40 protein-coding genes and 2 tRNA genes are annotated in these 43,162 nt (G+C 71.3%); 19 read left to right on the top strand and 23 right to left on the bottom strand.

Features of this window, described 5'->3' with window-relative positions; genetic code table 11:
- Positions 1-386: 386 nt before the first annotated feature.
- A tRNA-Val gene (locus KGA66_RS15045) sits at positions 387-458 on the bottom strand.
- Positions 459-486: 28 nt separating this feature from the next.
- Positions 487-559: transfer RNA gene (locus tag KGA66_RS15040), tRNA-Gly, on the bottom strand.
- Positions 560-756: 197 nt separating this feature from the next.
- Between KGA66_RS15040 and KGA66_RS15035 the strand changes: the two genes are divergently transcribed.
- Positions 757-2,136, top strand: a complete 1,380-nt coding sequence (locus tag KGA66_RS15035; RefSeq protein ID WP_211468735.1) for a hypothetical protein — start codon at positions 757-759, stop codon at positions 2,134-2,136.
- Between the two features lie 170 nt (positions 2,137-2,306).
- Here KGA66_RS15035 and KGA66_RS15030 read toward each other — a convergent pair whose 3' ends face one another.
- Positions 2,307-3,122: an SIMPL domain-containing protein gene (locus tag KGA66_RS15030; protein ID WP_211468734.1), complete on the bottom strand. Its 816-nt coding sequence runs from the start codon at positions 3,120-3,122 to the stop codon at positions 2,307-2,309.
- A 267-nt stretch (positions 3,123-3,389) separates the two neighbouring features.
- A complete protein-coding gene (locus tag KGA66_RS32100; protein ID WP_369015877.1) occupies positions 3,390-3,659 on the bottom strand; it encodes a multicopper oxidase domain-containing protein in 270 nt (89 codons plus the stop codon).
- A 335-nt stretch (positions 3,660-3,994) separates the two neighbouring features.
- Between KGA66_RS32100 and KGA66_RS15020 the strand changes: the two genes are divergently transcribed.
- Both KGA66_RS15020 and KGA66_RS15015 read left to right on the top strand, forming a co-directional pair.
- Positions 3,995-4,984 (top strand): PAC2 family protein, encoded by a 990-nt coding sequence (locus KGA66_RS15020; protein WP_211468732.1) that lies wholly within the window; start codon positions 3,995-3,997, stop codon positions 4,982-4,984.
- A 242-nt stretch (positions 4,985-5,226) separates the two neighbouring features.
- Positions 5,227-5,898, top strand: coding sequence for a class I SAM-dependent methyltransferase (locus KGA66_RS15015; protein ID WP_211468731.1), 672 nt, complete (start codon positions 5,227-5,229; stop codon positions 5,896-5,898).
- On the opposite strand, the gene KGA66_RS15010 is transcribed toward KGA66_RS15015, so the two are convergent.
- On the bottom strand, positions 5,870-6,367 hold the full coding sequence (locus KGA66_RS15010) for a hypothetical protein (RefSeq protein ID WP_211468730.1): 498 nt from the start codon (positions 6,365-6,367) through the stop codon (positions 5,870-5,872). The two genes, KGA66_RS15015 and KGA66_RS15010, sit on opposite strands and share 29 nt — an antisense overlap.
- 50 nt (positions 6,368-6,417) lie before the next feature.
- A complete protein-coding gene (locus KGA66_RS15005; protein WP_211468729.1) occupies positions 6,418-7,284 on the bottom strand; it encodes a fumarylacetoacetate hydrolase family protein in 867 nt (288 codons plus the stop codon).
- Positions 7,285-7,483: 199 nt separating this feature from the next.
- Here KGA66_RS15005 and KGA66_RS15000 point away from each other — a divergent pair, with 199 nt between their 5' ends.
- From KGA66_RS15000 to KGA66_RS14990, 3 genes are all read left to right on the top strand, one after another.
- Positions 7,484-8,818, top strand: a complete 1,335-nt coding sequence (locus KGA66_RS15000) for an enolase C-terminal domain-like protein (RefSeq protein ID WP_211468728.1) — start codon at positions 7,484-7,486, stop codon at positions 8,816-8,818.
- Positions 8,815-9,624, top strand: coding sequence for an SDR family NAD(P)-dependent oxidoreductase (locus tag KGA66_RS14995; protein WP_211468727.1), 810 nt, complete (start codon positions 8,815-8,817; stop codon positions 9,622-9,624). Before KGA66_RS15000 ends, KGA66_RS14995 begins: the two co-directional genes overlap by 4 nt.
- Positions 9,625-9,789: 165 nt before the next feature.
- Positions 9,790-10,821: an aldo/keto reductase gene (locus KGA66_RS14990; protein ID WP_312886921.1), complete on the top strand. Its 1,032-nt coding sequence runs from the start codon at positions 9,790-9,792 to the stop codon at positions 10,819-10,821.
- 35 nt (positions 10,822-10,856) lie between these two features.
- On the opposite strand, the gene KGA66_RS14985 is transcribed toward KGA66_RS14990, so the two are convergent.
- Together KGA66_RS14985 and KGA66_RS14980 are read right to left on the bottom strand one after the other, a co-directional pair.
- Positions 10,857-11,528 carry a FadR/GntR family transcriptional regulator gene (locus tag KGA66_RS14985; RefSeq protein ID WP_211468726.1) on the bottom strand — a complete coding sequence of 224 codons (672 nt, stop codon included), beginning with the start codon at positions 11,526-11,528 and terminating at the stop codon, positions 10,857-10,859.
- Between the two features lie 118 nt (positions 11,529-11,646).
- On the bottom strand, positions 11,647-12,018 hold the full coding sequence (locus KGA66_RS14980; RefSeq protein WP_211468725.1) for a VOC family protein: 372 nt from the start codon (positions 12,016-12,018) through the stop codon (positions 11,647-11,649).
- A gap of 219 nt (positions 12,019-12,237) precedes the next feature.
- Between KGA66_RS14980 and KGA66_RS14975 the strand changes: the two genes are divergently transcribed.
- On the top strand, positions 12,238-12,786 hold the full coding sequence (locus KGA66_RS14975) for an NUDIX domain-containing protein (RefSeq protein ID WP_211468724.1): 549 nt from the start codon (positions 12,238-12,240) through the stop codon (positions 12,784-12,786).
- A 96-nt stretch (positions 12,787-12,882) separates the two neighbouring features.
- On the opposite strand, the gene KGA66_RS14970 is transcribed toward KGA66_RS14975, so the two are convergent.
- Positions 12,883-14,040: an acyl-CoA dehydrogenase family protein gene (locus KGA66_RS14970; protein ID WP_211468723.1), complete on the bottom strand. Its 1,158-nt coding sequence runs from the start codon at positions 14,038-14,040 to the stop codon at positions 12,883-12,885.
- A gap of 90 nt (positions 14,041-14,130) precedes the next feature.
- On the opposite strand from KGA66_RS14970, the gene KGA66_RS14965 reads away from it, so the two are divergent.
- Positions 14,131-14,769, top strand: a complete 639-nt coding sequence (locus KGA66_RS14965; RefSeq protein WP_211468722.1) for a TetR/AcrR family transcriptional regulator — start codon at positions 14,131-14,133, stop codon at positions 14,767-14,769.
- 101 nt (positions 14,770-14,870) lie between these two features.
- Here KGA66_RS14965 and KGA66_RS14960 read toward each other — a convergent pair whose 3' ends face one another.
- Positions 14,871-15,662, bottom strand: a complete 792-nt coding sequence (locus tag KGA66_RS14960) for a hypothetical protein (RefSeq protein WP_211468721.1) — start codon at positions 15,660-15,662, stop codon at positions 14,871-14,873.
- A 185-nt stretch (positions 15,663-15,847) separates the two neighbouring features.
- Here KGA66_RS14960 and KGA66_RS14955 point away from each other — a divergent pair, with 185 nt between their 5' ends.
- Positions 15,848-16,369, top strand: a complete 522-nt coding sequence (locus KGA66_RS14955; protein ID WP_211468720.1) for a DinB family protein — start codon at positions 15,848-15,850, stop codon at positions 16,367-16,369.
- Positions 16,370-16,403: 34 nt separating this feature from the next.
- On the opposite strand, the gene KGA66_RS31620 is transcribed toward KGA66_RS14955, so the two are convergent.
- Positions 16,404-17,198: a cellulose binding domain-containing protein gene (locus KGA66_RS31620; protein ID WP_211468719.1), complete on the bottom strand. Its 795-nt coding sequence runs from the start codon at positions 17,196-17,198 to the stop codon at positions 16,404-16,406.
- Positions 17,199-17,479: 281 nt separating this feature from the next.
- On the opposite strand from KGA66_RS31620, the gene KGA66_RS14945 reads away from it, so the two are divergent.
- The gene (locus KGA66_RS14945; protein WP_211468718.1) at positions 17,480-18,574 is read left to right on the top strand and encodes an LOG family protein; all 1,095 of its coding nucleotides are present in this window, start codon (positions 17,480-17,482) and stop codon (positions 18,572-18,574) included.
- A gap of 16 nt (positions 18,575-18,590) precedes the next feature.
- Here the strand turns inward: KGA66_RS14945 and KGA66_RS14940 are convergent, their stop codons facing one another.
- Together KGA66_RS14940 and KGA66_RS14935 are read right to left on the bottom strand one after the other, a co-directional pair.
- Positions 18,591-19,292 (bottom strand): gamma-glutamyl-gamma-aminobutyrate hydrolase family protein, encoded by a 702-nt coding sequence (locus KGA66_RS14940; RefSeq protein WP_369015880.1) that lies wholly within the window; start codon positions 19,290-19,292, stop codon positions 18,591-18,593.
- 49 nt (positions 19,293-19,341) lie between these two features.
- Positions 19,342-21,033 carry a DUF885 domain-containing protein gene (locus KGA66_RS14935; protein WP_211468716.1) on the bottom strand — a complete coding sequence of 564 codons (1,692 nt, stop codon included), beginning with the start codon at positions 21,031-21,033 and terminating at the stop codon, positions 19,342-19,344.
- A gap of 258 nt (positions 21,034-21,291) precedes the next feature.
- Here KGA66_RS14935 and KGA66_RS14930 point away from each other — a divergent pair, with 258 nt between their 5' ends.
- Positions 21,292-21,834: a hypothetical protein gene (locus tag KGA66_RS14930; RefSeq protein WP_211468715.1), complete on the top strand. Its 543-nt coding sequence runs from the start codon at positions 21,292-21,294 to the stop codon at positions 21,832-21,834.
- A 31-nt stretch (positions 21,835-21,865) separates the two neighbouring features.
- On the opposite strand, the gene KGA66_RS14925 is transcribed toward KGA66_RS14930, so the two are convergent.
- Together KGA66_RS14925 and KGA66_RS14920 are read right to left on the bottom strand one after the other, a co-directional pair.
- Entirely contained in the window at positions 21,866-23,065 is a 1,200-nt protein-coding gene (locus KGA66_RS14925; protein ID WP_211468714.1) for an S-adenosylmethionine:tRNA ribosyltransferase-isomerase, read from the bottom strand.
- A complete protein-coding gene (locus KGA66_RS14920; protein ID WP_211468713.1) occupies positions 23,065-23,844 on the bottom strand; it encodes an SDR family NAD(P)-dependent oxidoreductase in 780 nt (259 codons plus the stop codon). Before KGA66_RS14920 ends, KGA66_RS14925 begins: the two co-directional genes overlap by 1 nt.
- Before the next feature lie 171 nt (positions 23,845-24,015).
- Between KGA66_RS14920 and KGA66_RS14915 the strand changes: the two genes are divergently transcribed.
- The 3 genes from KGA66_RS14915 to KGA66_RS14905 are packed head-to-tail and all read left to right on the top strand — an operon-like array spanning position 24,016 to position 28,880.
- Entirely contained in the window at positions 24,016-25,221 is a 1,206-nt protein-coding gene (locus KGA66_RS14915) for a GAF domain-containing sensor histidine kinase (protein ID WP_211468712.1), read from the top strand.
- Between the two features lie 43 nt (positions 25,222-25,264).
- A complete protein-coding gene (locus KGA66_RS14910) occupies positions 25,265-25,933 on the top strand; it encodes a response regulator (RefSeq protein ID WP_369015878.1) in 669 nt (222 codons plus the stop codon).
- The gene (locus tag KGA66_RS14905) at positions 25,926-28,880 is read left to right on the top strand and encodes an FAD-binding and (Fe-S)-binding domain-containing protein (protein WP_211468711.1); all 2,955 of its coding nucleotides are present in this window, start codon (positions 25,926-25,928) and stop codon (positions 28,878-28,880) included. The genes KGA66_RS14910 and KGA66_RS14905 overlap by 8 nt, the downstream gene beginning before the upstream one ends.
- 169 nt (positions 28,881-29,049) lie before the next feature.
- Here the strand turns inward: KGA66_RS14905 and KGA66_RS14900 are convergent, their stop codons facing one another.
- The 3 genes from KGA66_RS14900 to KGA66_RS14890 form a co-directional block, all read right to left on the bottom strand.
- Positions 29,050-29,715, bottom strand: a complete 666-nt coding sequence (locus KGA66_RS14900) for a DUF1707 SHOCT-like domain-containing protein (protein ID WP_211468710.1) — start codon at positions 29,713-29,715, stop codon at positions 29,050-29,052.
- Positions 29,716-29,791: 76 nt separating this feature from the next.
- On the bottom strand, positions 29,792-30,397 hold the full coding sequence (locus KGA66_RS14895) for a DUF1684 domain-containing protein (protein ID WP_211468709.1): 606 nt from the start codon (positions 30,395-30,397) through the stop codon (positions 29,792-29,794).
- A gap of 245 nt (positions 30,398-30,642) precedes the next feature.
- Entirely contained in the window at positions 30,643-31,299 is a 657-nt protein-coding gene (locus tag KGA66_RS14890) for an FMN-dependent NADH-azoreductase (protein WP_211468708.1), read from the bottom strand.
- A 146-nt stretch (positions 31,300-31,445) separates the two neighbouring features.
- Here KGA66_RS14890 and KGA66_RS14885 point away from each other — a divergent pair, with 146 nt between their 5' ends.
- The 4 genes from KGA66_RS14885 to KGA66_RS14870 all read left to right on the top strand — a co-directional run bounded on the left by KGA66_RS14885 (position 31,446) and on the right by KGA66_RS14870 (position 35,483).
- Entirely contained in the window at positions 31,446-32,012 is a 567-nt protein-coding gene (locus KGA66_RS14885; protein WP_211468707.1) for a MarR family winged helix-turn-helix transcriptional regulator, read from the top strand.
- A gap of 113 nt (positions 32,013-32,125) precedes the next feature.
- Positions 32,126-32,899 carry a GNAT family N-acetyltransferase gene (locus tag KGA66_RS14880; protein ID WP_211468706.1) on the top strand — a complete coding sequence of 258 codons (774 nt, stop codon included), beginning with the start codon at positions 32,126-32,128 and terminating at the stop codon, positions 32,897-32,899.
- Positions 32,900-33,119: 220 nt separating this feature from the next.
- A complete protein-coding gene (locus tag KGA66_RS14875; RefSeq protein ID WP_211468705.1) occupies positions 33,120-33,875 on the top strand; it encodes a class I SAM-dependent methyltransferase in 756 nt (251 codons plus the stop codon).
- 414 nt (positions 33,876-34,289) lie between these two features.
- On the top strand, positions 34,290-35,483 hold the full coding sequence (locus KGA66_RS14870; protein ID WP_211468704.1) for an RtcB family protein: 1,194 nt from the start codon (positions 34,290-34,292) through the stop codon (positions 35,481-35,483).
- A gap of 139 nt (positions 35,484-35,622) precedes the next feature.
- Here the strand turns inward: KGA66_RS14870 and KGA66_RS14865 are convergent, their stop codons facing one another.
- The gene (locus KGA66_RS14865; protein ID WP_211468703.1) at positions 35,623-36,090 is read right to left on the bottom strand and encodes a nitroreductase family deazaflavin-dependent oxidoreductase; all 468 of its coding nucleotides are present in this window, start codon (positions 36,088-36,090) and stop codon (positions 35,623-35,625) included.
- Between the two features lie 231 nt (positions 36,091-36,321).
- On the opposite strand from KGA66_RS14865, the gene KGA66_RS14860 reads away from it, so the two are divergent.
- Positions 36,322-37,134 (top strand): class I SAM-dependent methyltransferase, encoded by an 813-nt coding sequence (locus tag KGA66_RS14860; protein WP_211468702.1) that lies wholly within the window; start codon positions 36,322-36,324, stop codon positions 37,132-37,134.
- Positions 37,135-37,343: 209 nt separating this feature from the next.
- Here KGA66_RS14860 and KGA66_RS14855 read toward each other — a convergent pair whose 3' ends face one another.
- From KGA66_RS14855 to KGA66_RS14840, 4 genes are all read right to left on the bottom strand, one after another.
- Positions 37,344-38,165, bottom strand: a complete 822-nt coding sequence (locus KGA66_RS14855) for an SWIM zinc finger family protein (RefSeq protein WP_211468701.1) — start codon at positions 38,163-38,165, stop codon at positions 37,344-37,346.
- 22 nt (positions 38,166-38,187) lie between these two features.
- Positions 38,188-41,406, bottom strand: coding sequence for a DEAD/DEAH box helicase (locus KGA66_RS14850; RefSeq protein ID WP_211468700.1), 3,219 nt, complete (start codon positions 41,404-41,406; stop codon positions 38,188-38,190).
- Between the two features lie 88 nt (positions 41,407-41,494).
- Positions 41,495-41,815, bottom strand: coding sequence for a thiamine-binding protein (locus KGA66_RS14845; protein ID WP_211468699.1), 321 nt, complete (start codon positions 41,813-41,815; stop codon positions 41,495-41,497).
- Positions 41,816-42,081: 266 nt separating this feature from the next.
- On the bottom strand, positions 42,082-43,089 hold the full coding sequence (locus tag KGA66_RS14840) for an MBL fold metallo-hydrolase (protein ID WP_211468698.1): 1,008 nt from the start codon (positions 43,087-43,089) through the stop codon (positions 42,082-42,084).
- Between the last annotated feature and the right edge of the window lie 73 nt (positions 43,090-43,162).

Below are 43,162 nucleotides of genomic sequence, written 5' to 3'. Positions count from 1 at the left end.
TCTGATTCGGGACAGTCTTGGCGGACCGCCCTGATCTATCAGAGGTCTCGTTCTCTATGCGCGCTGCTCAACACGCCAGCACCGATCCGCTGGACAAGCACCCGGAATCCTTAACTTCGCGGCCTTGCGCCTTGACCGGTCGTCGAAATCGAAGCGCAGCCCTCGTCGGCCGCGCGCCCGCCTAGCCCGACACCGATGGGTCCGCGCGCGGCCGACGAGGACGACGACGCGCCATCGACCGACGCGTCACGGGAGGGTGCGAGATTCGCGGTGGTTCAGCCTCGTTCTGGGGCAATCGCGATGATCCACGTCTAACCAAAATCTAACAAACGATCAAAAAGGCCCTGCCGGAGAATTCCGGAGCGCCTCTGACCTGCTGTCACGTGTGGACGATACTGGGATTGAACCAGTGACCTCTTCCGTGTCAGGGAAGCGCTCTCCCGCTGAGCTAATCGTCCTCAGGATCCGGTGCGAACCGGTACCGCGAGCGGACGACGGGATTCGAACCCGCGACCCTCACCTTGGCAAGGTGATGCTCTACCAACTGAGCCACGTCCGCATGCTGCCAGGTACGTTACCACTTGCTTTCCGCGCCCTGGCGACGGGTAGAACTGTACCTGATCGCGGGGGCGCTTCGCACATTCGAAGCGCGGGGCGTGGCAGGTCGCGTGGCGTAGGGCCGAACGGGTGAGGGTCGCGGCGCGGCCGGGCGCGGATGCTCGCTGGCTGGTGACGGGCGATCTAGGCTCGCCGAACGTGACGACAGTGACTCCTTCGGACCAGGCGGGCTCTGCCTCCTCAGCGAAGCGGCCCGCCGCTATTCCCACGCAGCGCTCCGGTCGTACCCTCCGGATCCTGGTGCTAGGCACCGGACGGGAGGCTGCCGCATTCCGGGAGCGGGCAGCTTCAGCCGGGGCCGAGCTTGCGCAGCGCTTCTCGGTGCGGGTGACGCACGTCGTCGCCGAGGACGGCGTCGGTGCGCAGGACGCCCGGGTCGCGCGCGCTCAGACGGCCGGCCTACCGGTGCTGGCGCTGCGCGAGGGCTACCGGCTGCTCGATGACGAAGCAGCGGCTCCGCGCGACCTACCGGCTGCGACGCCGGCGACCGCCGACGAGGAGCCGCCGCCGCCCGCGACAGCGGCAGACGCGACGAGCGGGGAGGCTGCGGAGGGGAACCCGGGCGCGCACGACGACGCGGACGAGCCTCTTGGCGCTGCTCCCGCGGATCATGCGGGCGGGCCGGAGTCCTGGGCTGGACACGAGCCCGCAGCCGACCCTGGCTCGTTCGCGGCGGCCGAGGCCGAGCCCCGTGCGCGGTTCGGGCCCGAACCGACCGAGGCGCGCCCTTCGGATTTGTTCACCGAATCGGCGCTTGAGGCGGTTCTGTCCTTCCCTCCGCTGCGCACGAAGCTCGAAGACGACGGCCACCCGCTGCTCGACGAGGCGGAGAATCGACGACGATCAACGCTGGTGGCCGCCGCCACGACGACATCCGCTTGCACCGATACGGATGCTGCACTCGATGTCGAAGCAGACGCCGCCGCTGACGCCGCTGACTCCACTGACGCCGCCGAGATTCACACCCAGATTCACGCCGCCGCCGGGGTTGATACGGATACCGAGATCGATACGGATGCGGATGCAGATGCGACGGATTCGTATGTGACGGATTCGGACGCTGTCGCATTCGTCGACGAGAACGTGAGCGCAGGCGCCACCTCGGACACGATCATGCCGCGGACCGACGGCTTGGGGAACCTCGACGAACGCGGCGCCACGAGTGAAAGCGCAGCAGCAAGCGTGTGTGCGGCTGGCAGAAAGACGCACGCCAAACGACACCCGCGGAAGGAAACCGTCACGTCCGTCGCGTGGGCACTGCTGCCACTCGTAAGCGTCGGACTGCTGACACCGATCGCGATCGGGTACGCGGCGAGACGACTGCGCTCCGGCATGCTGTATGTCGAGACCGGCTGCTACACGCTCGCTGTCGGCGCGGCGTTCACCGTCTCGGCAGCGGCGCCGGTTCGTACAGGCGCGCACGCCGCGGCGAGCGGGGTGCTGATTGCTTGCTTGGGCGTGTCGTGGCTCGGTGGAACAACTCACAGTTTCCTGATCCGGAGGCGGGTGTTCCGCTAGTCGAAGGCTCACGCGGGGGGCGCAGCGCACGGGATCGATCCTGGACCGGGACCGACGATCTCTGGACCGGGCAGGCTGGCGGTACGCAAAAGTGGGCCGCCCGGCACGGCGGTAGACCGGCGGACGCTCAAGCGTGCGGCAGGCGGCAGGCGGCAGGCGGCGAAAACGAATCAGAGCAGCGGGAACTCGGGCTGGGCCGCTTGGAAACTCGCCTCGACACTCGCGTAGACGGTCTGCTGCTGCGGTTCCAGGTCCAGCGCCGCCGGTTCCGGTTGCGCGGCGCCCACGGCACGCGCGCTGTACACGACCGGCCCGCCCGGGCGCGGCGCCTGCGTCACGGACCTGCTGCTCAGACCGGTGTCGGCGAGCTCTATAAGACCCGTGATGCGGCTGCCCAGCGCCTCCGCGTAGTCGCGGGCGCGGGCCACCGCCTCGGCGACCGCGCGGGCCCGGGTCTCCCGGTAGATCGGAGAGGAGCGCCGCAGCCGCCAGAACGGCCCCTCCAGCGCGGAGGCCTCGACCTCGGTGAGCCGGGCGATCAGTTCGCCGAGGATCGCCAGGTCCGCCACCGTGACCCGCACACGCACCGTACCGGCGTAGGAACGGATCTTCTCGTCCTTACCGCGACGCATTTCAGGCGCGACCGACAGCCCGGTCGACTCGACCCGGTCGACCGAGTCGCCGTAGGAGCGCACCAGGTCGAGCACTTCGTCGTTGCGTTTCACCAGGCGCTCGAACGCTTCGCGCCGATCGCGCGCGTGCGCCGTGACCGAGACGGTCAGGTCCGCGACCTCCGGGTCCACCAGCATGGTGGCCTCGCCCCGGACACTGATGACGGCCGCCGCGCGCGCTTCGGAGCGCGGCCGCGGCATCGGGTCCGGTAGCGAACCGCCCACCGCGGGCGCGGGCGCGGGCACGGACTGTACGGACTGTGTGGTCGCACCGGCGGAGCGGACCTCGGCCGGTTCGTAAGGCGCTGACTGCATCGCGGCTGGCTCCTAGCGTGGCGTCTGACGTCGCGCTGCGGCGAACTCTCGGCGGGCCGCCGGTGGGCGCTCCCGACGTTACCCGCTCGCCACGGCCTGTCATACCCGCCGTAATCGAGCTGCGGTCAATCGTTTCCCAACCGAGACTCCGCTCGCGCATATCGCCGACGTCACGAGGCGTTCTCGAAGTCTCGCCTGGGCCGCGGCGCACGCCAGGTAGACGCCGCGACCCATCCGGCGCCGCTTTTCAAACTCGCCTTACGCGCCTTACGGCAGCACGTCGAACGGCCGCATCATCTCGTTATCTTCGTGGTCGATGATATGACAGTGAAAGACGTACCGCCCGGGAATGTCGAAACGGGCGCGCACTTTCGTCCCGCTCGCCGGGCAGCGCGACGACCGTGTCCCTCGTTCCGGTCTCCCAGCGCCCCGGGGGCGCACACAAAGCCGTCCGCACCGGTGCGGCCGACGGCCTCGAACTGGGTCTGGTGGATGTGGATCGGGTGCGCGTCCTCGGTGTAGCTGCCGTAACCCCATACCGTCGTGCGCGAATCGCCCGGAGGCAGCAGTCGCTGGGCGAGTTGGCGGCCCTCCTGCGCCCTGAGCGTTGCGGGCGGATGTCTCGGTTCGAACTCTGTCGCCGAAACGCAGTCCAGTATCAACGGGCGGGAATGCCAAGAGCCTCATTGCTCCGCACGGCGGGGCCGATCGGTAGCGGCGGGCGTCGACCTTGGACTTGCCCGCGCCGTCCCGCGCCGACGGAATGGGCAACGCCGCCCGGATGTTGGCAGACTGTTACTCGGTGTGCCGCGCGGTGGCGAGATCGCCGCGGCCGGCAGCGGGACGCGACTAGGGATGGGACGGGACCAACCGTGGGCGAGCCACTCTACGAGCTGGACCAGGCTGGGCTGGCCGCGCTGGCCGAGGCGCGCGCCGGCACCTCCGGGGGTTCCGTGACCGGCGGCGACCTGGTGCTGCTGTACCACTACGAGGGTTTCATGGACGCCGGTCACGCCGCCGAGCAGGTGGTCGACCACATCTTCGGCGAGCGGTTCCAGTTCGAAGGCGCGGGCGAACACGGCGAGCCGGGCAACCCGGTGCTGGCGCGCTTCGACACGGACCGGCTGGTGGACTACCGGGCGCAGCGCCCGACGATGACGTTCGACACCGACCGCTGGTCCGAGTACGAGGCGCCGCGACTTGAGGTCAAGCTGGCGCACGACGCGATCGGCACGCCGTTCCTGGTGATGTACGGCCCGGAGCCGGACACCGAATGGGAGCGTTTCAGCGCGGCGATGGTGGAGATGATCGAACGGCTCGGGGTGACGCTGTCGGTCAACTTCCACGGCATCCCGTTCGCCGTTCCGCACACGCGCCCCACCACGCTGATCCCGCACGGTAACAGGCGCGACCTGCTGGCTGGGTACACAGCGTGGTTCGACCGGGCGCAGGTGCCGGGTTCGGCGATGGCGCTGGTGGAGTTCCGGCTCAGCGAACGCGAGCACGCGGTGCTCGGCCTGGCCGCGCAGATCCCGCACTACATCTCGCGTTCGCCCTATCCGGCGGCGGCGGTGCGCATCCTGGAAGCGATCACCTCGGCGACGGGCCTGGTGCTGCCGGTGCAGGAGCTGCACGAACAGGCGCAGCGGGTCGAGGCCGAGATCGAGGCGCAGGTGGCCCAGGGCGACGACGACCTGCGCTCGATGATCCGCGGTCTTGAGGTGCAGTACGACACGGTGGCCGGCACGACGCCGCAGGCCGACCTGCTGGCCGAGCAGGCGGCGCGGATCCCGACCGCCGAGGAACTGGCCCGGCAGTTCGAACAGTTCCTTGCCGAGCAGGACCGCGACGGCGAGCACTGACCGGCCGGGTAATGAGCACTGACCGGCGGCTGGGCAGTACGTGTAGACCGGAACCGGACGCGTTAACCAGATCCGCAAGCGGTACGCGGAAACGGTCCGCGTAACGGGTACGCGGTAAGCAGCAAGCGGTGGGACGAGCGCGGCCCGAGGCGAGCGGCCGACATGCAGCGGCTGGCGGGTATAGCACCGGTAGGCGGTTATATTCGCTGGCCGCTGCCGCGCGCCCGGCCTAGGCTGCGGGTGTGACGGTCGCTGCTCAAGACTGGCTGGCGTGGCACGAGCGATACGACCAGCCCGGTTCCCTGCTCGCCCGGCGTCTGGCGGTCGTGCAGGAACGCATCAGGCTCGCGCTGGACGCCGCACCCCCGGGACGGATCGACGTGCTGTCGATGTGCGCCGGGCAGGGCCGCGACCTGCTCGGCGTGCTTGAGGACCATCCGCGCCGGGACGAGGTGTCCGCCGTACTGGTCGAACTCGACCCGCGCAACACCGAGGTGGCCCGGCGGTGCGCGGAAGAGCTCGGGCTGCCCGGTGTCGAGGTGGTCACCGGCGACGCCGCGCTCACGGACCACTACCTCTCGTCCGCTCCGGCACAACTCGTGCTGGCCTGCGGCGTCTTCGGCAACATCACGGCCGAGGACGTTCACCGCACCGTCGAGCACTGCGCGGCGCTGTGCCGGCGAGGAGGCAGCGTCGTGTGGACCCGCCACCGGCGCGAGCCGGACCTTGTCCCGAGCATCTGCGGGTGGTTCGCGGACTGCGGCTTCGAACTCGAATTCGTCACCGAGCCCGGGGACTTCGGCGTCGGGGTGCACCGCAGGCTCGACGGTCCGCCGCCGAGCCCGCTGCGGCCGGGAACGAGGATGTTCACCTTCCTCGGGCAACTCACGATGGCTCAGCGCGGCTGCCAATAGCCGCGGCCCGGCGCTGCCGGCGGGTTCGGTCCAGGAGCGTCCAGAGCAGCCACAGGCCCGCGGTCGCGAAGGCCGTGCCGAACAGCGGCAGGACGACGGCGCCGACCCACCACCAGCCGACGTAGTCCGCGCCCTCCACCGTCGCCGGCCGCCCCGGCAGGTAGATCGCGGTCAGCGTGCCGCCGGGCGGCTGGCGCGCGGCGACCGCCCCGGTCCACGCCGTGGCCGTCGAGCCGTCGGGAAGCGGGAAGGACAACTGCTCGTCGCGTCCCTTCGGATCACGCCCGTCGGCCAGGACCGTGGCGCTGACCCGGATTCCGTGCCTCTCCAGGTCGAGGGCGCGGGTCAGGTGCGTCACGATCCACACCCACATCCCGACGCCGAGCGCGAGCAAGGCCACGACGACAAGCAGTGCGAGCAGGAATCTGCCCCGGGGCGTGCGCGTCAGAGCCCCGTCCAGCGTCCGCATGCACGGATCATGACACAGGCGTCGTCCCGTATAGCGTGCGAATCCGCTCGTCAGGGCGCGGCGACGAAGGTCACCCGCTGTGCGCCGAGGCCGGTGATGCCGAGCTCGACGACGTCGCCGGGCTTGAGGTAGTCCTCGGGACGGCCGGTGGCCAGAGCGACGCCGCCGGGCGTGCCGGTGTTGATCAGGTCCCCCGGTTCGAGCACCATGAACTGGCTGACGTACCTGATCAGCTCCCCGACGCCGAAGATCAGGTTCTTGGTGTTCGAGCTCTGGCGGCGCTGTCCGTTCACGTCCAGCCACAGGTCCAGTCCGCCCGGGTCGGGCACCTCGTCCGCGGTCACCAGGTACGGCCCGGCCGGGTTGAAGGTCTCGCAGCTCTTGCCCTTGTCCCAGGTGCCGCCGCGCTCCAGCTGGAATTCGCGTTCTGATACGTCGTTGCACACCAGGTAGCCCGCCACCGCGGCCAGGCCGGCCGCGGCCGACTCCAGGTAGCGGGCGCGCGAGCCGATCACGACGCCGAGTTCGACCTCGTAGTCCGTCTTGGCCGAGCCGCGCGGGATGCGCACCTCGTCGCGCGGGCCGACGAACGTATCAGGGGCCTTCATGAAGACCACCGGCTCGGCGGGGATCGCGGCGCCGGTCTCGGCCGCGTGGTCGGCATAGTTGAGGCCGATGCAGACGATCTTCCCGGGCCGCGGGATCGGGGCGCCGACGCGCGCGCCCTCGGGGACGGGCGCGCCCGCGCCCGTCCCCGCGCGCCGCACGACCTCGGCGCGCAGCCGGTCGAGACCGCCGCCGGCCAGGAACTGCGGGGTGTAGTCGGCAGTCAGGTCGGACACGTCGAGGACGAGACCGCCGTCCAAGGCCACGTGCGGCCGCTCGCGGCCCGGCTCTCCGATGCGCAACAGCTTCATGCAGCGGACTCTACGACAGCGCCGCATCATCCGACCATTCCTTCGATGCGAGAGTGTCGATTTCGGAATCTGCCGCCACCATGACTGGATCAATGCCGGCTCGTCCCTGGACAACACCGAAAGCCTGGGCGTATACATCGGATGACTGCTGTCGGACGACCGGTCTCCGCGCGCGGGGATCGCCGAAAGGGTGACCCGCATGGCCCGCGCCGCCCTCATCACCGCGCTCGACTGCCTCGACCTGCGCTTCCCTACTTCGGCAACCCTCGACGGCTCGGACGCGATGCATCCGGACCCGGATTATTCGGCTGCTTATGTGATCCTGCGTACCGACGCCCGGGACGGCGCGCAGGGCCACGCGTTCTGCTTCACCATCGGCCGCGGCAACGACGTGGTTACCGCGGCGATCGGCGCGCTGCGCCCGTTCGTGGTCGGTCGCCTGCTGGACGAGGTGATCGACCATCTCGGTCGCTTCAGCGGGCAACTGGTCGGCGACAGCCAGCTGCGCTGGCTCGGCCCGGAGAAGGGCGTCATGCACATGGCCATCGGCGCGGTGCTCAACGCCGCCTGGGACCTGGCCGCCAAACGCGCCGGCAAGCCGGTGTGGAAGCTGCTGGCCGACATGACGCCGAAGCAGCTGGTCGAGCTGGTCGACTTCCGCTACCTGGTCGACGCGCTCACCCCGGACGAGGCGCTGGAACTGCTGTCCGCGGCCGAGCCGGGACGGGCCGAGCGCGAGCAACTGCTGTTGCGCGACGGCTATCCGGCATATACGACCTCGCCGGGCTGGCTCGGCTACGACGACGCGAAGGTGACCCGGCTCGCCCGCGAGGCGGTGGCCGACGGTTTCACCCAGATCAAGCTGAAGGTCGGCGCCTCGGTGCAGGACGACGTGCGCCGGCTGCGCGCGGCACGCGCGGCGGTGGGTCCGCGAGTGCGCATCGCGGTGGATGCGAATCAGCGCTGGAACGTCGGCGAGGCGATCGAGTGGGTGCGCGCGCTGGCCGGATTCGACCCGTACTGGATCGAGGAGCCGACCAGCCCGGACGACGTGCTCGGGCACGCGGCGATCCGCCGCGCCGTCGCGCCGGTGAAGGTCGCCACCGGGGAACACGTGCAGAACCGGGTGGTCTTCAAACAGCTGCTGCAGGCCGGCGCGGTCGACATCGTGCAGATCGACGCGGCGCGGGTCGGCGGCGTCAACGAGAACGTGGCGATCCTGCTGCTGGCCGCGAAATTCGGCACGCCGGTGTGCCCGCACGCCGGGGGCGTCGGCCTGTGCGAGCTGGTGCAGCACCTTGCCATGTTCGATTTCGTGGCCGTCAGCGGGCGGATGGAGGACCGGGCGATCGAGTACGTCGACAACCTGCACGAGCATTTCGTCGATCCGGTGCGCATCAAGGGCGGCCGGTACCAGGCGCCGACCAGCCCGGGATTCAGCGCGCAGATCGTGCGCGCCAGCCGGGCGCGTTACCTTTTCCCGGACGGCCCGGTGTGGTCCGGGGCCGCACCGGCCGAGGGAGACGTGAGTTGAACGACTTCGCGGGCCTGGTGGCCGTGGTCACCGGCGGCGCGTCCGGAATCGGCGCGGCGACGGCCGCGCTGCTGGCCGAACGCGGGGCGCGGGTGGCCGTGGTCGACCGGGAGCTGGGCGAGGCCGCGGGCACGAGCAGCAGTACGAGCAGTACGAGCAGTACGAGCGTGTCAGGCTCCTGGTTCGCTGTTCAGGCGGACGTGACCGACGACGAATCGGTGCGCGCGGCGATCGCCCGGATCGACGAGGAGTTGGGCGGGATCGACGTGCTGGTGAACAACGCCGGCATCGGCGCGATCGGGACCGTCGAAGACAACGACGACGCCGAATGGCTGCGCGTGTTCGACGTGAACGTCTTCGGGATAGTGCGTGTGACCCGCGCCGCACTCCCTCACCTGCGCCGATCCGCACACGCCGCGATCGTCAACACGTGTTCGATCGTTGCCACGGCGGGACTGCCGCAGCGCGCGCTGTACTCGGCGACCAAGGGCGCGGTGCTGTCCCTGACGCTGGCGATGGCCGCGGACCACGCGCGGGAGGGGATCAGGGTGAACTGCGTGAATCCCGGAACCGCGGACACGCCGTGGGTCGGCCGGCTGCTGAACCTCTCGCCGGATCCCGCGCGCGAGCGCGCGGCGCTGGAGGCGAGACAACCGCTCGGCCGCCTGGTCTCCCCGCACGAGGTCGCGTACGCGATCGCCTCTCTGGCCAGCCCGCTGTCCGGCGCCACCACCGGCACCTCGCTCGCGGTGGACGGCGGCGTGGCGGGCTTGCGGCTGCGCCCGCCGGGAGACGCCACGTTCTGACTCGCTCTGCGCCGTTGAGACCCGGGAGGAGAAAGCGTTGCAACGACACCCGCGCCACAAGATGAGCCGCGCACGGCAGGTGCGGCACGACCAAATGCTTCTGGTCACGCTACAGCCGGGGCGGCATGGCCGGCGGCGCGGCGAGCGCGGATCGACGAGTCCGCGGTGAACGCGAACACGAACGTGGGCGGCAGTGCTCCCCGGGCGGCTTCGGCGCGCAGGAGGCTCGGGCGCAGCGGCGTGTGGGTCACCGCCCTGTCGCTCGGCACGGCTCCACTGGGCAACCTGTTCGGCGCGGTGACCGACCGGCAGGCGGCTGCCGTGCTCGACGCGGCGTTCGAGGTCGGCATCGGCTATCTGGACACCGCGCCGCACTACGGCGTGGGGCTGGCCGAGGAGCGGCTCGGCCGCGCGCTGGCCGGTCGGGACCGGGCCGCTTTCACGCTCTCGACGAAGGTCGGCCGGCTGCTGCGGCCGCTGCGGGACGGCGAGCAGCCCGACGCTCAAGGCTTCGTGGACACCCCGCCGCGCGCCCGGGAATGGGATTTCAGCGCGGCCGGCATCCGCGCGTCGCTCGAGGCGTCGCTGGAGCGGCTCGGTCTGGACCGGATCGACGTGGCGCTGCTGCACGACCCGGACAATCACGAACGCGAGGTGTACGAGGCCGGATACGCCGCGCTCGCCGCGTTGCGCGCCCAGGGCGTCGTCGGGGCGATCGGCGCGGGCATGAACCAGTCCGCGATGCCGACCCGTTTCGTGCGCGACTTCGATCTCGACGTGGTGCTGTGCGCGGGGCGCTACACGCTGCTCGACCAGTCGGCGCTGGCCGATCTGCTGCCCGAGTGCGGGCGGCGCGGCACCTCGGTGGTGTTCGGCGGGGTCTTCAACTCCGGCCTGCTGGCGAATCCGAGACCGGGCGCCACGTTCGACTACGTCACCGCGCCGGAGCAGTTGGTGCGCAAGGCGCAGACGATCGCCGCTGTCTGCGCGCGTCACGGCGTGCCGCTGAAGGCGGCGGCGTTGCAGTTCCCGCTGCGGCAACCGGCAGCGGCCAGCGTGCTGGTCGGCTGCCGCAGCGAGGCGGAGGTCCGCGAGAACGCCGCGCTGTTCGCGCACCCGATCCCGGACCTGCTGTGGGCCGAACTGGCCGAGTCGGGACTGGTGGCCCCGGAGGCGGTACGCCTCGGCGGCTACTAGTACCTACTGGTACTGAGCTGAACGGCCGGGCCATATCAGAGCACGGAGGCGAGCCACTGCTCGACGCTGGCGATGTGCACCGTCGCCCAGGAACGCGCCACCTCGGGGTCGCGCGCCTGGAGCGCGTCGAGGATCGCCCGATGCTCGGAGAGGGTCCGGGCCGCGGCGCCCTCCTGGGTCAGGCCGCGCCAGACCCGGGCGCGCGCGGTCGGCGCGGACAGCGTGTCCAGCAGCGAGCACAGCACCGAGTTGCCGGAGGCCGCCGCTATCCGGCGGTGGAACTCCAGGTCGCTGGCGACCAGCTTGTCGATGTCCGGGTTGGCGCCGAGCTCGTCGAGCTGGGCGCGCAGCACGGCGACCTCCTGCTCCTCGATGTGTGTCGCCGCCATCGCCACCGCGGCCGGCTCCAGGATGCGGCGCACCGCGAGGAACTCCAGCACCGTGTTGTCCTGGTGGAAGTCGACTATGAAGCTGAGCGCCTCCAGCAGCAGCGGCGGCTCCAGGCTGGTGACGTAGGTGCCGTCGCCCTGCCGCACGTCCAGGATGTTGATCAGCGAGAGCGCCTTGACCGCTTCGCGCAGCGAGTTGCGCGACAGGCCCAGGTCGGCCGCGAGGTCGGCCTCCTTCGGCAGCCGGTCCCCGGGACGCAGCGCCCCGGTCACGATCATGCCCTTGATCTTCTCGATCGCCTCGTCGGTGACCGCCACGTAGCACTCCCGTCCACCCTGCCGCCGCCCGCAGGGACCTCCCCGGCGGACCGCGCAGCTCACGGGACAAGTATCGCGGTCACCCCGAGCGCACGACAGCGCAACGGTGCCCCGCGGCTCATCCGACGCAGAGGCAGAACGGGTGCCCGACCGGGTCGAGCATCACCCGCCAGCGCTCCGGCTTCGGCTGGTGTTCGGCGAGGGTCGCGCCGAGCCCGACCGCCGCGGCCTCGGCGCGGTCCAGGTCACCCTCGGCGACGAAGTCGAGGTGGAACTGTTGCGGGCGCGCCGGATCCGGCCAGGCCGGCGCGGTGTACGACTCGACCCGCTGGAAGATCAGGCCGGGGCCGCCGCCGCGCGGCTCGACCGCGGCGAACTCGGCCTCGTCGTAGGTTTTCTCCCAGCCGGTCAGCGCCTGGTAGAAGGCGGCCAGCCGCCCGGGGTCCGGGCAGTCGATCGTGGTACCGGCGAGTCTGCTCACCACTGGCATGTCTGCTCCCGTCCGCTCGGCGCGCAAGCCGAGCCGGTCGATCTTCGTTTGTCACGAGACTAACCGCGGGCACCGACAATGACCGCGCGGCGGCGAGCCGATGGAGACGGCACCGCCAGCCATCGAAGCCGGCGATCAGGCTGCCGACGATCCGCACGCCGTCCTCGGCCGCGAGGATCAGGCGCGCTCCACCGGCCGCTTGCGGCTAGGCTGGCCGCCATGATCGAGCAGGTCTCCAGCCGGATCGTGTATCAGAACCCGTGGATGACGGTGCGGGAGGACGGCATCGTGCGCGCCGACGGGACCGCGGGCGTCTACGGGGTCGTCGACAAGCCGCACTCGGCGCTGATAGTGCCGTTCGAGCACGACGGCTTCTGGCTGGTCGAGCAGTACCGCTACGCCGTCGGCGGCCGCTACTGGGAGTTCCCGCAGGGCACCCTGCCGGACCGGGGCGACGGCGAGCCGGCCGCGGTGGCCCGGCACGAGCTTTCCCAGGAGACCGGGCTCAGCGCGGGCCGGCTGACCCCGCTCGGCCGCTTCTTCCACGCCTACGGGATGTCCAGCCAGGCGTGCAACGCCTGGCTGGCCACCGAACTGACCGCGGATCCGCAGGCCGCCGCGCCGGACCCGGAAGAAGCGGACCTGGTGGCGAAGTGGTTCCCGCGCGCACAGTTCGAGGCGATGCTGCGCGACGGGCGCATCGTCGATCTGGCCACGATCGCGGCCTACGGGCTCATGCTGCTCGACGAGCGGGCCGGGAACAGGTAGCGGGCGCCGGAAACAGCGGCGCCGCCGGAACACGAGGGTCCGGCGGCGGCGGCGCCACGCTGATCCGCCATCCGCCAAGGCGGGTCGGACCGGAAGCTAAAGGCCGAGCGACTTGGCGATGATCGTACGCATGATCTCGGACGTACCACCGTAGAGTCGCGATACGCGCGTGTCGGCGTACAGGCGGGCGATCGGGTATTCGTTGATGTACCCGTAGCCGCCGTGCAGCTGGAGGCACTTGTCGATGATGCGGCCCGCCGCCTCGGTCGTGAACAGCTTCGCCGCCGCCGCGTCGGCCGCGGTCAGCCTGCCCTCGTCGAACAGCTCGACGGCCCGGTCGGTGAACGCCTGGGCGGCCTGGTATTCGGCCTCGCAGTCGGCCAGCACGAACTTGGTGTTCTGGAACGCGGCCACCGGCTGGCCGAACGCCTTGCGCTCCTTGACGTATTCGATCGCGAACCGGATCGCCGCCGCGGCCGCCGCGACCGAGCCGACCACGATGGCCAGCCGCTCCTCCACCAGGTTGTGCGTCAGGTACTTGAACCCCTGGCCCTCCTCGCCGAGCAGGTCCTCGACCGGGACCTTCACGTCCTGGAACGCCAGCTCCGCGGTGTCCGAGGTCTTCAGGCCGATCTTGTCCAGCTTCTTGCCGACCGTGTAGCCCGGGGACTTGGTGTCGACGAACAGGATCGACAGGCCGCCGCGGCGGCCCCCCGAGGTGGCCGGCGAGGTGCGCGCGACGACGAGCACGCGGTCGGCCAGCACGCCGCCGGAGATGAAAGTCTTCGCGCCGTTGAGGACGTAGTGCGTGCCGTCCTCGGACAGCTTCGCGGTGGTCGATATCCCCGCCAGGTCGGAGCCGGTGCCGGGTTCCGTCATGGCCAGCGCGCCCATCATCTCGCCTGAGACGAAACCGGGCATCCAGCGCCGCTTCTGCTCCTCGGTGGCGAAGGACAGCAGGTATGGCCGCACCAGATTGGTGTGGATGCTGTAGGCGCCGAACGAGACGCCGGCGCGGGCGACCTCCTCGGCGATGACCATGTTGAACTTGTAGCTGGTCTCGCCGGCGCCGCCGTACTCCTCGGGCACGTTGATCCCGTGCAGGCCCAGCTCGCCGAGGCGCAGGTAGAACGCGCGCGGGACGTGGCCCTGTTTCTCCCACTCGGCGTGGTGCGGGACGACCTCGGTCTCGATGAAGTCCCGGATCATGGACCGGAACGCCTCGTGGTCCTCGTTGTAGATGGTCCGGATCACGGGGGTATGCCTCCTCGCGCGTACAGTCGAACGCTCGTTAAGCTACTCGTCAGTAGCGCGGAATGTCCAGCGCGAAGAAGGAGCGGTCCGATGGTCGCACGCCCCGCGGGGCACCAGGCTCTGCTCGACGCGGCGTCGGCGGAGTTCGCCGCGCGCGGCTATTACGCGACCTCGATCCGGGACATCGCGGCGCGCGCCGGGGTGAGCCTGTCGGCGCTGTACCACTACTACACCGGGAAGCAGACACTGCTCGCGGCGCTGCTGAACGAGGGCATGGACGCCTACTTCGCACTGTGCGAAGATGCGCTCGCGCAGGCGGGACGCGATCCGGCCGGGCGGCTGGCAGCGGTCGTGGGGGCGACGGTGCGGTACAGGGCCGAGCGTTCGATAGCCAGTCTGATCCTGATCAACGAGGCGCGGGCGCTGCCTGAATCGCTGGCATCGGCGTACCGCAACCGGGAGCGGCGGGCCACGGATCTGTTCCGTTCGGCCATCGACGCCGGCATCGCGAGCGGCATCTTCACAACGCCTTACCCGGACGACGCCCGGCGAACGATCATCGCGGCGTGTAACGCGGTCGCGCAGTGGTACGACCCGGACGGTCCAGTCTCGCTGGACGTGCTCGTGGAGAGGTACGTGTCCCTCGCCTACACCCTTCTCGGCTACCGGCGCCGCACGCCTCTGGCGCGGACGAGCACTGCGCCGGTCAATCGGCCGCGCGCCGATTGACACGGCCGTACGACGCGAAACGGGCGCTCGACCCGCTGCTGGAAGCCTGAATCCAGGCAAGCCGATCTGATCTGACACCGCGCCGGCTGATCGCCGCGCGTCTACTCCGCGGAGAAGAACGAGGAAGTCGCGGCGTCCGGGAGGGTGCCGTCGAGGCTGCGGCGCCGGGCCCGGCGCAGGGACTCGAGTCCCGCCAGGTCGAGCGCTTGAGTGTCGGCGCGCGTCTCGGTCACCGCCGACGCGCCGACCGGGACGCCGGCCTGCGACGGCGCGGACGACGACGCGGAGGACGCCGGTTGGGTCGCGGAGGCGCGGCGCACCGAGTAACCGACGGCCGCGGTCAGGCCCGGCAGCCAGCCGAGGGCGGCGCCGAGCAGCGCCATCGTGGCAGCCTGCAGCGTGAGCACGTCACCCGTCGGCGCGCCGGCGGCCAGCGGCAGAGCGATCACGCGCATGCCCGGTGCGGCGGCGTGGTCCACCAGGCCGGCGGCCAGCCCGGCGACGGCGGCGCTGAGCGTGGTCAGGCTCCACACGCCCAGCAGCAGCGAGAGCCGGGCCCGGCGCAGCGCCAGCCCGCCCGCCAGCAGCCGCGCGCCCAGCAGCACGAACAGCGGCCAGGCCAGGTCGAGTACGAGGCCGGCGATCCAGTGCCCGGTGGTCTGCCCGGCCGGGGCGCTGGAGCCGTGCGGGCCGAGCGTCCAGTGGAACACCGACAGGGACTTGGCCAATACGGGCACGCGGTCGCCGACCGGGCGCCCGTCCAGCCCGGCCATCGTCGACCACGTCCACGGATTGCCGAGGGCGGCGGTCAGCAGCAGCACGGTTCCCGCGGCGCAGCCGGCGATCCCCCAGCGGCGGCGCGGCGAGAGGGTCGACAGGTACGTACGGGCCATGGCAAGCAAGCTTCGCCCTGCGTCTGGCCGAATTCAAGACCCGAATCGGTAGTCGCGTGGTTACCGAATCGTGACCATCCGTCCGGTCGCCGCGCACGCTGCGGACCGGCCCGCCCCGCGTCCCAGGTCCCGCACCGGCGCGGCATCTACGCGGCATCGTCGGTGGGCTCTGTCAGGATGAACTCATGACGATCACCATGGACGCGCAAAGCCGCGTCGAGCCGCCGACCGTCGCCGACGAGCGCACCCTGCTGAACGGTTTCCTCGACTACCACCGCGACACCCTCGCCTGGAAATGCTCGGGCCTGTCCGACGAGCAGTTGAAGCTGCGCTCGGTCGAGCCGTCGGGCATGTCGCTGCTGGGCATGCTGCGCCACCTGACCGAGGTGGAGCGCGGCTGGTTCGGCGGGGTGATCGGCGGGGAGGAGATGCCGCCGCTTTACTACGACGACGCGGACCAGGACGGGGATTGGAACCGCCTCGACTCGCTCGGCGCCACCGAGGTCTTCGAGGCGTGGCAGGCCGCGTGCGCCCGCTCGCGCGAGATCGCCGCCGCACGCGAACTGGACTTCGAGGGCACGCACCGGCGCGGCGGGAGTTTCTCGCTGCGCTGGGTCCTGCTGCACATGATCGAGGAGTACGCCCGGCACAACGGCCACGCCGACCTGCTGCGCGAACGCATCGACGGCGGCGCCCTCGGCGAGTGACCGAACGACGCCGCCGTCCGCGCGGCCCCCCGCGCTATGAGCAGGCGACTCCATTGAGGCTGAAGGCGGTCGGCGGCACGTCGCCGGCGTGCCAGGTGCCGGTGAAGCCGATGCCGCTGAGCGTCGCTCCGCCAGCGATCGACGAGTTCGACGGTGTACTGGTGAGCGTCACCGTCTCGCCGGTCTGCGAACCCGACGCGCCCCACACGTAGCCGATGTGCTGGTCGCCGCCGAAGGTGAAGGTCAGCGTCCAGCCGGAAACCGGCGCGGTGGTGGTGTTCGTGATCGAGATCGCGGCGACGAATCCGCCCTGCCACTGGCTCTGCGTGGTGTAGACGACGTGGCAGGCCGCCGCGCCGGACTGGATCGCGACCGTCGCGGTCGCCGTCGCCACCGTCGTCCCGCCGACCGAGAAGCTCACGATCTCCTCGTAGGAGGCCGCGGTGCACGACGCGAACGTGGAGGTGCCGAAGTTGTTGGTGTACTGGCCGCCCGCGGCGAAGTCCGTCGGCAACGCGATCGGGTCGACCACCGGGCAGCCGGCCGGCAGCGTGTTGCCCGACGGGCCGAAGAAACGGCCGTAGGCCGTGACTGTCGCGTTGAGCGGCTGAGCGGTGCAGTTGGTGGCGGTGAGCGTCGCCGAAGCGAACTGCCCTGCCGTCACGACCGGCTGGCTGAACGCGAACGAGTCGATCTGGATCGTGCCGGCGCAGGAGGCCGCGGCCGAGGCGTGGGCTGCGGCCGCCGCGGCCGCGGGCCCGGCGCCGCCGGCCGCCAGCGCGGCGAGGGCGAGCAGCGGCAGCGCCGCGACCTGGATGATGCGTCGCACGGCTCTACTCCTTCCCGGCCGCAGCGGGCCGGATCGGTTCGTCTTTTATCAAGGTTCGATCTCGCGTGTTCCGGTGGTCTTATACACCCGCGCCGCGCGGCCGGGAAGCGCCGCGCGCACGGCCGCACACCGCCGCGGTGACAGCGGCACGTCATCCGGCCGGCCCTCCCCCGCCACCGGCCCGCCGCCGTGAAAGCGCCACGGCCGGGCCGCCCGGGCATCCGGCCGGATTGTGCCGACCGGTACCCGCGACGGGCAGGCGGCGACTACGCTTTGCGACCATGGAAATCGAGTCCCTGGCCGCGTTCGACAACCATCTGAGATCGCATCAGGGCAGCCTCGCCGGCTGCCGTCTGCAGGCGGTCGACCTGATGGAACGCGGCTGGGAACTGCGCACCGCGGACGTCACGGACTCGGTGTTCCTCGGCTGCGCGCTGACCGAGTCCGTGGCCGCCGACCTGCGCCAGCGCGGCGCCATGGTGTTCCCCTGCGCGCCGAACCTGCCGTTCGACCCGTATCGCAAGACGCTGTACACCGCCGACGAGCTCTACGACGGGATAGCGCAGAAACCATATGAGCAGACCCCTGACGCTCTCGCCTACGCGTGGGACTCGGGGCCGCGCGACCGCGAGGACGTGCTCGGCATCGTCCTGCGCGGCCTGCACGACGACTCCATCACCGACGCGCTCGGCGAGTTCCTGGAGGGCCGCCGGACCGTGGCGGTGCTCGGCGGCCACGCCGTGGCGCGCGACTCCTCCGGCTACGAGGCGGCGATCCACCTCGGCAGGACCCTGACACGCGCCGGGTTCACCGTGGCGACCGGCGGCGGTCCCGGCGCGATGGAGGCGGCGAACCTGGGCGCGTACCTGGCGCCGTTCCACGACGGCGCCGTGGACGAGGCGGCCGCCGCGCTGGGCTCCGCGCGCGATTTCACGCCGGACGCCACGGCGTGGGCGCGGGCCGCGTTCGAGGTGCGCGCGGCTTTCCCGCCGCAGCGCGCGGGCGCATCGCTGTCGGTGCCGACCTGGTTCTACGGGCACGAACCGCCCAACGCCTTCGCCACCGCGATAGCGAAGTTCTTCTCCAACGCCGCGCGCGAGGACCGGCTGCTGGCGCGCGCCTCGGCGGGGCTGATCTTCCTGCCCGGGGCGGCCGGGACGGTGCAGGAGATCTTCCAGGCCGCCACGCCCGCGTACTACACGCCGGTGGGCTCGGCCCCGCGGCGGCTGATCCTCGTCGGGATCAACCACTGGACGAACACGCTGCCGGCCTGGCCGCTGCTGCGCGCGCTGGCCTACTCCCGTCCGATGGCGACCACGATCCACCTGGTCGACACCGCCGCGGAAGCCGGGATACTGCTCACCCGGGTGCACTGACCGGCGGCGGCCGCCGTCATCCCGTCGCCTTGACCAGCGCGGTGAACAGCGCCGGATCGTCGCGCACCTCGGGGTGCCACTGCACGCCCAGCAGGAACCTGCGCCGGGGCACCCACGCGGCCTCTATCGTGCCGTCCGGCGCCCAGGCGCTGGCGACCATGCCGCTGCCGAGCCGGTCGATCGCCTGGTGGTGATGACAGGGCACGTCGACGCCCTCGCCGAGCAGCGAACCGGGCAGCGCGTCCGTGTCCAGCCGCACGCGTACCGTGCCGTACACCCCGGGCGCCGGGCGGTGCCGCTCACCGCCGGCCAGGTCGGGCAGGTGCTGGTGCAGCGTGCCGCCGAGACACACGTTGATCAGTTGCAGGCCGCGGCAGATACCCAGTACCGGCAGGTCGACCTGGAGCGCGGCCATCAGCAGCTCTGTCTCCCAGGTGTCCCGGTCCGCCTGAGAACGCTCGGCGAACGGATCCGCGGCGGCACCATAACGCACCGGCTCGATGTCCGGCCCGCCGCTGAGGATCAGTCCGTCGAGACGGCTGACCACGGCCGTGGCCGCGTCGTCCGCGGCGATCGGCAGCAGCACGGGCACACCGCCGGCCGCTGTCACGTGGTCGACGTATGCATGCGGCAGCAGCGCGGCGGGGGTATGCCACACTCCCCAGGCCGCGTGAGTCCGGTAGGCCGTCAGGCCAATCAGAGGCCGCACATCATTCATCATGACAGTGATGCCCACGTGACGGTACGGCTATCCCGGGATTTCTCCGTCATCCGGCGGTTTGCGACCCTTGCGCCGATCCCGCGCTCTCGCGCCCCTGCCTCGCGCCGGGCGCGAACCCGCCGAGCGCGGCGGCGCGCGCCAGGCCGAGCGGCAGGCTGCCCGAACCGGCGATGGTGTCGTGGAACGCGCGACGCGAACCGAGGCCCCGGGACAGGTATTCGTCCCGGATGCGCTCGATCTCCAGGCAGCCGGTCAGGTAGGAAGGGGCCTGGGTCGGCCACGCGCAGTACCGTGACACCTCGCCCTTCGCGGTCCCGGGCGAAAGCGCGCTCTTCTCGGCCATGAACGCCTCGGCCTCCTGCTGCGTCATGTCGCCGCAGTGCAACGCGGTGTCCACGACGATCCGGGCGGCGCGGAAGGCGCGCGCCTCCACGTGCGCCAGTTCGTGGCGAGGGTCGGTGAAGTAGCCCTCGTCGCGCATCACCGTCTCGACGTAGAGCGCCCAGCCTTCGGAGAAGTAAGGGGTGCGATGCACCTTGCGCAGGGTGCGCGGCGAGCCGGCGGACCAGGAAAGGTGCCAGTGATGGCCGGGGTACGCCTCGTGCACGGCGATCGTCGGGATCTGGGCGCGGCTGTTGGTGGCCAGGCGCTGGCGCACCTGATCCTCGTTGAAGTCCGCGGGCGCGTAGGGCACGAAGAAGTGTCCGGTGCGCGACGTGGTCAGCGCGGGCGGGGGCATGTACGAGGCCACGGCCAGGATCGGACGCTGGAACTCGGGCGAGGGCACGACCCGGCACTGTTCGCCGTCCGCGAACGTGACGATGCCGCGCTCTCGGGCGAAGGCGCGGGCCCGCTCGGTTTCGGCCTCGTATTCGGCGCGCATCGCTTCGAGGGTCGGCGGGTGGTCGTCCTGGAGCGTGGCGATCAGGGCGCGCCAGTCCGCGCAGTCGCCGGTGATCGCACGCGAGAGCCCGCGCAACTCCACGTCGAGGGCGTCGTAGGCGCGCCGCCCGCGCTCGTGCAACTCGGCCGCGCCGTAGCCGAGCATTTCCCGTTCGGTCAGCAGCGCGGAGTAGAGCCGCTCGCCCATGCGCCAGTCGCCGTGCGCCCTGCCGCGCAGGTCCTCCAGGAAAGCAGTGGTCTGGTCGAACGCGGCCGCCGCCGGTTCGGCGGCCTGCCGGACGCGCTCGGCAAGCCGCTCGTCGCCGACCAGACCCGGCAGGGAGGAGGTGAGGAACGCGCGCGCGGTGCGCGACTGGCCGGCGCCGCGTTCGACGATGAGCGGCGCGGCCAGCTCAGGGTCCAGATTGCCGCGGCAGGCGGCCAGCACCTCGGGAATCTCGGCGAGCTTGCCGAGCGTGTCCTCGACCAGGTCGGGTTCCGGGTGCAACCGGTGCACATACGGCATCAGCAGGCTGAACAGGGCTGTGGACAGATACTCGGCGGGGTCGCGCCGCCAGCTCGGCCACTCGGCGAGCAGCCGCCGCCCGCGCAGCTGGGACACCGCGAGCTGCCGGTCGATCTCGTCCTCGAGTCGGTCCGCGGCGGGCACCGCCTCGAACCGCTCCAGCCACACGCCCGCTTCGCGCTCGCGCCGCATCTGGGCGTGCGCGCCGAAATCGCCCAGCCTGCCGTCGTACCCCGCGGCGCCGAGCATCTGGGCCAACGCCGGATTTTCGGAGAAATACCAGGTCAGATAGCTATCGATCAGTTGCGGCAGGGAAGGGCTCGCATCCATGGGGTGATCCTTGCCGCACCTGGACGGGTATGCAAGCCCCGAGCGCCCCTGACTCAGACTCCTTCAAAGCGCGGCCGGCCTCGGCCGCACCTAGGCGGTGTTGGGGAATGTATCAAGGCAACGATTCGACCGCCGCTTTGCCGGATTCGCCCCTTGAGGCATTCCCCAACACCGCCTAGGACGCGCCGCGAAGGCGGGGTCTCCCTGGACTGGTGTGCGAGCGCATACAATGCCCAATCCAAAGGGAGGGGTGGCAGCGTGGAAGCCCAGGACGGCCCGGCAGCCGGAACCGAGCGCGACGACGGTTCGAACCAGGCGCCCGGCCGAGATGACGCGTCCACTGCGGACGAGGCCGCTGCGCCACCGGACCCGCAACCCGCCGGGGAAGCCGCCGGGCAGCCCGCCGCGGAGACCGCCGACCAGGGCGGCGACCAGGGCGGCGACCAGGGCCCGCACGAGGCCGCGGCCCCGCGCGGCCCGCGACCGGTCACCGGCGGCATCGGCTGCGCGGCGCTGCTGCTGCCGCTGGTCGCGGTGGCCGGGGCGCTGCTGTGTTTCGCCGCCGGGATACTGTCCACCGTCACCGGTTGCACCCCCAACGGCTCGGCACTGTGTTCGGCCAACGGCGCGTGGGCCGAGTTCGCCCTGCCGCTGTTCGTTTCGCCGCTGGCCGCGGCCGCCGCGGCGATCGGGGCGGTGACGGTACGCCGGCACCGCTCCACCTGGTTGGCCGTCGGCTACGGGATCGTTTTCGTCGGCATCGTCGTGGGCCTCGCCGCGGCCTCCACCGGCTCGAACTGAACGGGTCTGTGCCGGTTCGGCGGCCGCCGCGTCAGCGCGCGCGGCCGGCCAGCAACAGGTTCACGTCTCCGAACTCGTGCCATAGGTAGCGTTCCCGAATCGCCTCGGCGTAGCAGAGGTCCAGCAGCGGGCGGCCGGCCACGGCCTCCAGCATCAGCAGGTGCGAGGCACGCGGCTCGTGCCAGCCGGTGAGCAACCCGTCCACGGCGCGAACGCCGCGGTGCGCAGTGATGATCAGCTCGGTCCAGCCGTCGGCGGCGTGCACTCGGCCGCGCGCATCCGCCGCGCTCTCCAGCGCCCGCACGGCCGTGGTGCCGACCGCGATGACCCGACCGCCCCAGTCGTGCACGTGGTTGACCAGGCGGGCGGTGCTGTCCGGCACGCGGTAGCGCTCGGCATACGGCGCTTCGTGCGCCTCGGGTGACGCCAGCCCGGTGTGCAGCGTGATCGGCGCGACGAGGATGCCGCGGGCGACGAGCGCCGCGACCAGCTCGGGCGTGAACGGGCGCGCGGCGCTGGGCATCTCGCTGCTGCCCGGTTCCGCCGCGAACACGCTCTGATAAGCGGACAACGGCCAGTCCCGGTCGACATACGAATATCGGATCGGCTTGCCGTGGTGGCCGAGGTATTGCTGCACCGGATCCGCCGAAATCGTCGAGCGCCGCGCTCCCGGTTCGCCGCCCCTGCTCGGGAACCGAAAGCGTGCATACCAGAGCCGCTGCGTGAAGGCCGCCGCCAGTTCGAGCGAGGCGTCGCCGGGCAGCGCGATCCGCAGGCCGGGCCGGGCCGGAGAGGGCACCGCCGGCGTGTTCGATTGCGCGGGTGTCCCGGTGAATGCGTAGGGAACGCTGCTGCCCGCGCGTGGCCGGCGCAGTTCGACCAGGTGCTCCCCTCCAGCGCCTGGTCGCGCCGCCGACACGTGCACCGCCACCGGCGTACCGTCCGGAAGCGTGCCTTTGAGGGCCGCGGGGAGCGTAGCGGAGTTGTTTACTATCAGCAGGTCTCCCGGCCGTAGCACCTGTGGCAGGTCAGCGACCGTGTGGTGCGAGAGGTTCAGCCTGGTGCGTTCCCCGACCAGCATGCGTGCCTCGTCCCTGCGCAGCCCGCGCGCCTCGGCGGGCGCATGGGCTGAAAGCTCGTCGGGCACGGAGAAATCGAAGTCCGTGCGTATGGTCGCGCCTGCTCCGGTGCTGGACTCCCACGGAGACGCGCCGTCACGAATCAGCATCATCAGACGGACTCCTTGATCGTCGCCAGCAGGTCGACGGCGCGGTAACGACCGGACGGCGGCCAGTCGCGCAGCAGCAGGCGAAACGCCGGGATGACTGTTTCGGGTAGCGGACGGTCGGAGATGTCCTCGCCGGGGAACGCCTCCTCGTGCATCCGGGTGCGCATATCGCCGGGATCCACGGCCCACACGCGCAGTCGCGGCTCTTCCACGGCGAGCACGGCGGAGGCGTGGTCCAGTGCCGCTTTGCTCGCGCCGTAGCCGCCCCAGCCCGCGTACGCCTCGGCGGCCGCGTCCGACGAGAGGTTGATGACCGCGCCGCCGCTGCGGCGCAACTGTGGCAGCACCAGCTGTGTCAGCGCGATCGGTCCGAGCACGTTGACCTCGAAGGTTTCCAGCAGACCGGTCAGCGGGAACGCGCCGAGGGTGGGCAGTGCGGCGCCGTCCAGATCGAAGCCGGTGAGAGTGGAGGCGTTGTTGACCAGCAGGTCGGCGCCGCCCAGCTCGGCGGCGGCCTCGGCCAGCGCGACGCGGTGGTCGTCGTCCACGACGGAACCGGCCAGTGCGGCGATCCGCGTGAGCGCGGACAGCTGCGCGGCGGCCTCGTCGAGCTGCGCCGCGCCGCGCGCGGTGAGCACCAGGTTCCAGCCGTCCTCGGCCAGCGCCCCGGCCAGTGCGCGCCCCAGGCCGCGGGAGGCGCCCGTGATCAGCGCGACCGGCTTGCGCGGGCCGGCCGCGCCGATGGTCTTTGCCGCCTGTGGCGTGGTGCGTGTCAGTGGCATTGTGCGTGTCGGTGTGCGTGTCGGTGTTTCCGTCATGGCTCGACTCTCGCCCCGGCGGCCCGGCGCGCGGATCGGTCGGCCGACCGGACCGCGGCTCGTCCATGGGTCCTAGGACCTCGGACGCAGCAGCGGCCGATCTGCGGATCCGGGGCGGCGCGCTACGGTGGACGGGTGTCCACCACCGCAGACCGGTCGCAGGCTCTGGCCACGCTGCACGAGCTGAGCCAGGCGGTGCTGACCATCAGCAGGCACCTGGACACCGGGGAGGCGCTGCGCCGCATCGTGCGCGCCGCGCGGGAGCTGGTCGGGGCCGAGTACGCGGCCTTGGGCGTGCCGGACGGCGCGGGATCGTTCGCGCGCTTCCTCGTGGAGGGGATGACCGACGAGCAGTGGGCTGCGATGGGTCCGCTGCCGCGCCAGCACGGGATGCTCTCGGTGATACTGCACGATCCGCGGCCGCAACGGCTCGACGACATCACCGCGGACCCGCGCTTCGCCTGGTGGCCGGCGGCGCATCCGAGACTGACCGCGTTCCTGGGCGTGCCGATCCGCGACTGCGACGAGATCCTCGGCGCGCTGTTCCTCGGCAACACCGCCCCGCCAGGGAACGGGCGCGGCTTCACCGAGCAGGACGAGGAGTTGCTGACCGTGCTGGCGGCGCACGCTGCCATCGCGCTGACGCACGCCCGGCTCTACGAACGGGAGCGGGAGCTGGCGATCGCCGAGGAACGCACCCGCCTGGCGCGGGAGCTGCACGACGCGGTGGCGCAGAAGCTGTTCGCGCTGCGGCTGACCGCGGAGGCCGCGGGCGGGCTCGTGGACAGCGATCCGCGGCGCGCACGCCTGCACCTCGGGCAGATCTCGGCGCTGGCGAAGGACGCGGCCGAGGAGTTGCGCGCGGCGGTCGGCGAGCTGCGCCCCGCCGAGCTGGACGAGGACGGGCTGGCGGTGGCGATGCGCAAGCAGATCGACGTGCTCGACCGGGCGCAGCAGTCGCGCGGCGGGCCCCGGGTGACTTTCCGCGACGAGCCGATCAGTGCTCTGCCTCCCGCGCACGAGCAGGTGGTGCTGCGGGTGGCGCAGGAGGCGCTGCACAATGCTCTGCGACACGCGCGGGCCAAGCGGATCGAGATCACGCTCGGCCCGCTGCCGCGGGGCGGAGCGCGCCTGTCCGTGGTCGACGACGGCGTCGGGTTCGAGACGCAAGCCGGCGCGGGTGCGGGCGCGGCCACGAACGCGAACGCGGCCGAGCGGGGGCTCGGACTGGCTTCGATGCGGGAGCGTGCCGATTCCGTCGGCGGGCGGGTACTGGTGACCTCCGCCCCGGGCGAGGGCACCGCCGTTCGGTTGGAGGTGCCCGGTGGCCGGCCCGCCTGAGGACCAGATCCAGGTCCAGGACCAGTACCAAGAACAGGACCAGATCCGGGACCGGGACGCCGGGCGGCGCGCGGGCGCCCCGGGTAAGATCAGCGTCCTGATCGCAGACGACCATCCGATGGTGCGGCAGGGCCTTCGGGTGTTCCTGGAGCTGCAACCGGACATCGAGGTGGTCGCGGAGGCCGGGGACGGCGCCGCGGCGGTCCGGCTGGCGCAGCGGCTGCGCCCGGACGTGGTGTTGCTGGACCTGGTGATGCCCGGCGTCGACGGGGTGAGCGCGATGGAGCTGATGGCCGAGGCCGCCGTCGAAAGCAGAGTGCTGATCGTCACCAGCTTCGGCGAGTACCGCACGGTGGTGCCCGCGATCCGGGCCGGGGCCCGCGGATACGTCTCGAAGCAGGTCGAGCCGTCGGCGCTGGCGGCGGCGATCCGCGCGGTGGCCGCGGGGCACGTGTTGCTCGGCCCGGAGGTGGCGGCGGCGCTGCTGGGCGCCGACGCGCCGCGGGGCGAGGGCGACGGCGGCGATCCACAGCTGACCACACGGGAACGCGAGGTGCTCGACCTGATCGCGCGCGGACGCTCGAACCGGGAGATCGCCAGGGCTCTGACCGTCTCGGAGAAGACGGTCAAGACGCACGTGTCCAACGTGCTGATGAAGCTCGGCGTGGCGGACCGCACACAGGCGGCGCTGTGGGCGGTGCGGCATGGCTGAACGCGGAAACGCGGCTGAACGCGGCGGTACGGCGGCGTCCGTCGAGGCCGCGCTGCGCGCCGCGGTGCGCGGAGAGGTCGACTTCGGCTCCGGTGCCCGCGCGGTCTACGCCACGGATTCCTCGAACTACCGGCAGGTGCCGATCGGTGTCGTGTTCCCGCGCGACGAGGCCGACGTCGTCAGCGCGCTGAGAACGTGCGCCGAGCACGACGTGCCCGTGATCGGCCGCGGTGGCGGGACCTCGCTGGCCGGGCAGGGCTGCAACGAGGCGGTCGTCGTCGACTTCAGCCGCCACATGACGGCGATCCTGGACCTGGATCCGCAGGCACGCACCGCCCGGGTGCAACCCGGAGTCGTGCTCGACGATCTGCGCCGGGCCGCCGAGGAGCACGGTCTGACCTTCGGCCCGGATCCGGCGACACACGCCTGGTGCACGCTCGGCGGGATGATCGGCAACAACTCCTGCGGCACGCACGCGCTGTTCGCGGGCAAGACCGTGGACAACGTGGAGCGGCTGCGCGTCGTGGCGTACGGCGGCGCCCAATACGAATTCGGGTCGTACGACGAGGAGCAGTACGCGAGCCTGGTGCGGGCCGGGGCGCCGGAGGCCGGGCCGCTCGGGTCGCTGCGCGAGCTCGGCAGGCGGTATGCGGGCCTGGTCGCCGACCGCTTCCCCGACCTGCCGCGCCGCGTGTCAGGGTTCAACCTCGACCAGATCCTGCCCGGCCGGCCGCTGCACGCGGCCCGGCTGCTGGTGGGCACCGAGTCGACCTGCGTCCTGGTCACCGAGGCGAGCGTGCGGCTGATCCCGAGTCCGGCACACCGGCGCCTGGTCGTACTCGGGTACCCGAGCGTCTTCGAGGCCGCCGACGCCGTCCCCGCGGTGCTGGGCACGGCGGGCGAGAGGCTGATCGGCCTGGAGGGCTTCGACCTGGCGCTGGTCCGGCAGATGCGGGCGCACCGGCTCAACACCGAGCAGTTGCGTCTTCTGCCCGACCTCGACGCGGCGCTGGAGCGGGGCTCCGGCGGCTGGCTGCTGGCCGAGTTCGGTGCGCACAGCGCGGCCGAAGCCGACGCGCGGACCACACGCTTCGTCAGTGGCCTGCCGGCGTGTGTCAGCGTCCTGAGACTCGACGATCCGGCGCGGCAGCGCGAGGCTTGGGCGATCCGCGAGTCAGGGCTCGGCGCCACCGCGCTGCGCGAGAGCGGCGGACACAACATGGAGGGCTGGGAGGACGCCGCGGTGCCTCCAGACAAGCTGGGCACCTACCTGCGCGCGATCACGACGCTCTGGCGCGAGTACGGCTATGAAGGAGCCTGGTACGGGCATTTCGGCCAGGGCTGCGTGCACACCCGCAACAACTTCGACCTGCACACCCCGGCGGGACTGAGCGCGTACCGCAGGTACGTCGAACGGGCGGCGGACCTGGTCGTCTCCCTCGGCGGTTCGCTCTCCGGGGAACACGGCGACGGCCAGTCGCGCGGCGAATTGCTGGAGCGGATGTACGGGCCCGAACTGGTCGATGCGTTCCGGCAGGTGAAGGCGGTGTTCGATCCGCGCGGCCGGATGAACCCGGGCAAGGTGGTCGATCCCTATCCCCTGGACGCGAACCTGCGCTTCGGCCCGGACTATCGCAGCAGTGCCCTGCTTCCCGGTTTCTTCCCGTTCGCCGACGACGAGGGCTCTCTGCAGCAGGCGGCGGAGCGCTGCGTCGGCGTGGGCCGCTGCCGCCGCGACGACGCGGGGGTCATGTGCCCCTCCTACCGGGTGACGCGCGACGAGCGGCACTCCACCCGCGGGCGCGCGAAGCTGCTCGTCGAGCTCTTCCAGGGCGAGGTCACCCCTCAGTCCTGGCGCAACGAGGACGTGCGCGAGGCACTGGACCTGTGCCTGGCGTGCAAGGGCTGCGCGGTGGACTGTCCGACACACGTGGACATGGCCACTTACAAGGCGGAGTTCCTCGCGCAGTACTACCGCGGACACGCGCGGCCCCGCGAGATGTACGCACTCGGCCTCATCCCGTGGCTGGCCCGCGTCGCCACGCGCATGCCGCGTCTGGCCAACGCCGCGCTGTCGGCGCCGGGTATCAGTGTACTGTTGCGGCGTGCCGCCGGTGTGACCACGCGGCGTCCAGCGCCGCGATTCGCCGAAACCGCGCTGCGACGGCACTCCTGCATCCGCGGTGCTGCCGGGCCTTCGCCCGACGCCGCGACCGTCGTGCTGTGGCCGGACACGTTCACCGACGCCTACCGTCCGGGGCTGGCCCTGGCCTGGAAGGCGGTGCTCGAAGCGGCGGGAGAGACGGTCGCGGTCCCGACCTCCTGGGCGTGCTGCGGGCGCCCGCTCTACGACACCGGGATGCTCGACCTGGCTCGGCGCGCCCTGCGCCGCCTGCTCGACGTGCTCGAGGTCTACATCGCCCGGGGCACACCGGTCGTGGTCCCGGAACCCAGCTGCCTGGCGACGTTCCGCGACGAGCTGCCGAAGCTGCTCGGGGACGACCCGCGGGCCGACCGGTTGGCGCGGCTCGCCCGCTCCCCCGCCGAACACCTGCTCGCGACGGGAGCGCACACGAGGCTAGCCCGCGCCGCCGGGGCGCGGCGCGTCGCGGTCCATCCGCACTGCCACGCGCGCGCGGTCCACGCCGCCGAGGCCGATCGGCGGCTGTTGGACGCGCTCGGCTACGACGCGATCATGCTCGACGCGGGATGCTGCGGCCTGGCCGGCTCATTCGGATTCAGCGCGAAACACGAACCGGTGTCGCGCGCGATCGGGCGGCGGCAGTGGTTGCCGAAGCTCCAGTCGGACGGCGACGACCGGACACTGGTGATCGACGGCTTCTCCTGCGCGACCCAGTACGCGCACCTCGCGCCGCAGGGCTCGCCCGCCCCGACGACGCTGCCCGAGTTGCTGCTCGGCGAACCTGGCACGCCGCGCGCCGGGTGACTCGTCAGCGGGTTGACGGACCGGCCTGGGCTGGGCTGGCCTGGGCTGGCCTGGCCTGGGCTGGCCTGGGCTGGCCTGTGATGCGGCAGCGAGACGGCCGCGGGATGTCCGCTCCGGAGGCGGCGCGGTCCGGGTACCGGCCCAGGCCGGCAGCCGCGCGGAGACGTGGTCAGCCGGTCAGCTCGCCGCGGGCGTCGCCGCCCAGGGCCTTCGCGGCCTTGGCCGCCTTGCGCCGACCGGTCACCCCGGCCCAGAAGGCGACTCCGGTGACACGCACCACCGGCGCACCGGGCGGCGGGGGCGCCAGCTGGCCCGAGGTGGCGTCCTCGTAGCCTCCCATCAGACCGAAGCCCTCGACGCGCAGGTCGACGCCCTCCGGCACGAGAATGTCGATCCCGCCCATGATCGCGTTCGCGCGGATCACCGTCTCGCGCTGCTCGAATGTGCTGTCGCGCAGGTCGAGCACGACCCCGCCCCAGAACGCGAAGGCGTTGTACCGGCCCGGTATCACCCAGCGGCCGCGCCGGGTCGAGCCCGACATGATCGCGATCGACCAGCGGCGGGAGGTGGGTGTGCCGCCCACCAGCGGCGATTGCGCGGCGGCGGCCGTCGCGGGCAGCGGCGGCGTCGCGCCCGGCGCCGGCAGGTCGCGGGTGAGCGGTTCGAGTTCGGCGTAGGTCTTGGCCGAATACGCGTGCTCCAGCCGTTCCTCCAGTTCGTCCATGGTCAGCCGGCCGTGGCCCGCCGCGTCGCGCAACTGTTCGGCTACCCGCTCCCGGTCCGCGTCGGAGGCGCGCATCTCCAGCCCGGCGTTGGGGTCCCCAGTGTCAGCCATGCCGCGGAGTCTAATGCAGCGCCCGCCGACTGATCGGAGCCTGACTGATCAGACCCGCGGCCTACCGTCGTCCCGGTCAGAGCCGTTCGCCCGCACGTATCGGTGTGCCGAGGGTGTTGCCCGCGGGGGCAAGCGGGCACTGCCAGTGCGCGTTGTACCGGCACGAGGGGTGGTACAGGAAGTTCAGGTCGATCACCAAGTGCCGCGCGTCGCCGCCGAGGTCGGCGCCTTTCGCCGTGTCCAGGAGATACCTTCCGCCGCCGTAACTCTCAGCACCGGCCGTACCGTCGCGCAAGGGGACGAAGAGACCGCCCGCGTATTGCCTCAGCCACCACACGTCGAGGCTCGCGTCGATCGGCGCGGGCAGCTTGACGCGCCCGACAAGCCGCATCGCGGTGGTGCCGTCGCGGTCGGTCGGCACGCCGAGCCCTACCGGCTCGGCCGGGGGGACGACAGGCAGTTCGAAACGCAGCGCCGGGTCGTACGGCCAGTAGGGCAAGCCGGTCTCACGCAACGGGTCACCGGGCGGAAGCGGGCTTTGCGGGTGCTCCCGAAACAGCGCGTCGCGGCCCTCACGCCACAGCTCGCACCCCCGGCGCGGATCCTTCTCGGCGCGCACCGCGGCGTAAAGGGCGCTGACTTCGCGCCGCCAGTCGGCGAGTTCGAGCTCTGGCAGGCTCATGCGCCGCGCTCGCGGAGGCCGCCGACGCAGCCGCGGTCGCCGCCGCGAAGCCCACCTTCGTCCTGCACGCCCTCCACTGCCATGGCGTCCTTCCGCTCGCTCTGCCCACCGACCCTCTCAGCCAAGCACACCGTCGTGCTGGCCGCTCACGCGCAGCGCATCAGTCATCGCCCGGCAGCGTGACGGCTCCGAGCGCGCGGCACCCCACTTGGTATCAGCGTGCTGATCGCGGCACCGCCCCTGCGCTACGCCGCGGAGAACCGTTCGGCCAGTGCGCGTGCGCCGGCCTGCGCGGCGGAATGCGCCGCCTCCCGCAGTTGCTTCGCCGCGGGTATCAGCTGCGCCATCGCCGGGTTGCGCTCGGCCAGCGTCAGCTGGACCTTGATCACGTTCAGGTCGAACCCGAGCGCCTCGCCGAGCACGGTTTCCAGATACGGCTGCACGAAGTCCCAGCCCGCGCGCGGCGCACCCGGATCGTAGCCTCCGCCGTACGCGAGGATCACGGTAGCCGGGCGTCCGCCCAAAGGCGGGTTCCCGTCAAAGGTCATCGTCCGGTCCGACTGGATGATCTGGTCCAGCCACACCTTGAAGGTGCCCGGCACGCCCCAGTTGTACATCGGCACGGTGAAGAGAAAGGCGTCGGCGGCGAGCACCTCGTCCACCAGTTCGGTGCGCAGCGCGTAGGCGGCCACCTGCTCGGGGCTGTGCTGCGCGGGCGGGACGAAGGCCGCCATGATCCCGGCTTCGGCGATCGGCGGCACCGGGTCGACACCCAGGTCGCGGTGGGTCACGACACCCTCCGGATGCGCCTGTGCCCAGGCCTCGCGGAAGGTGGCCGCGATCTGCTTGGACACCGAGCCGGCCGAGAGCGCGGAGGAATCGACATGCAACAGGTGGGCCATGACGGGCTCCTTCAATCCATCTGTTCGACAATTCGTCTTGAACCAAGATTGTCTGCCGCGCAGACTGATGTCAAGTCCGGCCCGGGCGGTATCCTGGAAACGCCGACCCACCAGGGCAATTCAGGGGCCGCAGACGGGAGAACGCGATGAGCCGAGGTGCCGCGGAGGCGGACGCGGCCGCGCACCCGGCGCCGGCGCGACCCGACCCGGCAGCGGATCCGGCCGGAATCCCGACCGGGTTCGAACACAACTTCGGCTGGCTGCTCGGCCAGTGCTTCCGCGCGTACACCGAGGCGGTCGAGCTCGCGGTGGCGGATCTGCCGCACGGGCACCGCGGCTTCCAGGCCCTCTACGGCGCCGCCAACTGCAGCGCGCACAACCAGGCGGAGCTGGCCAAACAGCTCGGCGTGGACCGCACGGTCATGGTGTACCTGGTCGACGACCTGGAGAAGGCCGGCCTGGCCGAGCGTGTCGCGGACCCGAACGACCGGCGCAGCAGGCTGATCCGGGCCACCGAGTCCGGGCGCGCCCGGCTCGCCGACGCGCAGCGCGCCATAAGCGCCGCGGAGGCACAACTGCTGGCCACCCTCAGCCAGGACCAGCAGAAGTCGCTGCACCGCATGCTGTGCAGCATCGCGGCGCACCACCGCATGTCGGGTCCGGGCGGCCCGCCCTGCCAGGCCGCCGGCGACAGCACGCCCACACCCTGCTGAGGCGCACTCTTCGGGCTCGAACGAACACGGCCGGGCAACCGCGATGAGCGCGTTTGACCATCGCCCCGCGGCACGGCATTGTTTGCCACCGATTGACACCGGAGAAAGAAGCCATGGCCGACACACCCACTGCTGACGCCCTGATCGCGACAGCCGCCGCCGGTTGGGGATACGCCGAGTCCGCGCGTGTGGACGGCTGGCACCTGCGCGCCGCGGACGGATTCACCCACCGGGCCAACTCCGCCTGGCCGCTCGGGCCCCTTGCGCGTCCGCTGCCGCAGGCCGTGGCGGCCGTAGGCGAATGGTACGCACAGCGCGCACTTCCGGCCCTGATCCAGGTCGCCGTCGGATCAGAGCTCGATGTCGCCCTCGTCGAACTCGGATACGGCCGCGCGGACGCCCTCGCGCTGCGCCAGACCGCGCGCGTCGCGGACGTGCTCGACACGCTGCTGAGCGTCGCTCCGATCGGCGTGAAGGAGACTTTCGCCGACGAACCGACCGACGACTGGCTCTCGCTGTACCGGGACGGCGGCGTGCCTCCCGTCGCCCGGCGGGTCCTGGGATCCGGAGACACGCTGCGCTACGCCACGGTCTACGACGCGGACACCGGCGCGCCGGTCGCGATAGGGCGCGCCGCGCTCATAACCGACCCGGACACGGACCACGGCCGGCGGTGGGTGGGCTTGAGCGCCGTCGAGACCGCCCCGCTCGCGCGCCGCCGCGGCCTGGCGAAGCTCGTGATCGACGCGCTGCTGGAGTGGGCCGACGAGCAGGGCGCGACCGACGCATTCCTCGAGGTCACCCCGACCAACGAGCCGGCCGTCGCCCTTTACGCCGCACTGGGTTTCACCACCCACCACAAGTATCATTGCCGTGTGATCGGCTAGTGTCCCGCGCCGGAAGTCCGTCGCATGACTCTGCTCTACCTGGCTGCGCACGTCCGGTCATCCGCGCCCGGCTACGTTGCCGGAACACCCTCGCGGTGCTCAATCAACGCAGTGGTCGTCTTTGGGCGTTTCGGCAACGCAGCCAGGCGGGATGCGGGGGCCGATTTTCACGGCGGATTTCCGGCGCGGGACACCAGGCGGTGTTGGAAGGGGCGCGGCGATGGCCGAGCGTTCGAAGTTCGACACGGTGGCGGCCAACTACGCGGCGGGCCGGCCCGACTATCCGGCAGAGCTCTACGACATGCTCGAAACCGTCGTCGGCGGGCCGCTGGCCGGGCTCGCGGTGGTGGATCTCGGCGCAGGCACCGGTATCGCCTCCCGGCAACTGGCGCGGCGCGGCGCGCTCGTCACCGCGCTCGAACTGTCCGGGCCGATGATCGAGCATTTGGCCGCAAGCTCGCCCGGCGTGCGCGCGGTACGCGGCAGTGCGACCGCCCTCCCGCTGCGGGACGACTGCGCGGACCTTGTCACCAGCGCCCAAGCCTGGCACTGGATGGATCCCGCGCTCGCCGTGCCCGAGCTCCGGCGGGTACTGCGGCCCGGTGGCGTATTCGCGGCCTGGTGGAATCACACGCACCGCGAAAGCGAGTGGGAGCAGCAGCAACAGGAGCGGATAGAGGCAGCCGCCGGGCCCGACTGGCGCGCAGCCAGCAGCCCGTTCGCGCAGCGGGGCGGCGAACTGGGACCGGATTTCGACCTGCCCGTCTCAGTACACGAGTTCACTTGGCAACGCACGATCGCGTTGGAGCGGCACCTGCACAATCTGGTGTCGAAGTCGTACGTCGCGGAACTGGCGAACCGTGAGGAGTTCCTGGCCACGGAGCGCGCGATACTCGGCGAACGGTTCCCGGGCGGATTCGTCACCGAACGTTTCGGTACGCACATGGTGACCGTCGTCGTACCGGGCGACGCATAATCCGGTTGTTCGAGGCCGCGCATCGCATTCCTCTCGACAGTCGCGGCCGCGACCGAGTTCCATGAGGCAATAATCCGTTGCCGCGACGCGGGCGTATATGGGTTCATAGACGCGGCGCGGCCGACAGCTCGTATGTGCGGGCGGGCGCGCGCGGCGGCTCACCACACCCGCCGCGTACACGAGAGGAGACCTCCAGCGATGTTGCGCCGTCACCCGCTCCGCTGTGGCAGGTCCTCTCGCGTGCGCCGTAACGCCGAATAGGTCGAGTTCCTTCGACCGACGCAATCGGCTGCGGCCGCGCCCTTCCTCGTCATCCCCGCTCAGTCCACCGGACATCAGCCGCGTCACGCGCTGACGCATCATGTCGCGCGCGCGCACCAATGCGTTCATCATGACCACGGAGGTCGATCAGCCATGCCCATGACCGAGCTGCCCGGGCACTTCGTGCCGATCCGCCTGTGGGCGGACCCGAGCACGGTCGAGCCTCAGGCGCTCCGGCAGTTGTTCAACGTCACCACCCTCCCGCAGGTCGCCGGCGTGGCCGTGATGCCGGACGTGCACGTCGGAATCGGCGCGACCGTCGGCTCGGTCATCGCGCTGAGGGACGCGGTATGCCCGGCCGCCGTCGGTGTCGACATCGGCTGCGGTATGACCGCGGTGCCCACCTCGCTCACCGCCTCGCAACTGCCGGACGACCTGGGCCGGCTGCGTTCGCGCATCGAGGCGGCGATCCCGGTCGGCCGGGCTTCGCACCTGCGTCCTGTCGACGGAGCCAAGCTGCACGGGTTCTCAGCGACCGGCTGGGACACGTTCTGGGCACGCTTCGCGCAGCTGGCCCCTGCTGTCAAGGCGCGGCGGGAGCGGGCGGAGGGCCAGATGGGCACGCTCGGTTCGGGCAACCACTTCATCGAGTTCTGCCTCGACACCGAGGACCGGGTTTGGCTGATGCTGCACTCCGGTTCGCGCAACATCGGCAAGGAGCTGGCCGAGTACCACATCGGGGTGGCGCGCGCGCTGCCGCACAACCAGGGCCTGGTCGACCGCGACCTGGCGGTGTTCGTCAAGGGAACGCCGCAGATGGACGCCTACCGGGCCGATCTGTTCTGGGCGCAGGAGTATGCGCGGCTCAACCGGGCCGTGATGATGGCCCTCTACCAGGCGGTGGTGCGCCGGGAGTTCAAAGCCGCCGCACCGACGTTCGGCGAGGTGATCTCCTGCCACCACAACTACGTGGCCGAGGAGGTCTACGACGGCGAGGAGCTGCTGGTCACGCGGAAGGGCGCGATCCGGGCCGGCGCCGGGCAGCACGGGATCATCCCGGGTTCCATGGGCACCCGTTCGTACATCGTGCGCGGGCTGGGCAACACGGCCGCGTTCAACTCCGCTTCGCACGGCGCCGGGCGGCGGATGAGCCGGGCCCAGGCGAAGAAGGTGTACACAGCGGCGGATCTGGCCGAGCAGACGGCCGGGGTCGAGTGCCGCAAGGATCTCGGGGTGCTCGATGAGATTCCGGGCGCGTACAAGCCGATCGAGCAGGTGATGGCCGCGCAGACCGACCTGGTGGAGATCGTGGCCGAACTGCGTCAGCTCGTGTGCGTGAAGGGATAGTCAGCTCGTGTGCGTGAAGGGATAGCGGCCCAGATCCCGGCCACGCCTACGGGAGGCGTTAGGACGTTAGGACGGACCTGTGCGGTACCGCGGTGGCGTTGCGCGGTACCGCACAGGTCCGTTCGCTTCCTGCCGGCGGTCAGCTGATCGGGTCCAGGACGACGACGGGGATACGGCGCTCGGTCTTGGTCTGGTAGTTGTTGTAGTCCGGCCAGATGGCCGCCATCGTCTCCCACATCCGGGCGCGTTCCTCGCCCTCGGCCTCGCGTGCGCGGACGCGGAATCTGTCCGGGCCGACCTGGACCTCGGCCTCCGGGTTGTCGCGCAGATTGAGGAACCACAGGGGGTGGTTGGCGGCACCGCCCTTCGACGCGACGACGACGTAAGCGTCACCGTCACGGCCGTAGATCAGCGCGGTACGCCGCCAAAGGCCCGACTTACGGCCCTTCATCGAGAGCAGCAGCGTCGGCACGCCCTGCCACTCGTGACCCTCCTCACCGTCGCTTTCCACGTAGGCGCGGATGTGGTCCGCGACCCAGTCCGACGGACTGTCGATGACCTCCTGCGGCCCGGGGGTTCCTGCGGTGTCGCTGTCGTTGGCGCTCAATGCCTCACTCCTTTCATTGTTCGACTCAGATCGTACTATTTCGACCGGCCCGCCACCACACCGTCGCCCCGCGCATCCGACACCTATCTCATATAGCGATACATTCTTGCTCGCTCTATGAGACCGCCTGTTATGGTCGGACCGCCACGCGGGCACGACAAACGGCCGCACGCCGCGCCGCGGACAGCGATGCAGCACCAACGCAGCACCGAAGTAATTAGGAGTCTGATAATGCCTGGCAACGACGCCGCCTACACCCACGGACACCACGAGTCCGTTCTGCGCTCGCACACCTGGCGCACGGCCGAGAATTCGGCCGCCTACCTCTTGCCGCACCTCGCCCCGGGAATGACCGTCCTCGACATCGGCTGCGGCCCGGGCACCGTCACCGCCGGCCTGGCGGCGCTGGTCGACCCGGGGCGCGTAGTCGCGATCGACACCGCCCGCCCCGTCCTGGAACAGGCCGCTGCGCACGCGGCCGCGGCCGCGGTCGGCGACCGGATCGAGTTCGCGGTCGGCGACGTGCACGAGCTCGGCTTCGAAGACGACTCCTTCGACGTCGTACACGCGCACCAAGTCCTGCAACATGTCGGCGACCCCGTCGGGGCGTTGCGGGAGATGCGCCGGGTGTGCAGGCCGGGCGGGATCGTCGCCGTGCGCGACTCCGACTACCGCGGCTTCTTCTGGCACCCGCAAGTGCCGGGGCTCGATGACTGGATGCGGCTGTACGTCGATCTGGCCCGCGCGAACGGAGGCACCCCGGACGCGGGGCGGTACCTGCTGGCCTGGGCGCACGCCGCGGGTTTCGAACACGTGACCGCCTCGTCGTCGACCTGGTGCTACGCCGACGAGCAGACCCGCCCGTGGTGGGGCCGGCTGTGGGCGGACCGGGTCGTCCAGTCCGATTTCGCGCGCGGCGCGCTGGCCAAGGGCCTGGCCGACGAGCAGGACCTGCGCGCGCAGTCCGCGGCGTGGCTGGAGTGGGGCGCTCACCCGGACGGCTTCATCAGCCTCGTGCACGGCGAGATCCTCTGCCGCGCGTGACAGACCCCTGCGCCGGGCCGCCGCGTATCACGCAGGGCCGCCGGTGCGGCGGCGGCCCCGGAAGCCCACACGCGTTCCGGAGCCAGGGTTCGCATACGTGGCTGATCCAGCCGGGCAAGCGCCGGTACCCGCGGCGCGCGATCGATCCCGGCCGCGGCTGCAGCCCGTATCTCAGGACCCGGCTTTCCCGCGTCGCCAGCGGCCGTCGTTCAGCGCGGGCCGCGCATCGCCCGGTAGGCAGGACGCAACAAGTCCGTCAGGTCCTGCCCGCGCAGCCCGCGGCCAAGCGGGCCGAGCCGGTCCAGCACCGCAGCGGCGGGTGTGTCCGGACGCGAGGCGAGCGCGCCCGGCACCGCGACGGGCGAGGACCAGTATGCGCCGGCCACATCGGCCAGCGGCGGGTCCTGCGGCTCCTCCTCGGTGTCCTGCCACGCCTGCTCGTCCCGCAGCGCCTCAAGCCGTCGCAGTAGCGCCGCGCGATCCCGGCCGCGCCAGGCCAGCAGCCGGAACGGGTCGTCGTCGAGCTGTTCCGCGAGCACATAACAGGTGGCCGCGACGTGCTTGCACGGGCGCTCCCAGTCAGGGCACGTACAGTCGGTGCGGAACTCCCGGCGCACCGGGAACAGCGTGAGTCCGGCGGAGGCGAACACCCGGTCGATCCGCTCGGGCATGCGCCCGTCGAGCAGCTGGGCGATGTACCCGGCGCTCTCCAGCAGCCCGCGCTCGACCCGCGCCCACTGCTCCGCCGAGTACACATCGATCCGCAGCGTCACGCTGTACGGCTTCGGCCGGGTGCCCTGCACGCTGGCCGCCACCTCGCCGGCGCGCACCGAAAGGTCCAGCACGTTGCCCGCTCGGGCATATGCGCGGCCCCTGGTGAGCCGGGCGCCGTGTCCGAACCCTTCGACGACCGCGATGAAGCGCTGGGACCACCAACTGCTGCCGATGGCGCCGCGCTGCGAGCGCACCGCGAGCCCGGCCACCCGCCGAGACCGCGCGGCAGGGGCCTGATGCTCCGGTTCCCTGGTCATTCGGCCGCCGCTCCCTCGCTGGTCACTCCGCCACCGCGTCCGCGGACAGCCTGATCACGTCGCGCAGTTCGGCTACCGACAACTCGGTCAGCCAGCCCTCGCCGGTGCCCACGATCCGCTCGGCCAGATCCTGCTTCTCCTCGATGACCCGGTCGATGCGCTCCTCCAGCGTGCCCGCGCACATCAGCTTGCGTACCTGGACGTTCCGCCGCTGCCCGATGCGGAACGCCCGGTCGGTAGCCTGATTCTCCACCGCCGGATTCCACCAGCGGTCCACGTGGATCACGTGGTTGGCCGCGGTCAGGTTCAGGCCCACTCCCCCGGCCTTGAGCGAGAGCACGAACAGCGGCGGGCCGTCCGGCTCCTCGAACCGCAGCACCATGGCGTCGCGGCCGCGTTTCGGCACGCCGCCGTGCAGGAAGGCGACCTCGCGGCCGAAACGCCCGGCGAGGTACTCCCGCAGCATCGCGCCGAACTCGGCGTACTGAGTGAACAGCAGCGCCTTCTCCCCCGCCGCCAGCACCTCCTCGCAGAGCTCTTCGACGCGAGCGAGCTTGCCGGAGCGTCCGGCCAGCCGGGAGCCGTCCTTGAGGAAGTGCGCCGGGTGGTTGCAGATCTGCTTGAGGCGGGTCAGCAGGGCCAGCACCAAACCCCGGCGGCCCACCCCCTGCGCCTCGGCCACCTCGCGCAGCATCTCGTCTACCGTGGCCTGATACAGCGACGCCTGTTCCTTGGTCAGGTTGCAGACGACTTTCATCTCGACCTTCTCCGGCAGGTCCGAGATGATCGCCGGGTCGGTCTTCTCCCGGCGCAGCACGAAAGCCCCCGTGGCCCGGCGCAGCCGCTCGGCCGCCCGCTCGTCGCCGTCGCGTTCGATCGGCCGGGCGAAACGCTGCTTGAACGACTCGGCGCTGCCGAGCAGACCGGGGTTGGCGAACTCCAGGATCGACCAGAGGTCGGCAAGCCGGTTCTCCACCGGTGTGCCGGTCAGCGCGACGCGGTGCGGCGCGGCGAGTGAGCGCACCGCCCTGGCCTGCTTGGTCGCGGCGTTCTTGATCGCCTGCGCCTCGTCGATGACCACCCGGTGCCACGGCACCCCGGCCAACTGCGCGCGGTCCCGCAGTGCCAGACCATAGGTCGTGATCACCAGGTGGGTGTCCGTCACGGCCGCGCGGAACTGCTCCCCGGAGAGGCGTTCGGCACCGTGGTGCACGTGGACCTCCAGCCCCGGGGTGAACCGCGCGGCTTCCCGCTGCCAGTTGGCCACCAGCGACATCGGGCAGATCAGCAGCGTCGGGCGCCCTTCGGCCCGGCCGGACTCGCGCTCCAGCTCCAGCAGCGTCAGCACCTGGATGGTCTTACCCAGGCCCATCGAGTCGGCGAGGACCGCGCCGAGACCGACGCCGTCCATGAACGCGAGCCAACCCACGCCGCGCTCCTGGTAAGGACGCAGCGTCGCGTGCAGGCCCGGCGGCGCCGCGACCGCGGCGCAGCGCTGTTCCGCCACGCCGGAGAGCAGGTCACCGAGCCAGCCGTCGGCCTCGACCGCTTCGAGGGGAAGCGCTTCATCGTCGAGGCCGACGACCGCGGTGCGCAGGAACTCCCCGGCCCGGATGGCGCCGCCGCGACGCGAGCCGAGTGCCTTTAGTCCGGCGGCCAGCCTTTCCCGGTCCACCTCCACCCACCGGCCGCGGAACTGCACCAGGCCGCTCTTGGCCTCGGCCAGCGCCTGGAACTCCGCATCGGTCAAAGTCTGGCCGCCGAGCGAAACGCGCCACTCGTAGTCGATCAGGTCGTCCAGGGCGAAACCCGAGCGGCGCGCGGCGCGGCCCGGCTGCTCGGCCGCGGGCGTCGCGGCGAGCGTGAAGCCCAGTTCGGCGCGCCCGGCCGACCACCAGGACGGCAAGAGCACCCCGAAGCCGTTGCCGATCAGGGCGGGCGCGGCGCGGACCAGGAAGTCGTAAGCGCCTTCCGCGTCGAGGCGCACGCGGGTCGGCGACGCCTCACGCAGCGCATACCCGAGCGCGGGGAACGAGCGGGCGGCGCGGCCGAGACCGGCCAGCAGGTCACGGCGCGGGTCCGCGCCGGCCGCGCGCAGCAGCCGGGCGGCTCCGGAGCGGGTCCACACCTCCTGCGCGGTGGCCAGCAGCGAGGGGTCCTCCGTCGACTGCAGCAGCAGTTCCACGGTCCACTGCGCGGCCGCGTCACCGCTCCCATCGTGCGGACGCTCGCCGTCTTCTGGGGCGAGCAACCGGAAACAGGTGCGCACCGGGCTCGCGGTGGCGCGGTGCGTCGTGCGCCACTCGTCAAGGGCCGTCATGAAGCCTTGCGCGGTGGTCGGGTCGAGCCGATCCGGATCCAGCAGGTTGCCGGAGGCCGAGGTCAGCGCGTCGAGCCAGAGTTCTTCGATCGGCGTCTTGACGCGCGGACCGTCAAGCAACCGTGGCGGGACGAGCGATTCACCGTGCAGCCCGTGCGGCCCGGTCAATGCGCCGATGACGTACGCGTCGATGAGGGCATTGACTGCGCCGTCGAGTACGTCAGCGGCTGGACGCCCGGTCAGTTCAGTGTCCAGCAGTTGCGCACGGAACACCGGCGGCATCGCATCGATCAGTGCCTTGCGATGCGCGGCGCTGTCGAGCGCGTACGCCGGCCGCCACACCGCGTGGTACTCCCCGCTGTCCTCGTCCGCGTCCAGATCGGGCAGGATTTCTCCGCGCCGCACCAGGACTTCGGCGAACTTCGCGACCGCGGTCGCGTACCGCACCGTGTCGGACAGCGGGATGTCGGCCTCCGCACCGTCCACGTCGTAGGTGGCCAACGTTTCGCCGTCGAGCAGAGCCAGCAGCGCGGCGCCGTCCCGCGGATCGAGCACGAGCGTCGGCACAATCCAGGCCCGCAGCTCGGGCCGCGTGGTCGCGCCGTCGCCCGACCCGTCCCCGGCCGCGCCGCCGAGGACGAAACGCGTGAAGCTCGTCGACGGCCGCGGGCCGTTCCTGTGGGACGGCAGCGCGAGCGGAACGCTGCCGCGAGGGTCGGCGAACTCTACAGTCGCCGCGACCTCTTCTCCGGCGGCGCACAGAAGCCGCGCGAGCACCGCCGGCTCCGCGGCGAACGGATGCCGCTGTGCCGTACCGGGACCGCCGCGCCGCCGTGCCGGGGCCTCCAACGGCCGACCGGAGTCCTCCGCCCACAGCTCCCAGCAGCCCGCGTCGGTGAATAGGGCATGCAGGACGTACACGAGGCGGCTCGCTCCCTAGCACGGCGCCGGACAGGTGCAAAACCCCAGATTATCGCAAGGCCGCAAGCCCGGTTGCGCCTTGAATCGGTTACGCCTGCGGCTCGGCGAGGTAGCGCTCCACGGTCGCGACTTTCGCGTCCAACGCCCCGGTCACGCCCGGCCGGATATCGGCCTTGAGCACCAGGCTGAGACGTCCGGATGCGCCGTCGCGCTGCGCGCTGCGCTGCGCGGCCTCGCAGGCGCGCCGCACCACGTCGAGGACCTCGTCCCATTCCCCCTCGACGCTCGTGAACATCGCGTCCGTTCGGTTCGGCAGGCCGGATTCGCGCACCACGCGCACCGCGTCCGCGACATACGCGCCGACTTCTTCACCTACACCGAGCGGCGTTACCGAAAACGCGACCAGCATGTGCGTGTCCTTCCCTCCGGCGTCTCTTGCGGGTCCAGCCAATCAGACTCGCGGCGTACCCGGTCGCCGGGGTGTCCGTCAGGCGACCTGGCGATCAGCAGCGCGATGCCTGCGTCCTTCGCATTCCGGTCGACGGAGCCAACCGCACGGTGCCCCTGGTCTCTGGCGCTGCCCGTGCGCGCAGCGCTCGTCGGTGGGGAGTTTGGACGCCGGCTTTCCGTGGCGCTCGCTCGGGTGCCGCCCGCGCGTCCTGTGGCCCATCGGTGTCATCCCTGCCCGTTTGCCTCTGACAACCGCTTGTCCTCGTTTTCCAGCCACCGCGCGATGCCGTTGACGCTCGCCGCCGTCGAGGAGAGCTCCTCGAACTTCGCCGCCACTTCGGGCCGGGCCAGCAGATCGGCGTAACGCTCGCGGGTACGCTCACGCACCATGGCCACCGCGTGGTCGAGGTCGAACTGTCCGCCCTGGTCCGTCCGCGCGGCGCGCACGATCGAAACCCACAGCCGCATTTCCTGCGCGGCACGCCCCAGGGCGTCGTCGACCTCGGTAATCGGCCCGTAGTGCGAGAACAGCAAGCGGGTCGGGCGCAGGTCCCGGAAGCGGGCCAACGACTCGAGCGCGAGGTCGAGATCGAAGTCCGGCGGGGGCGTGCCGGGCAGCATCTGTCCCATCTCGCCGGATGATCCGAGTCCGGTGAGCGACGAGGCGTCGTCCGGGGGGATGTACAGCCCTGCCGCGTCGCCGACGTACAGGTCGCCGGTGGCCGTGTCGACGAGCCCGAGGTGGTGTCGGGCGTGGCCCGGTGTGTGATACCCCTCCAGCCGCCGCCCGTCGCCGAGGTCTACCGATCCCACGTCCCCGACGGTGTCGATCCGTGCCGCGTCCGTGGGCAGCAGTTCTCCGAAAAGCGCGTCCATCGCGGGCCCGAACACCCGCCTGGCGCTGGCCATCAGCCGCGACGGATCGGCCAGGTGTCGTGCGCCGGTGTCCTGGACGACGACCCGCGCCCTCGGGAACGCCGCGGCCAGGTCACCGACGCCGCCCGCGTGATCAAGGTGGATATGCGTCACCACGATCGTGGCCAGGTCGTCGGCCCCGACGCCCAGCCCGGCCAGGGCCTGGCGCACCACCTGCGCCGATGTCGCGGTACCGGTTTCCACCAGGCACGGCCTGGATCCGAGGATCACGTAGGCCGCGGTGATGCCGGAATAGCCCGACATGGCCGTGTCGATCATGTGGACGTCCGAACCGAGGTTCTGTGGCTGCGCTGCCATGTCCACAAGATACCGTCGTGCGGAACCGCCAGCTGCCCGGCCGCACGCCAGCAAGGCAGACAGGGAGGGAGGG

Source organism: Actinocrinis puniceicyclus, assembly GCF_018283645.1.
Taxonomy (GTDB): Bacteria; Actinomycetota; Actinomycetes; order Streptomycetales; family Catenulisporaceae; genus Actinocrinis; species Actinocrinis puniceicyclus.
Note: the sequence above shows the minus strand (reverse complement) of the source record. Positions and strands in the feature narration are given on the sequence as shown.

Coding starts and splice junctions, on each gene's coding strand:
- KGA66_RS14925 (WP_211468714.1), bottom strand. CDS start 23,065: ATGATGCTGATTCGTGACGGCGCGTCTCCGTGGGAGTCCAGCACCGGA.
- KGA66_RS14895 (WP_211468709.1), bottom strand. CDS start 30,397: ATGAGCCTGCCAGAGCTCGAACTCGCCGACTGGCGGCGCGAAGTCAGC.
- KGA66_RS14935 (WP_211468716.1), bottom strand. CDS start 21,033: ATGGATGCGAGCCCTTCCCTGCCGCAACTGATCGATAGCTATCTGACC.
- KGA66_RS14890 (WP_211468708.1), bottom strand. CDS start 31,299: ATGGCCCACCTGTTGCATGTCGATTCCTCCGCGCTCTCGGCCGGCTCG.
- KGA66_RS14840 (WP_211468698.1), bottom strand. CDS start 43,089: ATGGCAGCGCAGCCACAGAACCTCGGTTCGGACGTCCACATGATCGAC.
- KGA66_RS14920 (WP_211468713.1), bottom strand. CDS start 23,844: ATGCCACTGACACGCACCACGCCACAGGCGGCAAAGACCATCGGCGCG.
- KGA66_RS14905 (WP_211468711.1), top strand. CDS start 25,926: ATGGCTGAACGCGGAAACGCGGCTGAACGCGGCGGTACGGCGGCGTCC.
- KGA66_RS14860 (WP_211468702.1), top strand. CDS start 36,322: ATGCCTGGCAACGACGCCGCCTACACCCACGGACACCACGAGTCCGTT.
- KGA66_RS14980 (WP_211468725.1), bottom strand. CDS start 12,018: ATGCCAGTGGTGAGCAGACTCGCCGGTACCACGATCGACTGCCCGGAC.
- KGA66_RS14845 (WP_211468699.1), bottom strand. CDS start 41,815: ATGCTGGTCGCGTTTTCGGTAACGCCGCTCGGTGTAGGTGAAGAAGTC.
- KGA66_RS14940 (WP_369015880.1), bottom strand. CDS start 19,292: ATGAATGATGTGCGGCCTCTGATTGGCCTGACGGCCTACCGGACTCAC.
- KGA66_RS14960 (WP_211468721.1), bottom strand. CDS start 15,662: ATGGCCCGTACGTACCTGTCGACCCTCTCGCCGCGCCGCCGCTGGGGG.
- KGA66_RS14885 (WP_211468707.1), top strand. CDS start 31,446: ATGAGCCGAGGTGCCGCGGAGGCGGACGCGGCCGCGCACCCGGCGCCG.
- KGA66_RS15000 (WP_211468728.1), top strand. CDS start 7,484: ATGGCCCGCGCCGCCCTCATCACCGCGCTCGACTGCCTCGACCTGCGC.
- KGA66_RS14945 (WP_211468718.1), top strand. CDS start 17,480: ATGGAAATCGAGTCCCTGGCCGCGTTCGACAACCATCTGAGATCGCAT.
- KGA66_RS14855 (WP_211468701.1), bottom strand. CDS start 38,165: ATGACCAGGGAACCGGAGCATCAGGCCCCTGCCGCGCGGTCTCGGCGG.
- KGA66_RS14900 (WP_211468710.1), bottom strand. CDS start 29,715: ATGGCTGACACTGGGGACCCCAACGCCGGGCTGGAGATGCGCGCCTCC.
- KGA66_RS14975 (WP_211468724.1), top strand. CDS start 12,238: ATGATCGAGCAGGTCTCCAGCCGGATCGTGTATCAGAACCCGTGGATG.
- KGA66_RS15010 (WP_211468730.1), bottom strand. CDS start 6,367: ATGCGGACGCTGGACGGGGCTCTGACGCGCACGCCCCGGGGCAGATTC.
- KGA66_RS14880 (WP_211468706.1), top strand. CDS start 32,126: ATGGCCGACACACCCACTGCTGACGCCCTGATCGCGACAGCCGCCGCC.
- KGA66_RS15030 (WP_211468734.1), bottom strand. CDS start 3,122: ATGCAGTCAGCGCCTTACGAACCGGCCGAGGTCCGCTCCGCCGGTGCG.
- KGA66_RS14965 (WP_211468722.1), top strand. CDS start 14,131: ATGGTCGCACGCCCCGCGGGGCACCAGGCTCTGCTCGACGCGGCGTCG.
- KGA66_RS14955 (WP_211468720.1), top strand. CDS start 15,848: ATGACGATCACCATGGACGCGCAAAGCCGCGTCGAGCCGCCGACCGTC.
- KGA66_RS14875 (WP_211468705.1), top strand. CDS start 33,120: ATGGCCGAGCGTTCGAAGTTCGACACGGTGGCGGCCAACTACGCGGCG.
- KGA66_RS32100 (WP_369015877.1), bottom strand. CDS start 3,659: ATGGGGTTACGGCAGCTACACCGAGGACGCGCACCCGATCCACATCCA.
- KGA66_RS15005 (WP_211468729.1), bottom strand. CDS start 7,284: ATGAAGCTGTTGCGCATCGGAGAGCCGGGCCGCGAGCGGCCGCACGTG.
- KGA66_RS14870 (WP_211468704.1), top strand. CDS start 34,290: ATGCCCATGACCGAGCTGCCCGGGCACTTCGTGCCGATCCGCCTGTGG.